The sequence below is a fragment of the candidate division KSB1 bacterium genome (genome assembly GCA_034506395.1).
Lineage (GTDB): Bacteria > Zhuqueibacterota > Zhuqueibacteria > Thermofontimicrobiales > Thermofontimicrobiaceae > Thermofontimicrobium.
This window is the reverse complement of the sequence record JAPDPQ010000038.1, coordinates 1-42,671: the sequence shown is the minus strand read 5'-3', so window position 1 is coordinate 42,671 and position 42,671 is coordinate 1. Positions and strand designations below refer to the sequence as shown.

21 protein-coding genes are annotated in these 42,671 nt (G+C 47.0%); all 21 read left to right on the top strand.

Features of this window, described 5'->3' with window-relative positions; translation table 11 throughout:
• Positions 1 to 493: 493 nt before the first annotated feature.
• Positions 494 to 3,601 carry a family 10 glycosylhydrolase gene (locus ONB37_17700; protein ID MDZ7401997.1) on the top strand — a complete coding sequence of 1,036 codons (3,108 nt, stop codon included), beginning with the start codon at positions 494 to 496 and terminating at the stop codon, positions 3,599 to 3,601.
• 377 nt (positions 3,602 to 3,978) lie between these two features.
• Entirely contained in the window at positions 3,979 to 6,345 is a 2,367-nt protein-coding gene (locus ONB37_17695; GenBank protein ID MDZ7401996.1) for a family 10 glycosylhydrolase, read from the top strand.
• A gap of 504 nt (positions 6,346 to 6,849) precedes the next feature.
• Complete coding sequence (locus tag ONB37_17690; GenBank protein ID MDZ7401995.1) at positions 6,850 to 9,729, top strand: TonB-dependent receptor; 2,880 nt, start codon at positions 6,850 to 6,852, stop codon at positions 9,727 to 9,729.
• A gap of 27 nt (positions 9,730 to 9,756) precedes the next feature.
• A complete protein-coding gene (locus ONB37_17685) occupies positions 9,757 to 11,754 on the top strand; it encodes a hypothetical protein (protein MDZ7401994.1) in 1,998 nt (665 codons plus the stop codon).
• A gap of 85 nt (positions 11,755 to 11,839) precedes the next feature.
• On the top strand, positions 11,840 to 12,832 hold the full coding sequence (locus ONB37_17680) for a PorV/PorQ family protein (GenBank protein MDZ7401993.1): 993 nt from the start codon (positions 11,840 to 11,842) through the stop codon (positions 12,830 to 12,832).
• A 103-nt stretch (positions 12,833 to 12,935) separates the two neighbouring features.
• On the top strand, positions 12,936 to 15,623 hold the full coding sequence (locus ONB37_17675; protein MDZ7401992.1) for an FG-GAP-like repeat-containing protein: 2,688 nt from the start codon (positions 12,936 to 12,938) through the stop codon (positions 15,621 to 15,623).
• Positions 15,624 to 16,167: 544 nt separating this feature from the next.
• Positions 16,168 to 18,984: a TonB-dependent receptor gene (locus ONB37_17670; GenBank protein MDZ7401991.1), complete on the top strand. Its 2,817-nt coding sequence runs from the start codon at positions 16,168 to 16,170 to the stop codon at positions 18,982 to 18,984.
• Positions 18,985 to 19,022: 38 nt separating this feature from the next.
• Positions 19,023 to 21,860, top strand: a complete 2,838-nt coding sequence (locus ONB37_17665; GenBank protein MDZ7401990.1) for a hypothetical protein — start codon at positions 19,023 to 19,025, stop codon at positions 21,858 to 21,860.
• Between the two features lie 37 nt (positions 21,861 to 21,897).
• Positions 21,898 to 22,956 (top strand): PorV/PorQ family protein, encoded by a 1,059-nt coding sequence (locus ONB37_17660; GenBank protein MDZ7401989.1) that lies wholly within the window; start codon positions 21,898 to 21,900, stop codon positions 22,954 to 22,956.
• A 156-nt stretch (positions 22,957 to 23,112) separates the two neighbouring features.
• Positions 23,113 to 24,657, top strand: coding sequence for a GWxTD domain-containing protein (locus ONB37_17655; GenBank protein ID MDZ7401988.1), 1,545 nt, complete (start codon positions 23,113 to 23,115; stop codon positions 24,655 to 24,657).
• A 408-nt stretch (positions 24,658 to 25,065) separates the two neighbouring features.
• Positions 25,066 to 25,926, top strand: a complete 861-nt coding sequence (locus tag ONB37_17650; GenBank protein MDZ7401987.1) for a MurR/RpiR family transcriptional regulator — start codon at positions 25,066 to 25,068, stop codon at positions 25,924 to 25,926.
• On the top strand, positions 25,923 to 27,044 hold the full coding sequence (locus tag ONB37_17645) for a M20/M25/M40 family metallo-hydrolase (protein MDZ7401986.1): 1,122 nt from the start codon (positions 25,923 to 25,925) through the stop codon (positions 27,042 to 27,044). The genes ONB37_17650 and ONB37_17645 overlap by 4 nt, the downstream gene beginning before the upstream one ends.
• Entirely contained in the window at positions 27,041 to 27,913 is an 873-nt protein-coding gene (locus ONB37_17640) for a cyanophycinase (protein MDZ7401985.1), read from the top strand. The genes ONB37_17645 and ONB37_17640 overlap by 4 nt, the downstream gene beginning before the upstream one ends.
• Before the next feature lie 287 nt (positions 27,914 to 28,200).
• Positions 28,201 to 29,592 carry a TIGR00366 family protein gene (locus tag ONB37_17635; GenBank protein ID MDZ7401984.1) on the top strand — a complete coding sequence of 464 codons (1,392 nt, stop codon included), beginning with the start codon at positions 28,201 to 28,203 and terminating at the stop codon, positions 29,590 to 29,592.
• A 150-nt stretch (positions 29,593 to 29,742) separates the two neighbouring features.
• Entirely contained in the window at positions 29,743 to 30,909 is a 1,167-nt protein-coding gene (locus tag ONB37_17630; protein MDZ7401983.1) for a T9SS type A sorting domain-containing protein, read from the top strand.
• Positions 30,910 to 30,978: 69 nt separating this feature from the next.
• Positions 30,979 to 33,450, top strand: a complete 2,472-nt coding sequence (locus ONB37_17625) for a TonB-dependent receptor (GenBank protein MDZ7401982.1) — start codon at positions 30,979 to 30,981, stop codon at positions 33,448 to 33,450.
• A 159-nt stretch (positions 33,451 to 33,609) separates the two neighbouring features.
• On the top strand, positions 33,610 to 36,423 hold the full coding sequence (locus ONB37_17620) for a hypothetical protein (GenBank protein MDZ7401981.1): 2,814 nt from the start codon (positions 33,610 to 33,612) through the stop codon (positions 36,421 to 36,423).
• 126 nt (positions 36,424 to 36,549) lie between these two features.
• On the top strand, positions 36,550 to 37,551 hold the full coding sequence (locus ONB37_17615) for a PorV/PorQ family protein (protein ID MDZ7401980.1): 1,002 nt from the start codon (positions 36,550 to 36,552) through the stop codon (positions 37,549 to 37,551).
• A 49-nt stretch (positions 37,552 to 37,600) separates the two neighbouring features.
• Positions 37,601 to 39,013, top strand: coding sequence for a Na+/H+ antiporter NhaC (gene nhaC, locus ONB37_17610; protein MDZ7401979.1), 1,413 nt, complete (start codon positions 37,601 to 37,603; stop codon positions 39,011 to 39,013).
• 144 nt (positions 39,014 to 39,157) lie between these two features.
• The gene (locus ONB37_17605) at positions 39,158 to 40,873 is read left to right on the top strand and encodes a T9SS type A sorting domain-containing protein (protein MDZ7401978.1); all 1,716 of its coding nucleotides are present in this window, start codon (positions 39,158 to 39,160) and stop codon (positions 40,871 to 40,873) included.
• 274 nt (positions 40,874 to 41,147) lie between these two features.
• Positions 41,148 to 42,671: site-specific DNA-methyltransferase (locus ONB37_17600; protein ID MDZ7401977.1), on the top strand; the 1,524-nt coding region annotated here is incomplete at its 3' end.

Below are 42,671 nucleotides of genomic sequence, written 5' to 3'. Positions count from 1 at the left end.
AGAATTGTTTTTGTGATTTTGATGAAATTTCCCGCGGATGATAGGACGACCACGGATAGGAAATCTGCGGTGGTTTTATAATCTGTGGTGTAGAATCAATTGGGGTTCAAGGGAGATGTTCTCGCGGATGATGAATTTTGGTCAGAGAAGTGAAAGGTCACAGAATTGTTTTTGTGATTTTGATGAAATTTCCCGCGGATGATAGGACTACCACGGATAGGAAATCTGCGGGGGTTTTATCATCTGTGGGGTAGAATCAATTGGGGTTCAAGGGAGATGTTCTCGCGGATGATGAATTTTGGTCAGAGAAGTGAAAGGTCACAGAATTGTTTTTGTGATTTTGATGAAATTTCCCGCGGATGACAGGACTACCACGGATAGGAAATCTGCGGTGGTTTTATCATCTGTGGGGAAAAATCAATTGGTTTTTTCTGCTAATTGGGGATAGGAGAAATTTTAACGCCAATGATAAATTTGTTTTGGAGGTGCATTGATGAAACGAATCGTTAATAGCATCATCTTATGTTTGTTATTTCAACAGAATCTTTTTAGCGGTGGGAATCAAGAATTTCGTGCGACGTGGGTGATCACATGGGAGCACATCAGCGCTGGGAAGCCAGCCGAGCAGAACAAAGCGCTTGTCCGGAAGATTCTTGACAATCATCAAAAGGCGAATATGAATGCGGTGCTGTGGCAATGTCGGCAGAGTGGGACCGCCTACTACAATTCATCCTACGAACCATGGGGCTATTACGCTGGTTACAGTAACCCTGGTTATGATCCTTTGGCCTACGCCGTGGAAGAAGGGCACAAGCGGGGGATGGAGGTGCATGCCTGGTTCAATGTATTTCAAGCATCATCCACTCAGCCTGGAGCGCCGGCTGCGGTCCATCCAGAATGGATCTGCCGGGATCGTGACGGCAATCCGATGACATCTTCTATCTGTCTGTCGCCAGGCCTCGCTGCTGTGCGCGAATACACCATCAAGGTGGCCATGGAGATCGTGAGAAACTATGACATCGATGGTCTGCATCTCGATTATGTTCGCTGGAACGAATATTCCAGCCCGATGGCATTTTTGAATAAACCTGGGGCAGAAGAGAGCTTGTTGGATGGTATGATTTCGGAGGCACAGCTTGAAATTTTGCATCAAAATTCTGGGTCTCGCTATCTTTATGATATCGAGCATCCGTATAGCGCAGGCGTGCCACAAGGATTTTCCTCATGGGAAGAGTGGTGGCGCTGGTCGGTGACGGAGTTTGTCCGTACGCTGCACGACTCGATCCAAGCGGTCAAGCCCTGGGTTCGGCTTTCAGTCGCCGCATTGGGGCGCTACAATTGGGGCCCATGGCAAGGCTATGGTGATGTGTATCAGGACGCGGCGCTCTGGTTCAACGAGGGCTATATCGATCAACTAACGCCAATGCACTATCATTGGACCACTGGCCAGGGGTTTTACGATATGCTGGTAGGAAATCCCCCGCAATGTTGGGGACCATTTATTCAAAAAGGGATCGCAGAGGGTCGTTTGTATAGCGTGGGACCCGGTTCTTATGTGTTCGCCGATCAAAAAGTATGGTATCGCCATCCCGAGGTAATCGATCGCGTCCGGACTATTCCATGGGTGGATGGTTTCCAATTTTTCAGCTATGGGAGCTGGGATGATTACAATTACTGGGAAGAAGCAGGTCAAACTTTTTTCAGTCGCAAAACCAAAATTCGTCCAACCAAGCTGGTTCACGCCAATCCCCCTGATGCGCCATCGATTGCTATCACCAAACTGGATTCTCTGAATTATCAGATCACGGTGACGCCGAACCCATCGGTGAAATCCAATATGAGATTCGCCATTTATCGGTCTCCTGATAATAACATCGATTTAGATAACGACGAAATCCTTGATATTCACTTTGGGGCCGAGGGTTATTCCTTTGTCGATCGGTTTACTGGCACTCAGGATTATAATGGAAGCTATTACTACGCTGCTACGGCGCTGGATCGCTATTGGAATGAGTCTGCCGCTTCCAATATCGTAAGAAGCGATCCCATTCCTTCCCTGCCGCCGAGGATCGTTGCGACGGATCCAGCCGAAGGCGATACTATCGCTGTCAATCGGCCAATTCTCTTCTACTTTTCGAAGACCATGGACAATGGTACTTTCGCCAACGCGATCTCGATCGTTCCCCCAATTGAATTGGAGCCGCTGGTCTGGAATGCGGCCAATAAATCGTTGAAGCTGGATGTGAAAGGCAATTTTGCATTCGATACCGAATATGTGATTACAATCAGCCCATTAGCCACTGATGTGAATGGTCGGGCGCTCGATGGCAATGGCGATGGCATTCCAGGGGATGCTTTTTCCCTCCGGTTTCGGACAAAGGCTTACGATAACGTCGGTCCTATTGTGGCATCAAGCTACCCAGAGTTGAGCGGCGCAACAATGGATTTTGACGTCGATGACGTGGTAAGCATCGTATTCGACGAGCTGATCAATCCCGCTACAGTTTTGGACACGACATTGGTGATCATGAAGGACGGCGAAAAAATCAAAACACATACCATGGTAACTGCAGTGGGCGACCGATCGGTGATCAACACGAAGGGATATGAGGCGCTTCTGCCAGCTACTGATTATTTCCTGCTGCTCCGAAACACCATTCAGGATACGACTGGTAATCTGATGATTTCGAGCTGGGAGGTTCCCTTTAGAACCGCGCAGGAGCGATACATCGAGATCAAGCTGATTGACAATTTCACCAACACGGGTTACTGGGAACAGCCGAGTTATAGCGGATCGACCTCCGGCATCGTTGTGGCTAATACCTCGTTCGGCTATTCGAAAGATATTTATCTCCCTGGATCGGCTACGGCGCCGGTGCATCGGAGATCCGCGTTTATCAATTACCAATGGATGGAAACCCCGCCATCCGAAGGTTACTTGCTCCGCGAGTACCTGTCCAATGGTGCGCCGCGCGATGTGCGATTCGACAATAGCTATATCCTCCAATGCTATGTGTATGGCGACGGCAGCCGGAACAAATTTCGATTTTCGCTCCGCGAGGTCGAAGGCCAAGGTTATCCCCTTGAAGTTTCTAAATGGGTGACTATTGATTGGTATGGCTGGAAGCTACTGGAATGGGACTTGAGCGATCCAAATAGTGTTGGTTCCTGGCTGGGGAATGAGAAGATGGATGGCAAATCCTATTACGTCGATAGTTTCCAATTGACGCATGACAATACTGGTGCGATATCAGGCCGAATTTATGTTGATAATCTGAGAGTGGTCAAAAAATCTGCAGAACCGGTTCATGTGCAACCTTCTCCTTCGTTTCTGGCCGAGTCGTTTCGATTATTGCAGAATTACCCGAATCCTTTTAATCCAACAACTACGATCCCATTTGAGCTGCCGAATTCAGGACGGGTGAACCTCAAAGTTTACGATTTGTTGGGAAGAACCGTCGCCATTTTAGTTGATGAGCAGCGGGAAGCTGGCTATCACGAAGTCCAATTCGATGGTCGGCAACTGCCAAGTGGCATATATTTCTATCGGCTTGAATTTGAGGGCCAATCTGAACATCGCCAGATGCTGCTGATCAAATAAGATTATTTTTAATCTTCGTCTCTCGCGAGGAAGCCATTGCTTCATTCCCAAAAAGAGCCGTGAGTGTTGCAAAGATCAGGAGATTCTCTCGCCCTAATATTGATCATGGCTTTTCTTTGGGCGGGACTTCGCGAGTTAAATTCCATAGATTCGAAAAAATTGAAAAGCATGTCATTCCGAGCGGAGCGAGGAATCCTTTTATTTGCGGATCGCCATAACTCCGTTTGAAGAAAAAATATCAGAAATAGCAGTGGATGAGAAAAAAGCACTGCTCTGTATCAGCAGCAATCTGACCCAATGGTTGGAAATTTAATCATGTTGCCAGATTCGATTTATTTGGCCGAGCGAAAGATTCAACCCAAAACAAGTGAACGCACATGGTAAGGAAGCTTTGCATCTTCACCTTTCTTTTGCATATATCGATAATTGTTTCTAACAGTTTTGCCAGTGCAATACCGAAGCGGGAGTTCCGCGGCGCTTGGATCGCAACGATCGTTAATTTGGATTGGCCTTCCGCCCCTGGCCTCAGCTCGGATCAGCAACGGGCTGAGCTATGCCGATTATTGGATCAATTGCACGATGTTGGTATCAATGCGATCATCTTACAGGTTCGGCCAGAATGTGATGCCTTCTATCCATCGCCGTTCGATCCCTGGTCGTATTACTTAACAGGCAAACAGGGAAAGGCCCCGAGTCCCTATTATGATCCGCTTGAATTCGCGATTCGAGAGGCGCATCAGCGCGGCATGGAACTGCACGCTTGGTTCAATCCCTATCGCGCTGTACGCGAAATTGGAGCGTATCCCCTTGATCCTGGCCATGTGAGCAACCGTCATCCGGATTGGACCATCCAGATCGGCTCAATTAAGGTTCTGAACCCTGGTTTATCCAGCGTTCGGAACTATGTAACCGCAGTAATTATGGATGTGGTCCGACGCTATGATATTGACGGCGTGCATTTCGATGACTACTTTTATCCATATCCTCCAAACAGCATCACGAATCAAGACGATGCGGCGTTCGCCAATGATCCTCGTGGATTTACGGATCGCGGTGAGTGGCGACGGGACAATGTCAATTTGTTGATTCAAATGGTGCACGATAGCATTCAAGCGGTGAAGCCATTCATCAAATTTGGTGTTAGTCCATTTGGAATTTGGAAGAATGGGGTTCCACCAGGGACGACTGGTTTTGATGCGTATAACGAGATCTATGCCGACGCCGTGGCTTGGTTGAATCATCAATGGGTCGATTACCTGGCGCCACAGCTCTACTGGCCATTCGGCGGAGCTCAGGATTACGGCAAATTATTACCCTGGTGGGCGTCGCAGACTAATGGCCGACATCTTTATCCGGGCCTTGCAATCTATAAAATCAGCGGCTGGAGCACTTCGGAAGTGCCGAACCAAATCCGATTGAATCGACAGACCAGTGGCGTCTCTGGCAATATTTTTTTCCGCACCACGCATGTGATCGCGAATCTGAAAGGGTTCACTGATTCATTGAAAAACGATTTGCATCGCTATCCGGCCGTTCAACCGATCATGGCTTGGAAAGATGTCCTGCCTCCCAATCCGCCAGGCCAACTGGGGTATGCTCCGCTCACTTCATACGGCCCACCGATGCTTCAATGGCAGCAGGGATTTCGTGCTGCTGATGGCGACAGCGGGTATCGATTTGTGATCTACCGCTCGAAAAGACCGGATTTTCTGCCAGACGAGCTTGAGGATGCCCAGAACATCATTGCGATTGTTGGCGACCGCCATTTTGCGCCCCCAATTCCTGGCTTCGAGTCTGATCCATATTATTATTTAGTGACCGCATTGGATCGAAACGCGAATGAGAGTCAACCCAGTCAGACCATTGCCATCTATCCCCCTGGGCCGCCGACGCTGGTTTTTCCGAACGATGGGAGCGATACGGTGCCCCAATCCGTTCGATTGGAATGGCGTTATCAGCCCGATGCATCACATTTTCATTTGCAATTGGCCAAGGATGCGGATTTCACCTATCCTTTGCTGGTGGATCGCGCTAACATACCTGATACGTTTAGCTTTGTTACTGGATTATCGGCGCAAACTTGTTATTATTGGCGGGTACGAGCAGCCAATGCTGGAGGTTGTGGGGATTTTTCTCGGGCTTATCGGTTTATCACAGGCTTTCCAAAACCGCCAGTATTGGTTTACCCAGCAAATCAGGCGGTCGATGTCCCAATCGAACCGGTTTTCATTTGGCAGTCGGTGGCAAACGCCGAGAGCTACCAATTGCAGACCGCGAAAAATAGTACCTTCCTGCCCGGTGCCATCGTCGTCGATAGCAGTGGCATTATCGACACCACCTTTGCTGGAGCAAAATTAAGTGCCAATCGGTTTTATTATTGGCGGGTGCGGGCGACCAATTGGATTGGCAGTGGTGAATGGTCGGAAGTCTATAAATTTAAGACAGTGCTTTTAAGCAACGTGCTGGCCTCAGAACCAACTCCATCGTTTCGGCTTTACCCCAACCATCCGAACCCTTTCAATGCCAAAACCACCATTGAATTCGATTTGGCACAATCGATGCCAGTGAAGGTAAAAGTTTTTGATTCGCTGGGTCGTGAAATATTCATCATAGTGGATGATATTCGACCTGCTGGAAAGCATCAATTGATTTTTGACGGATCAGCGTTGCCATCAGGAATTTACCTTTACTCTATCAAAGTTGGATCATTGGTTGCCTTTGGCAAAATGCTTTTGTTGAAATGAATTGCCATTGAAAGGTTCGCTTTGATTCAATAAGTGCCGTTTTGAGATGATCTGAGCTTTTCAAATATGACGCTGTTTTGTTCAGTCCAACAAGAACGAGGAATTGAGAATCTGCGAAGATCCTCTCTTTCATTTGCAAGTCCAGGTAGGGATTTGGTTCATTCCAATGATTCTTCAGAAATGAAATTGGTTAAATCGGAGGTATGACAGAACTGGATGAACCTTTGGTGGTGGAAGACGATTTTAGTTGCTTCAGCACTGAAAACAATTTTACAGAGGGAAAATTTTTTTCTTGACTTTAATATGAAATTTTTTAATTTTAAAAAGGTCATTATCCCATGAATGCGGCAAAATCACTATTCCGCCTGGAAGCAATTTAAAAATCCGATTATTTTATAAAGCCATGATGGGATCAACCCGAATTTATTCCGCTAAACTTCTATTCATTTCTTTTCAAAACTGCTGCACCAAATGCTTGCCTAAAAATTTTTCAAGGAGGAGCTAATGGTCAAAAAACTGATGTTGGTACTATGGCTGTCTTTAATTCCAATTGCAGCTTTATTTGGTGGAGTGACCGGCAAAATTGCTGGCACTGTCGTCGATGCTGAGAATCGGCAACCGCTGCCTGGCGTCAATGTGGTTATTGAAGGGACAACTATGGGTGCCGCAACGGACATTAATGGCTATTACGTGATCCTTAATGTCCCAGTCGGTACCTATCGCTTGAAAGCCACGATGATGGGTTATAGCAGCGTCGTCGTCCAAAACGTTCGAGTCTCCATTGATATTACGACCAAAGTGGATTTTGCATTGACGACAGAAGTGCTGAAGGTTGGTGAGGGGGTAACCATCGTAGCTGAACGGCCTATGATTCAGAAGGATGAAATTTCTACGCGGCATTTTGTTTCAGCCGAGGAATTCGATATCAAACCGATCGATAATTTCCAGGGGATGGCGAATATTCAAGCGGGCGTTGTGAACAACCACTTCCGCGGCGGTCGCACAGGTGAGGTTTTGGTATTGATCGATGGTATTCCAGTGAAAGATCCTGCTGGTGAATATTCTGGCAATCTTGGCGGTTTTACCAGCGATGTGCCTGAGTATGGCATCCAGGAAATGGAAGTGTCACTCGGCGGATTCAGTGCTGAGTATGGGAATGTCCAGTCTGGCATCTTGAATCTGGCGCTAAAGGAAGGGACCTCGAAATATTCAGGGAAAGTTCGCGCGACCACGACCGATTTCGGCAGCTTGAATATCAATCGGTATGTCTCAACCAGCTCACGATCGTTCTTCGGCGATTCGATTGGGGCTCAATTGCCATGGCAGAACAGGTATCGGCCGATACGAAAAATCTACGAGTTCAATTTGAATGGCCCAGAGCCTCTCACATCTTTCGCCCTTCCTACCATAGGGCTGAAGATCCCAGGAGAGATGCTGCTATCGCTATCTGCCGAAATCACCGACAAAGATCAAGGGTTCTATTTGAATGAAAAATCCTTTGATCAGACTTATCAGGGCAAATTGACCTATCGGATGACGTCTAATTATAAATTGGCTGTTGGGGCTGTTTTCAATAATAGTGATTGGGATCAATATTATTTTCCCGCGGCAAAATATGGCCCTGCCCCAGATTACCCAGTCAACGAATACTTCGATGTGGAAACGATGAAAGGCGATACCATTAATCATTACGTTTACGTCAAGGATCCTTCCCGATTTCGATCCCAACAGGGCGAAATTGTAGTTTCACCGGGCAAAACGCCCAGTGGTGTTGCCTACAATGTACTTCGAAATTATTATGTCGCTGGCATGCAGGAATATTTATGGAATTATCAGAAAAAGAGCAATATCGGCTACGCTATCTGGACCCATACGCTCAGCCCCAATACATTCTATGAGATCCGATTCAATAATTTCTACACCAACTATCATTATGCCACCAGAGATGTGGATGATCGGGATGGGGATGGTGACACCAAGGAAGACCTAGTCTGGGATATCAACAAGCCAGGTCCACATCCCATCTATCGGGAGCGAGAAAACAATTACTGGTGGATCCGCGGCGATGATCCAGGCTACCGCGATCAGCAATCATGGACCTATAGCCTCAAGGCGGATCTGGTGAGCCAAGTGAATGCCAATCACCTCTTGAAGGGAGGATTTGAGCTGTATCTGCATCGGACCAAAACTGAGAACATCAGTTGGACCTTGAACCTTGCGGCCGTCCGAAAGGACATCTGGGATGAAGATACCTATGATTTTGCCACATATATTCAAGATAAGCTCGAGTTCCAGGGCATTATTGCACTGGTCGGGTTGCGGTTTGATGTGTTCAATCCCAATGGTTGGAAGGACCCAATCTATTTTCCAGCAGATTATAACTATCCCTATACCGAAGTAGATGAAAACGGTATCCCGCTTTTTCTGAATCCTAAAAAAGCCACAGCCAAATACCAATTCAGTCCGCGCTTGGGAATCTCCCATCCCATCACCGCGCGGGATGTGTTGCATTTCACTTATGGACATTATTTCCAGCGTCCTGATGGCTATTTCCTCTATCGAAACCATCGCATTCAATCGCTCACCAAAGTGGGCAATTATATCGGCAACCCGGACTTGAAACCGGAGAAAACAGTGGCTTATGAATTAGGAGTTGAACATCAATTCTCCGATGACATTAAAGGGACCATCACTGGTTATTATAAAGACGTGACCAATTTGATGGACTGGAGAAAATACGTCGGGCGCAGCATTCAGAATATCGAGCTCAATATTTTCACCAATGCGGATTACGGCAACATCAAAGGCCTGGAATTTACGTTCACTAAGCGGACTGGTCGGTTCTGGGGTGCGACCGCCAACTATACCTATTCGATCGCGAAGGGCCGAAGCTCTAATTATCTCGGTGGCACTGGTTCGTTCACCGATGCGCGACGGATGAACATTTTGGATTTCGACCAAACCCATACAGTGAACGCTACATTGACGTTGCGGACGCCAGGGGATTTTGGCCTGCAATGGGCCGGAATGCGACCGCTTGCCAATTGGATCGCCAATTTGCAATTCCGGTATGGCAGTGGCTTACCCTATTCTTCTTACGGTTCGGGCAAAGTCAATGATAAACGCCTGCCATACACCACGACCACCGATTTAAAGCTGATTCGACAGGTCAAACTATCCAATTTCAATCTCGATTTCTTTGTGGATGTGTTTAATTTGTTCGATCGGCGCAATGTGGATTGGATTGGGAGTTCGCTTTATTACGAAATCACCAATGATCCTTCGATCATTACCATCGACAATGTCACAGGCGCGTACATCCGTAATCCCCAGGCCTATAGCGATCGTCGTCAATTCCGTTGCGGTCTGGCGGTACAATTTTAAATTGAGTGATACCAAGGAGGCAAATCAATGATATTAAAATATCGTTTTCATGCCCTGATTATTTTGTGGCTGGTCTTGGCCGTTCTTACAACTCCGATGTGGGGTGCTGATAGCCAGAAACAGCGGTTCTCCATCGCAAAAAGCGACAAATCGGCTGTCGGCCCAATCGTTCCAGATAACTGGAAATATCACAAGATCGGTACGTTGTGGAATCGAGTGACGAATTTTGGGTACGCTGGCGACGATGCTTATGTGAACCGAACGCCCTCATGCGATTATCCTGGCGGCTCGGGCAATTCATATTTGTATCGCGGTAGCATCTGGTTAACCGCTGAAGTGGATGGCGTGATCCGTTCGTCGCAGGCGGATGATCACGAGTTCGCACCGCTTGATTCAGTTCATGTCATTACTGGCCCTGGTGCCCGATCAGAGGAAGATACCTATACGCGGTACTATGATGTCCAAGCGCCGTTAGCTTCCGAGCATACCCCACTGGGTGTAGAGGTGATCGAACGGACTTATGCCTGGAGCGAAAGCTTTCGAGATGATTTTATTATCTATGAATACACGATCAAGAACGTCGGTATCGATTCTGATGGAGATGGGTATCCTGATACGCCTCGTGATCTGAAAAACTTCTATTTTACCTATCGGATGGATGCCGATGTGACAAAATTGCCTAATTGGGATGCGGAGTATCGGTTTTCTAATCAAGATGACTTAGGCGCTTGCAATGCCAATTGGGATTGGTTCACCTATTTCCCTGATTGGTCGAAGGTGGATCATGGCCTGACTTCTGCAGATGCAGATAGCCAGATGATGTTCATGTGGGATGCCGATAATCCAAGCTATCCAGCAGATAATGGACAACCAGATGATACTGGCAATCCTGGGCCTGATGGGACCTTGCAGTCACCTGGCTTCATCGGATTTCGCGTGCTGAAGACCTATCCCGCATCATTCAAGGTCAGCTCGTTTCATCAAAATCATATCTACAATGATCCCGCTACCGATAAAGAGTCCTACGATCGCATGATGGCCCCAAAGGTATTTGAGGGACCGATTGTATCTGGCGGCAAGCCATTTCCTTATGATTACCGTGCGATTCTCACCTTAGGACCGCTGGAGACGTTTGCAGCGGGCGATTCTATTGTTGTTACAGCGGCACTTGCTGTCGGAAGCGATCCTGTCCGTGGCGGCATTTATAGCCTGGTCGAGCTGGTGAAAAATATGAGAGTCGCCCAATTGATCGTTGATGCCAATTATGAAATCGCTTCATTGTCCCCACCCCCTCCAGATCTGAAACTTGAACTGTACGTCGAAAATGGTGTCACCAAAGGTGTGAAGGTCATTTGGGATAATTCTCCGCTTGCCAATGAGAACTTCCAGGGGTTTAAGGTCTGGAAGAGTGTTGGGAAAACCGCCATTGGAAATTTTGATTTCAAACCATTGGGTCTGGGAACCTATATCGACACCACCGGCAGCGCCAGTTGGCCTCCACCTCCTGGGGATGAACCCGGCAAGTTTCAAATCATCGACCGAGATATTGTCTTAGGATTTGATTATTATTATGCCGTTCAATCGTTCAGTAAACCGCTGCCTGAACCATTCGGAGTGCTCGAAACCAATATTTTGGCCAATGTGAAGTACATCTGTCCTGCAAATCCAGTCGCTTCTGCGCTCGATCGCGTCAAGGTCGTGCCCAATCCGTACGTCGGTAGCGCGATCTGGAACAACCGGATTCCGAGCGATTCTGATCCATGGCAACATCGCTTACAATTTATTAATCTGCCACCAGATGCGACGGTGAAGATTTTCACCCTAGATGGCGATTTGGTGGATGAAATTACCTCTGGTGAAATTGTTCGCAAGACCGAAGATTTCTTGGGCAGCAGCAACCCCAGCGTAGCAGAATGGGATTTAATCACCCGAAATAACCAAGAGGCAGCCCCAGGAATCTACATGTTTGTGGTCGATTCACCTTCGTTAGGCACCAAGGTGGGCAAATTTGTGATTGTTCGATGATGTTGCCGGCCAACTCCATCAGTTTGCCAAATGAAATGAGTTCGATAATAACAAAACTTGAATATCGAGTAAGAGGAATAGATCTATGAATAAAAATAAGATTATTATCATGGTGTTGTTGGTCAGTTTGCAAGGGGCATCGATTCATGCCCAGGATTTCGCCCCTGTTGGAACTGCCGTCGCTCAATTTCTGGAAATTGGTGTTGGCGGCCGTGGTACTGCCATGGGCGAAGCTTTTACTGCGCTTACTAATGATGCTGGCTCTGTTTTCTGGAACCCAGCCGGATTGGTCGAAATCCATAAAAGAAATCTGTATACTGCGTATACGGTCTGGCCAGCCGATATTTCGATCGGTTCCTTCTCCTTCGCCATGGATTTCGGCAATCTCGGAACGTTTGCCATCAGCAGCGCCTATCTGATGACCGGTGATATGGAGATCACCACAGTCTTTCAGCCTGAAGGAACTGGGGAGAATTTCAGCATCAGCAATTTTTCGCTCGGACTCTCTTATGCCAGGTTGTTGACGGATCGGCTCTCGGTGGGAGTGACGACCAAAATTGTGCGCGAGAAATACCTCGATTATGGTTATACCGCTTGGGCCCTCGATATGGGTACGCTGTATCGGACTGGCTTCCATGGACTGAATTTGGGGATGTCGATTCTGCATTTTGGACCGGAAATCAAATTCAGCGGGAGCTATATCGATTATAGCGATCCGAAATCCGTGGATGTGAACAAGCCAAAAACATTTGAAACCTATTCGTTGCCCATCAACTTTCGCATCGGGATCAGTGTGAATTTGCTGGATACGCCCCATAATACGATCACCACAGCAGCCGATATGATTCATCCCAATAACAACCTCGAACAATACAACTGGGGCGTGGAGTATTGCTTCAATAAAATGTTTTTCCTCCGCGGCGGTTACCGATTCAATATTGATGAGGGCGGTTTTACTTTTGGCACTGGGCTCGACCTCAAAGCATTCGGGGACCGCGGCGCCGTGATCGATTATTCGTTTGCTGATCTGGGCGTGTTGAAAAGCGTCCATCGGTTTTCGCTTGCGTTGACTTTTTAATCAATTTGATGAGTATTGGACCAGATTTACTCCATCTCCGAGGTGGAGCACATCTGGTCTTTTGCAATTCATTTAACCATTAACCAAATGTAAGGAGGTTTCGATGAGAGGTAAAATCGGTACAATTTTATTGCTAGTGGCGCTGGCGCTGATGTTCAGCGTTGCCGACAATTTTGCCCAACCGCAATTTGTGCGGAAAGCTGAGATTCCGATCCCCGAAGCGAATCTCAATAATGGCGGCACCGGGAATATGATCGCTGGCACCGATATCGACAAGGACGGTCGCGTGGAGATCTTCCTGGTGAATGACAACTGGAACGACGGGCCAACCGAATTGATCCCTCGCATCTATAAGCTAGAAAAAGATGGGGAGAATTGGGTAGTGGTCTGGAAGGCGACCGCCAATATTCCCAAGCAAAACACTTGGCCGTGCTTCACCATGGGTGACCTGGACAAAGACGGCAAACCAGAGCTTTACTGGGGACCAGTGAATTTCTTGGAAGCAGGCAATGAGAATCCCCCAAGAATATTGGTGTTTGAATCCAAAGGTGACGGCAGCGATGAGATGGGTGTGCCAGATGGTACTGGGAACTATCTCCCCAACGCCAAATGGACCATCGCGACCGAAAACAACCAAAACATTCGTCCAATGCGATGGGTGATCGCCGATCCGGATAATGATGGAACGGAAGAACTAATTTTTGCCGATCGCACTGGAAAGTCGGGCGCTGGATATTTCTGCGGGGTGGTTTCAGTGAGCAACATCCCAGACAACGGTGATGGCTCTGAGACCTGGACCCTGGAGGTGAGCGGTTTGGATTTCAACTTGAAGTCAGGGACAGCCCAGAACAAGTGGGACGTGGCTGTGATCGGACCGCATATTTATAGCTTCTGCGAGAACGAAATCACCAAGTTTACTTGGGACGGAAGCGCCTGGCAATATGACGCGTTGCCTCCCATGGCTGGGGGCTCTCCGAATCAATCGTGCCAGGTGGTTGATTTGAACAAGGACGGAGTCAAAGAGATTATTCTGGCCGTTTATGATTGGGGCAACGATGCGTACAAGGGCATTTACTTGTTGCAAGAAGATGCGGATTCGCTCAAGCGGACCGAGTTGGTGAATATGGCAAAATATTGGCCCAGCGGCTCTCGTGGTCCCTGGGGAAGTGCCGCCGGTGACATCGATGGGGATGGCCATCTCGATTTCGTTTTCGGCTCCCGCGCCTCGACCCCTAACGCGGCTATCTTCCGACTTGCCTATCGCGGTGGCGACATCACCGATCCCGCTAACTATGAATTCGCCATGATCGATTCGATGTACGCGGATGGTGGAATTTGGACCGTATTGAACATCGCCAATGTCGATGATGATCCAGAGATGGAAGTGCTCTACACATCCAGCACGGATGCAGGCACGTTCCCGAACATGGGAACCCAGCCGATCGTGGTCTTGGATTATGTCGGCCCCAAGCCCATGAAGTTCGATAATTTGATCGTGGCGCCGGAGGTGTTATTCAATGGGCAGCCGCCCACGGGATTGCTGTTTAAGCCCGGTCGAATCCTCGATAACGGCCAAACGATCTGGTTCTGCGGCGTGAACGCCACGGCACGAGAGACCTACGTATTCCGATCTATCGATGGTGGAAAGACATTCACCCATAATACGACGCCTATCAAAGGTCGCGCAGCACAAGTGGATGCCTTTGATGCCAATACCGCCTTGGTTGCCGATGCCGAGGGCAAAATCTACAAGACAGTGGACGGAGGCGCCACCTGGGTGGAAAAGCACTCCTACATGATCAGTGTCATCGCCCCGGGATGGTTTGATGGCATTCGGGTGCTCGATGAAAATACGGCAGTCGCGTTCGGTGATTTTGAACCGAATGGCAATATGTATTTTGTCCGATCCACGGATAAGGGTGAGACCTGGACCCAAATTCCTGGCATAAATTTCCTGGGAGCAGCCTATGCTTATTATACTTGGGGCACGGCAGCGTGCACCGTGGGACCAAAGGTCTGGCTTGCTGCAACCAATATGGAATATAATGCCTCATTTGTGTTCCGCTCATTTGATCTCGGCGTGACGTGGGAAAGCTTTACGATTCCAGTCGAGGTTATCCCCAATTATCCGCGGTCGATCGCGTTTAGCGATGAGAACAATGGCATGATCGCTGCCCGCGGCGGATATGTTATCATGTCTACAGACGGAGGCGCTACCTGGTCGCCAACCGATAATCCTGTGGCCTCGACCGATAGCTATGTCAACAGCGTCGTGGCAATACCAAATAGCAACATCATCCTCGCAATGGATGATCTTGGCGTTTTCTATACCACTGATTTGGGAGCCACCTGGGGACAGATCAATACTCCTGCCGAGTTAGATCCTGATGATTTCGTCGGCGGAGTGTTCCTAAATAAAGATTTTGGCTATGTGTTCACCTATGGTGGGAAAGTGCTCCGCTTCGAAAACCAGATCACCCGCGTCAGCGAGCCTCGGGCTCATTATCAGCCCAAGGATTTCTCACTGGAACAAAATTACCCCAACCCATTCAATCCTTCCACTACCATTACGTTTAGTATTGCGCGCGCTGAGAGAGTAACGCTCAACATCTACAACCTGATGGGCGAGCACATTAAGACCTTGGTAGATGGAAGCATGATGCCTGGGAGCTATTCGGTCCAGTGGGATGGCACGGACATGGCTGGCAATAAGGTCAGCAGCGGAACGTATTTGTATACGCTGTGGATCGGGAATCAGCAATTGACCAGAAAGATGCTATTCTTGAAATAGTTTACTCTTATCGCTTTGCCTGGTCGCACGGGAAAATTGGTCGGAGCATGAGCAGGTTTTTCGCCGTTTCTAATAAATGTCTATTGTTTTTACCTGCGATGAAGCTGCTTGATCCGATCTATTGATAATTGCTCTTTGCGATCAAAAAATGTGAACGACCGAGGAGGTGCACTGCACGACACGTGCATATCCTCGGTCATATTTTTTATGGCGCAGATTTATCATCTTTCGATCGAAAATTCATCTGCTTGTGGCAAGATAATTCACTGATCGCTGGCAATTTGATGGTCGAGTTGAGCCCCGAGGAAGTAGCGATACCAAGATGTGATGGGTCTTGCCAGGTGGCAATTGTCAGACGATAAAGATTGTCATCTTCCTAAGAAGTTCAATTTAAAACCTGAAGGAAAGAATCTCCTACAAGTTCATTTCATTCGGTAGTACTGGTCGACCATTTCTGAAAAGCAAGAAAGGTTGCCCAAAATTTCAAGTGTTGGGTTCATCAGTGATGCGGCAGGAGAAAATCACAAAATTGGAGGTGAAAGCCATGCGCAAGCTTGTCAATTTCGTGATCTGGTTGCCGATTTCCCTCTCCCTGATCGTCGCGCTGGCACATAGTGGGACGACCGGGAAGATCGCTGGCGTAGTTAAAGACAGCCAAACTGGGGTCGCCCTTGCTGGCGCTAGTGTCATGATTGAGGGAACTACCATGGGGGCAGCAGCAGATCAAAGCGGCTATTATTTCATCATCAATATCCCGCCCGGCAAATATCGGCTCAAAGCGATGATGATGGGATACAAATCAGTGGTCAAAACCGATGTGCAGGTGACCATTGACCTAACGACCAAAATCGACTTTGCGCTTGAGCCGACAGTTCTGGTCGGAGAGGTCGTCGAAGTCACCGCAGAACGACCGTTGATCGAAAAAGATGTGACATCTTCTTCCAGTGTGACAACCAGCGAACAAATCGATAAAATGCCAGTCTCTACATTCAAAGAAGTACTGGTGATCACTCCGGGTTTCGTTGAAAGTGGACCTGGGGATAGCCGAACCATCAATGTCCGCGGTGGCCGAACCAACGAACTCTCGTATATGATCGATGGTTTCTATGTGGAAGATCCGTTGTTCGGCGGTATGGGCAGTGATGTCGCCAACGTCGGCATTTCCGAAATGGCGGTGCTGACTGGCACATTCAATGCCGAATACGGCGAAGCGATGTCTGGCGTGTTGAATATCGTAACGAAAGAGGGGGGAAGCAACTACAGCGGACGGATTCGATTCTTTACCGACAAATTTGTCAATCCCCATACCTACAAATATCTCTACAAGTATCTCGACGAGAATGGCCGCTGGACCGATAAAGATGGGAATTTGGTCACTGGCGAATATAATCCCCAGACCATCCCTGGACAAAACCTCTACGATCCCAAATTTTGGGAGAAAAGAACCAAAAGGGAAACAGATTTCAATCAATTTCAAACCGAGGTGAACCTAGGCGGTCCCATTCCATTTTTGGGTAGCAAGAACACTTTTTTTATCGCCAGCGATGCCTACGATTCAGATACCTACTTGGGCTGGACTGGTCAGCCTTATGTAAAAGAGCGTCGGGGTAATGCGAAATTGGTATTGCGACCAATTAATCCGATTAAACTGATCATCGGAGCGGTTGGTGGAAAGAAGCGTTTTCGAGAATATAGCCATACCAATAAATATGTGCCGCAGAATACTGGCACTAATTATGATGAGAACTTGTTACTGAATGGCACGCTCACGCATCAGATCAGCCCCAGCACATTCTACACCATTCGATCTTCAGTGTTTTTCACCAATCGTGCCTACTACAAGTACAAAGCTGAGGATTTTTTTAGCGGCAAAGATGAAAAAGGAAATTGGCAGATTTTGGATCCAGATTCCTTGTTGCCAGATGGTTCGCCTAATCCCACGTTTCATCAGTACACGGGATTGGCCAATATTTCGCCATCAGATCAGGAATATGAATTCGACACGGTATTCTGGGATGCTGAGGATTCGACTTGGACATCAGGCGGAGGCGCTACCTGGGAGGATCGAAGAAATACCATCACCTCTGCCAAGTTCGATCTCACCAGTCAGGTCACCAAAGTCCATCAAGTCAAATTCGGTTTTGAGTTGAAGGAGACGCATCTGCGATATCATTATGTTTATGGCCCATACTTGGCAATACCCGATGTTCAGAAGTACGATCATCGCCCCATCGAAGGTTCGGCTTACCTCCAGGACAAAATGGAATTTGAAAATCTTGGGATTGTGGTCAATGCCGGGCTTCGGCTGGACTATATGAATACTCGAGCCAAGTATATTTTCGATCCGCACAAACCGACGGCTGAAACGGTCATTGATCCGCTCACTGGCAAGGAACGGAAGAACCTGACCGATGCAGAGAAAAAATTGTACCTGAGCCCACGGCTGGGATTTGCGCATCCCATCATGGACAAGGCGGTACTCCATTTCGCTTATGGCCATTTCTACCAGATCCCTCAATACTCCTATTTGTTCCTGACTGAAAACATGGACGATCCGCTTTATCCCTTCCCCAATATGTCGATCAATGGCATTTATACCCAATTGGGCAATGCCAATCTTAAGCCAGAGAAGACCATCGCCTATGAAATCGGTGTTGAAACGAAATTGACCGAAAATATCGCCCTGGATGTGACTTTGTACTATAAAAATATCTACGACTATACCACATTTCGGCGCTACCAGGCGGTTCCCGTCCAATATCATCGGTTCATCAATCAAGATTACGCCAATAGCAAAGGCGTCGAGGTCACGTTGAAAAAGCGTTTCTCTGGATACTTCGGTGGTCAGATTAATTATACGCTTTCTAAGGCTGAGGGCAACGCGGCAGATGTGACCAGCAGTTTTAATGACTGGTACAATTTTTCGGTGAACAAGACTTATCCGCCCAAAAAGACCATCAATATGCCCTGGGATCAGACCCATACAGTCAATTTTGTGCTCGATATTGGCAAAACTGGGAATTGGGGCATGAATATCGTTGGCAGTTATGGCAGTGGTTTACCCTATACACCCCTCAGCAGCCGCGGTTTAAGGATCGATGAGCCCTATAGCGCTCGCCAGCCATGGACCATGACAGTCGATTTGCGCGCTACGAAAGATTTTAAGTGGCATGGGATCGATTTCACGCTATACGGTGACTTCGAAAATATTTTGAATAAGAAAAATGTTTACCTCGTCTATGGCTCTACGGGCAAGCCTGATGTCAATGCCAACTGGGATTATTCAGTGGATTGGATCACTCGACCCTATTATTGGGGGCCGCCACGGACCTTCAAAATTGGCGCAAGCATTGGGTTTTAATCGAATGATCAAACCGAATTTCTAAGGAGGAGACGAAAATGGTCAAAAAGCTATTTCTCCTGTTGATCATGATCTCCTTGTTGGCTAACTGGTTAGGAAAGGGGTTTGCACAAGCCAAACAGGGAATGACCAAGTGGGAGTACTATAAATATCTGAAGCAAAAATACGAAAATCGCCCTCCTGCCAAGCTGGCGAAACCGTCGGGTTTCAATGACCGAAAATACGGGCGATTTGATGTGGGAAAGATCGGCTTAGAAATTAATAATGCGAATACATTGGGCTATAGTCGCGAGATGCTCACGTTTGAATACCCAATTGGATCTTCCATTACCTATCAATGGTGTCAAACCTTGATCGTGGCTGGCATTTTGAATGGTCAGAAATGCGTATCCAATGGGGGGCTCGGCATTTTTCAAGAGGCCAATGAAAATCACTTTGAACCATTGCCAGGTTACGATTCTGGCATTGGAGAGAATGGACTGGCGATGAGCAATAAGCCCAACTCCTGGGCAGCCGTCTGGCCGAACGATGTCGGCCCGATCGGCTCGATCGGGTTCCCTGGTGTTAAAGATGATGGCGAGGTCGCTGGCGATGCGGAAGGCATCTGGATGGCAGTGGATGATGATAAGGATAGCAAACAGATGACACCGCTTCATGTGAAAAGCTATGGCCGTGGCATCCAATTTTCCAGCATTCTGGCAGAAGATTTTATTGTATTCAAGTATTTCATTACCAATACCGGAAAAGATACCATCAAGGATTGCTACGTTGGAGTTTATACGGAAATGGATTGCCCCGAAGAAGGCAACAATGAGTGGGAAGATGATTATGCGAAATTCATCTCAGTGGATGAAGATCCAGTGCTGGGAAATTTTTTATATATTTGGGACGGCGATGATAAAGCGGCTGGATATGTGGAGAAAGGGGTTGCCTGGCAGGGGCTCAAGATGTTGGAGACACCTCTGGGGCCAGATGGGAGACAATTGGGATTAACGACGCTGGCAATTGCCACCTATACTGATTTTTATGCATTACCAACTCAGGCCGATATTTATAATGAGTTGACCCAGGGGATCGAGAAAATCCACAATGTGACACCCCATCCAGGAGATTGGACGCAAACGCCCAACACCTATGGTCCTGACGTGGCAGCCATTTTGGCCTCAGGGCCGTTCGATCTGGCCCCGGGTCAGACCGTGACGTTCACTTTTGCGAATATCTTCGGGATCAACAAGGCTGACTTGTTGGCAAATACCGCGCTATGCCAAACTGTTTATGATCTCAAATACAAAACTGCTAAAGCGCCGACCCAGCCAAATGTGCGCGCAGTCGCAGGAGATCGACAAGTGACACTATTTTGGGATCCAGATCCGAGCGAAAGCTCCGTGGACGAATTTACTGGCAACAACGCATTTGAAGGCTATAAGATCTATCGTTCAACAGATCGAGGACGAACCTGGGGCGAAAAGATCACCAATTCGGTTGGCGCACTGGTCGGTTATGTGCCGATCGCTCAATACGACCTTGAAAATAATATTAAAGGGGTGAGTCAGCTCGATCCCTATTTCTTCCTGGGCGAGGACACTGGCTTATTGCACAAATTTGTGGATCGCAATTTGAAGAACGGGGTAGAATATTGGTATGCTGTTTGTGCTTATGATCATGAGGATCAATGGGGGATTTTGCCTGTTCCTCCTTTGGAAAATTCACGGCTTTCGGTCGCCCATTTCCCCGGCGATAATACTGTTTCAGTCATCCCCCAGAAAAAACCAGCCGGATATCAAGCTCCCACTCTGTTCGCTGAAAAACGAGGCACAACCACGGTGGATCTGCTCTGGGAGATCATGGCCGAGGATCTGGTGATCGATAATCGGTACACGATCACCTTTAGTGAGGCAGCGGGTCCAGTGCGAAAAACATTCTCAGTGTTCGATAGTCTCAGAAATCAAACCGTCATTAGCAACTGCCCAAATCTCCATGGAGAGGAAGATACTCCAACCTTCGACGGGATTAAGCTCATGATAATTGATGAGGAAAAAGTGGCGTTCGATGCTGTGCGCTCTGGTTGGTTTACCGCCACGAATGAGACCAGCCGATGCAACTGGAAGATCATTGCTACATCAGGCAATCCATTGCCTTATGATTATGAGGTTCGGTTCAACGCCATCGGCGATACTGCTTTCTTCCCAGCCAACATGATTTTTCCATTTCAAATTTGGAACGTGACGCTCAATCAGCAAGCGGACGTGGCGAATTTCACCAAATCGCCAACTGATACTACACCCGAAATGAAAAATTCCTGGACCAGCGGGGATGTATTGCAATTGCGCGAACGGATCGATGGTCAGAGCAAATTGACCTGGGCCATTACCTTATCCCGAAACCCAGTTATGATCGATACGGTGATCAATGGGGTCAAAACTACCATTGTTGATCCTAAATGGGTGGATATTCCGCCTCAAATGGGAGATATTGCCCGGGTATTTACATTAAAACCAGTCACCAAAAACGACCTTTTTATCCTACGGACCAAAAAGGCTAACACTTCTGGTGCGACCCAGCGGGACCTCGACCAAATTACGGTCATCCCCAATCCGTATGTAGTAACATCGGTTTACGAGACAGTACCGTGGATTAAGGAATTGCAGTTTCACAACCTGCCTGAGAAATGTGAGATTCGAATTTTTACTATTTCAGGCGAATTGGTTCAAATTCTTCACCATGAGCCGGGGAGCCAAGGCTATCGCGGCCCAGCCGTTGAAGCTTGGAACCTCTGGAGCTATAATGAACAAGAAGTGGCATTCGGTGTTTACTTTTTCCGCGTAAAAGCCGAAGGGATTGGGGAGAAAATCGGCAAATTCGCGATTATCAAATAGCCGAATTATTCGGTCTTTTTCAAATGGAGGAAAATTCATGGAGCGAAAGACCATATATATCACATTAGCGGTGCTGTTATCCGTTTCGCTGGTATTTGCTGGGAACGATAACACTGGCACATCAGCAGCCAATTTCTTAAAAATTGGGGTAGGTGCGCGCGGTAATGCGCTCGGCGGTGCATTTATTGCCAGCGTAAATGACAATACTGCGCTCTATTGGAACCCTGCTGGCATCGCACAAATCAGCACGTTGCAGGTCGGAATTTGCTATACAGATTGGATTCTGGATGTTAGTCACAACTTTCTCGGTGTGGTTTATCCGCTTGGCCGCGCTGGTGCGATCGGTTTCAGCGCCATCTCGCTATCCATGGGAGATATGAAAACCCTCACCCCTTCAGAACCGGATGGCACGGGCGCATATTTCACCGCCAATGATCTGGCATTGGGAATCAGTTATGCTCGACAATTGACGGATCGATTCTCTGTTGGCGTCTCGGCGAAATATGTCCATGAGTCGATCAGCTTCTCCACCGCTGGAACCTTTGCCATTGATGCCGGGACACAATTCGACACTGGCTATCGCGGCCTGAAGATCGGCATGAGCATCACGAATTTCGGTGGAAAGTTAACGCTAAAAGGCACAGATCAAATGACCAAAGCGGATATCGACGAAGTGATCGAGGGAAATCCTGAGAAAGAGGCGCGGTTGGAGACCGAGGGCTGGACCTTACCACTGATGTTCCGTTTTGGACTTTCCATGGATTTGATCCAGCGAGGTGCTAATCGCCTGACCACCAACTTCGATTTCAATGATCCGCGCGACAATAATCCCTTTGCCGTGCTGGGCGCGGAGTACGGATGGAACAATATGCTATTCTTGCGCGCTGGAGTAATTTATCGTTCTGTGTCATTTGATGAACTGAAACTCACTAAGGCTGAAGAACTTGATCTGATCTATGATTTTCGGCTCGCTTTTGGTGCAGGAGTCAATCTGAAGCTCCCCGGGATGGCATCGCAGATCCGATTCGATTATTCCTATACAGATCTCGGGGTACTGACCCAGGCTCATAGTTTTTCTTTCACTTTTGGCCTGTAACGCGTCCAGTATTTGTGAATATTAGACGAGCGTGGTGGTCTTATGGTAAACCACCTCGCTCGTCCTGATGTACGGACAAAGGCACTCCAATTCTAATTCAACAAACCCGCAGAAAATTTATTGAAACAGAATAGACGAAATGGATGACCCTTGAATATGAGAGTTCACTCTGCCTATTCCCTTGTAATGTTTGTATGGCTGGTCGCTCATAGCTTTGCGCAGGTTTCGTTCAAAAATGAGGCGCAACGGCAGGCTGCGTTTCGATGCATTTTGTCAGAAGAACTCGTTCGGATCTATGACCAAATCTTTGACCCAGAATTGAAGCTTAATTGGGAACAAAAGTATTGGAAGCTTTTAGACCCCACTCCGGAAACCGATGAGAATGAGATATATCTCCAATTTATCGATAGGTTTCGTTATGCTCAAAGACATTTCTCCAATTCTGTGGGGCCGCTTTTTCTGGATGATCGGGGAAAATATTATTTGAAGTATGGCGAGCCAGATGATCGAGTCATTTCCTCTGGGGTCGGCAAAGCTTATCGCGATAATGAGACCTGGGCCTATTACCAATACAATTTATTCATCGATTTTGTCGATCAACTGGGATTTGGCTATCGTGAAGTGCCAAGCTTATTGGACGCCATTACCAGCGGTCCATCGAATCTGAAAATCAGATATGCTGCTGATCTGTATCGAGAACGGTCTTCATTGCATCAACGCTATTACCTGTTCGGTGCAATAGCAGATGAATATTCTGGGTTATCAAGCGAGTCAAAATTCTACCAGCTTAGCCGAGAACTTAGCAATGATAAGAACTTGGCTTTGGAAACAGCCCCTGCAGTTGATTTCAAATTTAGTTATAAGAAACAGCGGTTGGACGCCCAGATGGAGTGCGCCACTTTTCGCGGCGAAGAACAATTCAGCCGTGTGGAATGCTATTATTCCTTTCCTTTGCGACAATTGAAATTTGAGCCAGGCCAGCAGTTTCCGTTGGAATGCTTGGTGAACAAATCGTTTGTCGTATTCGATCAGAATTTCGAAAAGATTTTGCAGCGAGAGGAAAATATTCAAGTGGTGGCCGAACAGCCGGCGGAAATCGAAAAACGCGTTTATCTCAATCAGCACATTGAACAGTTGCCACCTGGTTTTTATCATATCGTTTTGAAATTAGAGAGCAATTCCAGCAACCGATTGGCTATATTGCGCGGTCAATTAAGGGTCAAGGATTTTCGGTCTGACACTCTGACGATCAGCGATATTCAGCTCTCGACCCAGATTCGCGAGGGCATCTCTCAACAGCGTTATCTCAAGCCCAATAACATTCTGGTGGTGCCATATGCATGGAACGTGTTGCGAAGAACCACCCCCTGCTACATTTATTTCGAGCTTTATAATTTAACTCTAAGCGATCAAGGCATCACCCGATTTCGGATTGAGTATGAGTTACAGACGGTCTCAGAACCATCTAGTTCTCCCCTTGATGTCGCCACTCAGTTTATCAGTCATCTAGTGAGAGGCGATAAATCCGAACAAAAGATCGGCAGCAGTTTTGAGTCCGAAGGTAAAGCGGAGTTCCAGCAAATTTATCTGTTGCTCGATTTTTCCAAATTTCCTCCTGGCTCATGCATATTGAAAATTTGGGCAACCGATCTTGTCAGCGGTGGCGTTGCGACAGCGATGAAAAGACTGATAATAAACTGAAACTATGAAATATTTATCCAAAAGCGGCAAGACGTTGGGGATAAATTCCAATGTTCAGCATGATGATTGCAGGTTCAAAATGCCTCTATTTGATTGATGCATTATCAATAAAGCTCAAATTGCGCTTCAGTCTTTGCAAAAGGCAAACGCCCAAAGCGTTCTCGCGCTCATAATTATTCTGCTAATAGATCTTCCGCTAAAAGTCAATCTGCGCAAAAATATTTTTACAAGCCCCAAAATGCTCAACACCATCTAGCTTTGAATCATGATCCGTTTAATACAAGCTCGTTCCAAAAGTCCAGCTCGAAAAAAAATTAAAAATTCACTTGACAATTCAATTTTTAAATATTATATTCATGTAAGAAAAATTTCATAATTCAAATTTATGAAATAAATCTTACAAATCCAATGGAACAACGAAAAGCGATTGAGCGCGCCATCTTGGATCTGGTACCTTCGCTACCGCCCAATCAGAAGAAAGTGGCGGATTTTTTTCTGGAGCACCTGAGCCTGGTCGCGTTGCTTCCAATTAAGGATGTCGCGCTTCGCGCCGCGGTGAGCGAAGCGTCGATCGTCCGATTTGCCCAAATGCTTGGATTCAAGGGCTATAAAGAACTTAAGGACGCGCTATCAACTACATTGAAAAACCAGCTTTCCCCAACCGAATACTACCAATTAGCCATCACCGAAAAAGAAAAAACGCCAGATATTTTCAAGCTTGTTGCTCACAATGTCATCACCAATATTAACGATACCATCAAGTCGATTGAATACAACGTTTTTTCAAATGCTGTGGATAGCATTATTGCAGCGCATCGCATCTATTGCCTTGGAATGGAGCTATCCCATCATTTATCGCGGCTCATGACTTTTCTGCTTCGGACTTATAGCTACGACGCACATTATTTATCGGTGGATTTTCTGCAGTACCGCGAACAAATCGCTTATATGACACCTCAAGATTTATTGATTGCCTTCAGCTTTTCACCATACTCTCGAGAGACAGTAGAGGCGATTTCGTTTGCAAAAGAACGGGGCATTCCAAGCGTTGCTTTCACTGATAAGAAGACGGCACCGATCCGCGAATTTGCCACCTACTGCTTGCAGATTAAAACCGATAATATCATGTTCAGTAATTCGCTGGGGGCGATTGTGACTGTCATCAATGCCATGATTATTGAGTTGAATTTTCGCGATAAAGAACGAACGCTGAAAGCATTGAAAATCATTGAAGAGAACATCAAAGACGAAAGGTACTTCATCAGATGAGAGTTGATGACCGAAGGTTACTGGATCTATTTCTGCAATTAATTAAAATTGATAGTGTCTCGCTTCATGAGCGTGCCATGATGGATTTTCTGAAAGAGAAGCTGAGCGGTTGGCAAATTGAGGCAAAAGAGGATGATGCGGGACAAAAAATTGGCGGCAATGCTGGGAATCTGATAGTTAAGCTTCCTTGCGATTCGAGCGACGAATTACCATTGGTGCTTTTGGCGCACACCGATACGGTTCGTTCTACTGCTGGCGTTAGGCCGCAGATCAAGAATGGTGTGATTTGTAGCGATGGTTCGACGATTTTGGGTGCGGATAATCGGAGCGGTGTGGCTTTAATTTTATATGTGATCACCGAAATTATCGAAAGAAAAATCCGACATCGAAGTCTCGAAGTTGTTTTTACCGTTGCCGAAGAATTGGGAATGCTTGGAACGCTCGCGTTGGATTTCAGCCAGCTTCGAGCCAAGGAGGGATATGTGTTCGATTGTTCGGCGCGGCCAGGCAGCTATGTGGCTGAATCACCCACCGCTTATGATTTTCGGGTCGAATGTCGGGGGCGCGCAGCCCATTCGGCTGTAGCACCTGAAAAAGGGATCAATGCCATCTCCATGGCGCTGGAAATCATGAACCAATTTCCTGTGGGTCGAATTAATCCGCAGACCGTGGCCAATATCGGCACGATTCAGGGGGGCTCTGCCGACAATGTGGTCCCAGATCAAGTGGTTTTCACTGGTGAATTTCGGTCATTCGCGCCAGAGGAGATCGAGCGATTGAAAGCGAGTTTGCACTCAAGCTGTCGCTCCGTGGGTCAAAAATACGGTGGTCAGTGCAAAGTGACATTTAAGCTAGGTTTTCAAGGCTATAAATTTGACTCTGAAACGCCCGTAGTGCAGCGCCTTCACCGGGCCATGAAGGAACTGCAGCTCGTCCCATCGCCTATGGTTTATTCTGGCGGCAGCGATGTGAACGTGTTGAATGCCAATGGCATCATGGCGGTGAATGTCGGCATTGGAGCGAGCAACCCGCATTCCAATCAGGAACAGATTGCGCTGGCCGATATGGTCAAAGGAGCGGAATTGGTATTGAAATTGGTCGAAGCGGAGGAACGATGAAAAAATTTTCAATAGGTATCCTGTGCTTTGCCTTATGCCTATTTATTGGGGGTGCTTCGGCACAGAAGAAAGGGCATTTGCTCATTATTGGTGGCGGAAAAAAGCCGTCAGATGCTTTGGAGAAATTTGTTGCTCTGAGCGGTAACGGGCCGATTTTGGTGATCACTTCAGCAAGCGGAGAACCGGAAAAGGAAGGGCCCTCAGTGGTTAAGCAGCTCATCAATGCTGGCGCGAAAAATATCCGATGGTTGCATATCGATCGGCCGGAAATTGCCAATACGGATAGCGTAGTAAAGCTGATCGAGGCGGCCTCTGCAATTTTTTTTACAGGGGGCGTGCAGGAACGGCTGATGCAGCGAATCGGAGGAACGCGAAGTGAAGCAGCGATTAAAAAAATCTATTTTGAGCTTGGCGGGGTCATTGGAGGTACCAGCGCTGGCGCTGCTGTCATGAGCGAAGTGATGATTACTGGAAATGAATTAATCAACAAAGACACCACCGACGCCTTCACAACGATCCAGGCAAACAATATTGAGACCAAACGGGGGTTCGGTTTTCTGGACAAGGTTATCATCGATCAGCATTTTGCAGCGAGGAAACGGCATAATCGGCTCATCAGCCTGGTGCTAGAACATCCGAATTTGGTGGGAATTGGCATTGACGAGGATACCGCTATTCTAGTTCAACCTAATGGCAAATTCAAAGTCTATGGCAAAGGCTCGGTGATCGTTTATGATGCCCGAAAAGCGAAATCCATTCAGGTCAATAAGGACGGCTTACTGAGTGGACGAAATCTGAAAATGGCGGTGCTGGTTGATGGTGATGAGTTCGTTATAAATACCAAATCCCGAAAAACAAATCTCAAATAAATTTAAAAACCCAGTTCTCAAAGATTCAGATCAACCCATCACTCTTTTGACCGCGAATATCACTTATGGAGCGAATTCCGAGCATCTATTAGCTTCGCCAATGTCTAGCATTGAATTCGCGCAATTCGGAAAAGTCGCGAAATTAGCGGTTAAGAATTTTTCAAAGATGGATACACGTTTGGGATTTGAAAATTCGAAATTGAGATCTATTTGCTATTCGGGTATTGTGGTTTTGAATTTTCCCAGAGCAACTATCAGACTTACGCGGATAAACAAATTCGAGGAATATGAAGGCCAAATTCACTTTTAATACCCTGGTCATGATTTACGCGATCGTGATCCTGGTAGCAGCATTGACTTGGATCATTCCTGGCGGGGAGTATCAGCGCGAATTTCGGAACGGCCGCACGCTGGTGGTGCCCGAATCATTCAGATATATTGCCAATCAACCACAGGGAATTGCTGCCATTTTGTTAGCTCCGATCAAAGGATTCATTCAAGCTGCACAGATTATCGTATTCCTATTTATCATCGGGGGAACATTTAAGGTCATCGAAATGACTGGAGCGATCTCGGCATCGGTACAAAAACTGGCAATCTTTTTTTCCAGCAAAAAGCATTTGCAGAAATTTTTTATTCCAGTGACCATGCTATTTTTTTCACTAGGAGGTACCCTATTCGGCATGTGTGAAGAAACGATGCCCTTTGTGCTGATCTTTATTCCGCTGGCTTTATCTTTGGGCTACGATTCCCTGGTCGGGACAGCTATTCCATTTCTAGGGGCTGCCGCTGGGTTTGCAGGCGCGGTGTTCAATCCATTCACCGTTGGCATCGCGCAAGGGATTGCCGAGCTGCCCATGTATTCGGGGATGGAGTATCGTCTTTTCGTCTGGGTGCTGAGCACGATTTTCATGACCGCATTTGTCATGCGATATGCTTCCAAGGTCAAGGCTAATCCAAAGCTTAGCCCGGTGTATGAGCTTGATCAGCAACGGAAGCATTCTTTGCATTTGGATAATTCGGCTCAAATCACATTTTCGCTGAATCACAAATTGGTGCTCTTCGCTTTTGTTGCAGCGATGATCCTCCTGGTTTATGGGGTCCTCACGTATCACTGGTATATCAACGAGATTGCAGCGCTGTTTCTTGGGCTGGGGATCGTCTCTGGGGTGCTGGGGAAATTATCGGTAAATGAGATAACTGAGAGCTTGAAAGCAGGCGCGAAGGATATGATGGGTGTGGCATTGATTATCGCCTGTGCGAAAGCCATTCTCGTTGTTGCAACCGATGGGAAAATCTTGGATGTGATGCTCTACAGTTTGGCCAATGTGATCACTCGGTTTCATAAGATATTTGCCGCTCAAACCATGTTTATCACCCAAGCGATCATCAATTTCTTTGTTCATTCTGGCTCAGGCCAAGCGGCATTGACCATGCCAGTGATGGCGCCGTTGGCCGATGTGATCGGCATATCCCGGCAGACCGCGGTGCTGGCGTTCGTCTTCGGCGAGGGCTGGATCAATCCCATGCTCCCAACATCTGGTGTGACGATGGGGGTGCTGGGGCTAGCTGGTATTTCTTGGGAAAAATGGGCGAAATGGCTGTTGCCGATTCAGATTTTCTTTTTCATTCTTGCCCTTTTGCTATTGATTCCACCTGTGGTTTTTCATTGGCAGTGATTGTCAGTCATTGGTCATGATGCACTACATTGATCGTTAATTTTTTCATCATGAAATTTTCGGTCATCGATAAGCAGTTAGCAATGCCGAATTCGATTAAGAGGCTGTTCCACAATTAATAATAATTAAACCAAAGCTGAGGAGGTCATTATGTCATCAAAAGCTACAAATCTCATGTTGTGTCTGCTCCTGCTGATAGGGCTGTTGAGCACGCAGGTCCAGGCACAAATTACTTTTAACACTGGAAAAATCGGCGTCCGATTGAGCAATGCAGGTAGCATCCGCTTATATGCCCCATCCACCAATGACGCTCGACAATTGGATCGCATTAATATCATTGCAGCGTTGTCGGAGAAAGCGGTGTGCGATTACAACGAGGACCAGGATGCGGTGATTTCAGCATTTCAGGTGGCAACACCCACACTTGCTGATATTGAGGCAGTCGCCATTTACGACAATAGTTACTCCAATTTGCCCCCTGATGTGACATTTAAGGTTCACGTTTATGCTTGGAATGACAAGTCGTACCTGATCGCCAGATACACAGTGATCAATGACTCGTCAGCAGAAGTGACGTTGTATCTTGGGCTCGTCACAGTGCCACGAATTGCAGGAAATTATGGCGGTGAAACGAATAAATATAACGCTGACCATCGTATCGCCTACTGTTATCGAGAAGGAGAAACCCCGCATGCTGGTTTGCGGCTGTTATCCAAAGAACCGTATTCCTATCATGCACTGGATTGGTCAGTTTATTCGCCAGCCGATCCCAATTCTGATGCCGCGACAGATTCGACGCGCTATCACATGACTGCCGACCCTGGTTTTGATACGACCATCACGGCTGGAGGTGATGGCTCAATTTATAGTTTAAATGCTGGTCCCTATACGATTGCTCCAGGTGATTCTGTTATTCTAACCTATGCAATCGCCTTCGCCGATATCGAAAGCGATTTGTTTGCAGCAGCCGATTCAGCCCAGAAAAAATATGATAATATCCTGGTTTCTGTTGAGGGATCACCCCTTGCTAATATGCCAGGATCATTTTCATTAGGTCAAAATTATCCTAATCCGTTCAATCCAACAACGACCATTCGGTTTGATCTTAGCCAGGATGCTACCATCGAATTGGCGATTTACAATTTGCAGGGACAACTTGTCAACGTCATTGCTTCGGGAGATTTCAAAGCCGGTTCGCATTTCGTCACCTGGGATGGAAGAGATAGCGATGGAAAAGAAGTCAGTTCTGGGATCTATATTTATCGCCTGAATGGCGACCAAACCGCGCAGAACAAAAAGATGTTGTTGGTGCGTTAAGGATCATATTGTAGGGCAAGATGGCATCTTGCCCTACAATTCTATCCAAAATAACAATGAGGTCTGGAAATGAAAAGAATCATAATCGCAGCTATACTGTTGCTGCCGATGAATGTGATAGCAGGTGTTACTGGAAAATTGGCTGGCAAGGTTGTTGATGCCACCACTGGTGAACCGTTGGTCGCAGCAAACATACAAATTCTCGGCACTAATTTGGGAGCCGCTTCAGATCTGAATGGCAAATTTGTGATTCTGAATATTCCACCTGGAGTGGTTACAGTCAGAGCCAATTATATCGGCTATGAGATGCAAACCATCGCCAATGTCAGGATCAATGTAGATTTAACCACAACCATTGAAATTAAATTAAAACCAGCCACGATCGATTTGGAACAAGAGGTCGTCGTTGTGGCAGAACGTCCATTGATCCAAAAAGATATGACCAGTACCAGCGCGGTGATCCGACGAGATGAAATCGAAGGGTTGCCAGTCGCAAATTTCGTGGAGATGCTTACGCTTCAAGCTGGCGTTGTCAATCAGGAGGGGAGTTTGCACGTGCGTGGTGGACGCTCTAATGAGGTGGCGTATATGATCGATGGCATGTACGTGCAAGATCCGCTGTTGGGCCGCATGATCACCCAAATCAATAACGACGCGATTCAGGAGATGAGCTTATTGAGCGGAACCTTCAATGCTGAATATGGCAATGCGCTTAGCGGTGTCGTCAATATCGTGACCCGCGACGGAGGCGATCAACATAGTGGAAGCCTTGAGGCGAGAACCAGCCAATTTGGGGTGGACCGATACGAGAAGTTGGGCGAAAACCGAATCAATGGCAATATCGGGGGACCGCTATTTACCAAAAAGATTAAATATTTTATTTCCGGGGAAAAGGACGACCGCGATAGCTATCTTCCATTTGGATATGATCGGAGCCTGACCCTATTTAATAAGTTGTCATTCTCGGTGTTCCCAAATTTGAAATTGGTCCTTTCAAATCGTGCCAGCAAAGGGAAACGCCAAAATTATAGTCATGAATACAAATATATCCCCGAACAATATTTGCGAAGTCGAAGGCAGAGCTGGCAGACCGTGCTTTCGGCCACGCATACTTTGCGCCCCAATTTATTCTACGATCTGCGCGCTTCCTACTTAGATCAGAAATATTATTCAGGTGTCGATAAGGATACATCCGAGTACTTGTCTACGACGCAACGAGAATATTTGAGCACCGCTGGAAACGGCTATGAATTCTGGCAAAAAGCAGATCCATTAGAAATCATCGATAGCCGGACCAGAACTGCCGATTTCAAGGGAGATATGGTGTGGCAAATTGAAAAAATCAACGAAGTCAAGCTCGGTCTGCAATATAAAAAGCACTGGCTTAAGCTATTCAGCATATATGATCCAAAGCGGAATTTCCCCTACATCAATGACTATCGAATTGAACCTTTTGAAGCTGCCGCTTATGTTCAAGATAAGATCGAATTTCCATATCTGATCATCAATCTCGGTTTACGATACGATTATTTTAACGCGAATGCTCTTTTCCGCAAGGACCCGTTGAATACCAGTTCTCCTTTGATCAGAGTCAAATCTCGATCTCAGCTCAGCCCGCGGATCGGGATTGCCCATCCCGTGTCCGAAAAAACGAAGCTACATTTTGCTTATGGGCATTTTTTTCAAAACCCGGAATATCAATTTCTTTTTGAGAATAAGCAATATGATCTGAACGTGCGTGAGCCGTTGTTCGGCCAGCCGAGTCTCGATGCCGAGCGAACCATTGCTTATGAAGTCGGTCTCTCCCATCAATTTTCAGAGCGGATCGCTGCACATCTTACAGCCTATTATAAAGACGTCACTGGATTGATCGGAACGCGTTATTACGAGGCGTTCATGGGGAATACGGGGCGTTATGTCGGCTATACCGTTTACATCAATGAAGATTATGCGAATATCAAAGGGTTCGAAATAAATGTCGATGTTCGGCCTGGCAAATATTTCTCTGGTGGGCTCAGCTACACGTTCATGATTGCCAAAGGCAGTGCTTCATCTGAAACCGAGCAATATCCAGGGACCCAGGAATCGACAAAATTGTACTATTTGAATTTCGATCAACGGCATAATCTGAGCATCGATGCAATGTTTCGAGTTCCGAATAATGAAGGGCCAAGCATTTTTGGTTTGAGACTGTTACAAAATACGGATTATAGCATCGTATTGAGAGCCAGCTCCGGATTTCCATACACGCCCACTGGAAGAGACATCGGCTTTGTGGATCGAAATTCGCTTCGAATGCCAGGGCGCTACTCGATCGATTTAGAGATTGGTAAAGAATTTCCATTGTTGTACAAAGTGAAAGGTCGGGCGTTTGTCGAAATCCTGAACCTCACTGATCATCGCAATATCCTTTATGTGTACGGTGATACCGGAGAACCAGATTTCACCTTCGTTGGCGGGCACTCGAAAGAGTGGATGAATGATCCTTCAAATTTTGGGCCGCCTCGGATTATCCGATTGGGAATGGGACTGAAATTTTAACTGTAACGCCTTTTATCTGAAATTTTGAATGCTTAGAAAGTAACCATCAAGCTTTTTTATGTCGCCAATGAGTAGCGCGATATTTGTCAAGATCAGCGAAGTCATTTTTCTGACGATTGATCTTAATTTATTGACCATTTAATTTGATGGTGATGAACGATGAAAAAAAATCTGTTTCTTCTGCAAACGATCCTGTTGTTTCTTCCGATGCGGTTGCTATTTTCCCAGGACGCTTTTAAAGAGCGCGAGAAAGAGTTCCGCGAGAGTTATATTGAAAAGACCGTTGGGGTGGAAGATCGTGCAGGCGGTACCCATAATGCGAGCAATATTGGACTTTTTTTCGAAAACCGCGGCAAGCTCTATCCTCGACGGCTCACTCAAGGGCCCTCGGGAGAATTCCCCATCGGTTCTGCCAAACATTACATTTACCGCATCAATCCCATAGTGGGGATCCCTGGTAATGTCATCCAAGGCCGGTTTACCACTAACGAGGAATGGGAGGCGGTTGGCGGCTATCATAATCGGCAATATGCGAAAATTGCGTTCAGCGATAATCCCAGCTCCTGGCATCCCACTTTAGGATGGCCGGTAAAAGATGCGGCGGGCAATCCCATCTTCAAATCCGATCAAGACAGCTACTGCGTTTATGATGATGCCAAGAATTCCGTGAAGGTGCTTGGGATCACTGTCGCGCAGACTGGCTATGCGTATGGCGTTAAATTTGCCCAGAATATGATCTTTTTCAAATTCGAAGTCATTAATAAAGGGACTCAAGACCTCGATAGCCTCTATTTTGCCATGTATTGCGATATCGATGTTGGCAATGTCAGCGGCGGCGTCCCTGAATATCTCGATGATCGAATTGATTTCGATCAGCAAAACAATTTCCTTTACTTTTTTGATGACGGCAAATCGGATGAATGGCCTGGAGGAGTGACGGGTTACTTTGGCGTCGCCATGTTGAAAACTCCATTAGTTGACGGCCAAGAATTGGGCGTTACAGATATGCATTATAATCTTTATGATGACGATAAGGATGACGACACACTGCAATACGCGTTGTTATGCAGTAACCCCAATCTCGTCAAGCCAGCATCATTGATCCCGAAATATTTTCACACTGGCAATCTCGGCAATATCCATTATGATGATCCAGCGACTATCCCTGCCTCTGGATTAGATATTGTCGCGACGATCAGCTCTGGGCCCTATCGGCTGGCGATGGGTGATACGCTGGTTTTTTACACTGCGCTGATCGCAGGGAACAATAAGGACGATCTCTTTGCCTCGTTGAAAACCGCCCAGCGGGTTTTAGCGTTCGATTTCGAAATCAGCAAACCGCCAAAAACGCCAACCCTTTCCGCTTTTGCTGGAGATGGCTTTGTCACCCTCTTTTGGAACGATATCGCTGAGCTGTCAAAAGATAACTATTCTGGTCAATATGATTTCGAAGGATATCGGATTTATAAAAGTCTGGATAAAGGTCTCCATTGGGATCAGTGGGATCGAAATGTAGATCCTTCGGTTGGCGAAAATCCTGTCCCTATTGCCCAATTCGATATCATCAATAATCGAGGGCTGGACACAGGTCTTCAATATAGTTATACCGATACAACTGTCGAAAATGGCTTTGAATATTGGTATACCATTACCGCCTACGATCGCGGCGATGAGTCAGTCGAAAGCCTGGAAAGTCCGCGCGGCAATTCACCAGATGCCATTAATACCGTGTCGGTTATCCCCAAATCGAGAGCTGCTGGCCGTACACCCGTGGCAAGCGATAAAGTTGAACACATTGGGAAAGGCAATTCCAATTATGTGCTCAACGTTCAACCGATCGATCAGGATTCATTGGCCGATCGGGAATATACCGTGAAATTCACCTATGTTCAACGAACGATTCAGGGGACACTTAAGACGCGGATCATTCCAATCATAACCGATTCTTCGAAAACCGAAGCGAAACGTTATGGGATCGAGTTTATTTCGCCAAATGCATTTCATTTGATCGATCTCAATACGGGAGATTACATTGGCTCTGATCCGAGAAATTACCGATCCGGGACCACATATTCGCTCACTGCCGGGATGAGGATAAGAGTGGAGGACCCTGATCCCAATGCAGCTCCAGAATTTTTGCCCAAAGCTGGCGATTATCTGACCTATAACTTCGCAGTATATGTCATCCGCAATAACCAGGATACAGTGGTCGCACCTCAGCCATTTTTGTTGGAGAAGCAACATACAACCCGTGATGGCGTGATTTTTAGCCTGGTCCCACCAGAGGTGATCCAAAGCGTTTCGCGTGTAGGAGGCACAGATAAAGTAACGATCGCTTTTTCTGTGGTTGATCAAACATTAGTTAAGAACAACACATATTTGATAACGATCGTTGCAAAGGGGTTTGATCCAAATGGCAAGGGCTTTGTTTCTTTACAAATCACCAATGCTGCTGGTGCTGCTACTACGATTGATTCACTCTACAATTTAGACACATTTGAATTCGATGGCATTCGCGGCCGAATTGAATTTGAACCGAACGCACCTCCTGGGCCCGGCAATGCGTTCGCTGTGGAAACCGTAGTGCCTGTCATGCCAACGATTCGGGATGCGTATCGCTTCAAAATTAAAGGTTCAACCCTCGATCCTTCTCGGGTCCAAAGCGAATTGAATCAAATTCGTGTCGTGCCTAATCCTTATCTAGTATCATCGCTTTACGAACCCGAGTTCGGCGAATTGCGGCGCGAGCCAATTCGGCAAATTCAGTTCATCAATCTGCCGCCACAGTGCACCATTTATATTTTCACGATCGCTGGAGATCGGGTCAAAACAATTGAGCACAATGCAGCTCATGGCACTGAAACATGGGACTTGCGCAGCGATGGCGGGCGAGAGATTGCTTCAGGTGTTTATCTTTATATCGTGAAAACGGATAAAGCCCAGTTTAAAAGCACCTTTGCCGTCATCAAATAATGGTGCATTAGCTATAACAAAGCTGCTAAGCACCACAGGAAAAACCGCGATGGTATGGCGATTCTGATGCCGATAACCAGAGCGGGCGAGACGAATGATTGAGAACATTCAAACCGAGGTTTGATTATGAAATACATTAGTCGATATTTGATCTTTGCAGTAATTGTGCTGGTGGGGACTCAGCTTTTTGCTCGAAACCCGAATTTAGGGACGAGCGGCGCGCAATTTTTGAAAATTCCGATCAGTGCCCGAGCGGCAGGGATGGGCGGTGCTTACGTTGGCGTCTGTCAGGATGCAACATCTGTCTTCTGGAATCCTGCTGGAATTGCCCAATCAAAAACCCATTCTGCCCATTTTTCTCATACCCGATGGTTCGATACTTTCGATGTCAATGCTGCCAGTTATATCTATAATGGAGGCAGTATTGGCGCTTTTTCGGTCAGTATGGTCTATTTGGGAATGGATGAAATGGAAGTGACCACGGAATTTGCGCCTATGGGCACTGGCCGATTTTTTGATGCTATGGATTTGGCGTTGGGAATCAGCTATGGCAGAAACCTTACTGATCGGTTTCGTGTCGGCCTCACCGCCAGATATATCCAACAGCGCATTTGGAATGAAACCGCTAATGGCATATCGTTCGATGTAGGCACGCAATATCAATTGCCCTTCCGAAATTTGACGATCGCCATGAGCATGACCAATTTTGGCCCCGACATGAGATTCGATGGTCCAGATCTGAAGGTCAAATACGATGAACACCCTTTTTTCCCGAACCGGCTTGTGCCAACACGGCTTGAGACTGAAACGTATCCCTTGCCGCTCAATTTCGAGTTTGGCCTTGCCATGGACCTGGTAAAATCGCCATTTGCCAAAGCGATTGTAGCCATCGATGCGGTTCATCCGAACGATAATCGCGAGCGGCTCCATCTTGGCACAGAAATCTCTTTCTACGATCGTATATTTTTTAGGGGTGGCTATCGGTTGAACCATGACGATGAACAATATAATTTGGGCTGTGGTCTAACAACCTTTGTCTCTGGGGTTCTTATGGGAATTGACTATGCTTATTCCGTTTATGAGATACTCCCAGATGTTCATCGGATCTCGTTTGGGATCAGCTTTTAAAAAAGTGCGATCAAAATAGCTCTATCTTAGGGGTTCGATCGGTTGCAAATTGCTCAGCAATGGTAAACATAAACAACCTTCTCTTTTTATCAGCCTCATTCCCCTGATCACCATGGGGCTGTTTCTGGGCATTGGGTATGGTGTCCTGAAAATCAGGGCTGAGGTTTTATTAATCGGCTCGGCGGCAGTGGCAGGACTTCTGGCGAAATGGCTCGGCTTCACTTGGCGGGAGTTGGAGCAAGGTATCGTGGAGTCCATTCGCCAGGCCATGCCCGCTATGCTCATCGTCATCTGCGTCGGAATGTTGATCGGCTCCTGGATCGCTTCAGGCACCATCCCGATGCTGATCTTCTACGGCTTGAAACTCATTTCCCCGAAATTTTTTCTGGTCACCGCTTGTATGGTATGCAGCGTGATCTCGTTGGTCACGGGGACTTCTTGGGGAACGGTGGGCACCATCGGCATTGCATTTATCGGTATTGCTCAGGGGTTGGGCATCCCCCTGGGCGCAGCGGCTGGCGCTATCGTGGCGGGCGCTTATTTTGGCGACAAAATTTCTCCTTTTTCAGACACTACCAATCTCGCTCCCATTGCGGCCAAGAGCAATCTCTTCGATCATGTCCGCCATTTGCTTTGGACAACCACGCCTGCCTGGATCATCGGACTGACCATCTACTTTGTAGTTGGCCTTCAATTTGAGGGACCGGCGTTGCCAAAGGAGCAGCTCGAGCGAATCCTTGCAACGCTGCAAATGAACTTTCATTTTCATATTTTGCTGCTGCTGCCTGCTGTTGTGGTTTTATATTTTGCGGTGCGCAAATTGCCGACGATTCCAGGTATGGTGGCGGCGTCGGCACTGGCGTCGTTACTGGCGCTGTTTTTCCAAAAGGGATCATTTCAGGAAATTTTAAACGCCATGACCGTTGGGTACACTGCCGACACTGGTGTTGCTGAAATCGATCGATTGCTATCCCGTGGGGGTATGATGAGCATGATGGGTGTCACCCTCATTGCCTTTTGTGCTTTTGCCTTTGCCGGCATCGTGCAAAAGGCCGGCATGCTCAACGTCATTTTGGATCATCTTTTAAAGATCGTGAAAAGCACAGGCTCGTTGATCGCCAGCGTCGTCGGCAGTTGCGTCACCGTAGCGCTCATCACAGGCAGTTCGTTTCTTTCCATCATCGTTCCTGGTGAACTTTTTGCGCCAGCGTTCAAACAACGGAATTTGGCAGCCAAAAATTTATCCCGCACCACCGAAGATTCGGGTACGGTTGTAGTACCGCTCATCCCTTGGAGCATGGCGGGCATCTACATGTCCGGAACGCTGGGCGTCGCTACCCTCGACTATGCGCCCTGGGCGTTCATGTGCTATCTGGGAGTGGTCTTCGCCCTGATCTATGGCTTTACAGGTTTTGCCATCGCCCCGAAAGTTCGGGAGGATGAGACGATTCCGGGGAGTTGAAGCAAATCAAAAAAGATTATGGAACGCGGATGACACGGATCACGCTGATCTTCGCGGATTTTCCATTGCTTTTTATCCGCGTAAATCCGCGTAATCAGCGTCATCCGCGTTCTATTACAGCATTGCCAAAAGCAAGGACTTCTCATGATAAAACAATTTTGGTTTTTATCGATCATCTTTATCGCCCCAGCCACCCTGTTGGCACAGGGCTCACTGCTGCTGGTCGGTGGCGGCGGAGAAAATTATAACGATTGGTCCGATGAGCCGTATCGTTGGTTCGTGCAGCAGGCTGATTCGGGCAAGATCATCAACATCGATGTCGATGCCGTGAGCGACTGGTATCCCCAGTATTTCAAGTCGTTCGGCGCAGCAACCACCTCCGAAGCCTTTCGCATCCCCAATCGGACTGTGGCCAATGACTCAGCAACCTATTTCAAATTGATCTCCGCCAGTGGTATTTTCATCGAAGGGGGAGATCAGTGGAAATATGTTGATGCCTGGAATGGCACGTTGGTGGAAGAGGCCATCCACTTCGTTTTCCAGAACGGCGGAGCGATCGGCGGTACCAGCGCGGGACTGGCAGTCCTGGGAGAGGTGGTATTCGATGCCAAATTCGGCACAGCCTATCCCGAAGATGTCGCCTATAATCCCTATCATTCCCGAGTTCATTTAACTGACGATTTTTTGAAAATCTTGCCAAATGTGTTGACCGACTCCCATTTTCATCCACGAGGGAGATTGGCTCGAATCGTAGCCATGCTCGCCCGGCGCATCGTAGATAATGGCCAAGCGGATCTCATGGGCGTCGGCGTTTGTGAAAATACCGCCATGGGCATCGATCCAGCGGGCAACGGCACAGTGTTCGGCGATGGCACCGTTACCATTCTGTATCGAAGCAATAATTCTAAGATCGACTGCAAACCGGGTCAGCCGCTCACGTTTACAAACATCGTGTTTCATGAATTGACCCGTGGTGCAGTATTCAATTTCAAGACCAGAACCCTGGTCGAGCCTGGTCCCTATTTGCAGCCAGTCACTCAGTTTGAAATCAACAATCAATTTTCTATGGTCAATTTGAACGGAACTGATGACAATGCTCCCAATCTGGGCAGCGTGGTAATCAATGGCATCACTAGCCAGCAACTGGCTGCATGGCGTGGCCAGCTCTCCCAATCCGTTGGCGAAAATAAAGTTCCCAATTCGGTCATCATCCACAAGCTCCTTTGGGAGAATTCGCGTAATGAAACCTATTATTACGAAAATCGCTGGGTCGGCGGAATCTGGGGGATTGCGGAGAAACCTGGTTATCGTGCCATTTATTTGAATGGCGACAGCGATCGCCCTGAATTCAATGCTGTTGCGCAAATCTCCGAAGATGGAATATTAGCAGTGAACAATGGCCTAGTCTATGTCCTCGACACCCAAAGCGCGACCCATTATTGTACCAGATATACCCGCACTGGCAATCGGGCTACCAATTATCGCGGTTTGGTCAACGCGCGACTGCATTGTTTGAAAGCTGGAGATCAGTTTGATCTGAACGTTCAACCATCAAAAGTTGGAATAGAAAAAGATGGCCAGTTTCTTCCATCCTTCGAGCTGCATCAAAACTACCCCAACCCATTCAACATCACAACCACCATTGGCTTCTCATTGACTGCAGCTTCTTTTGTAAAATTAGCGATCTTCAATATCCGGGGCGAAATTGTAACGACCATCGTTTCAGGAATACTTCTGCCAGGCGACCATCGCTATGTTTGGAATGCCGAAGGTTTTGCTTCTGGAATGTATATTTATCGGATCGAAGTGCAAAACATGGTTGAGTCGAGGAAACTAATTTTCTGCGGTAATTTTTATTGATCTCAAGCTTCAAAATGAATCTCTAGCATACCAAATGTTGCAGTAAGCCTGCCTTGCCGCTTGACATTATTGGAAGAGTTTTGTATATTTATATTTAAAAAATAACGATTCCTAAACTTTCAAAGTTTAGGAATCGTTAGAGCCTCTAACTAAAGAAAGGATTCCTAAACCTCTAAGGTTTAAGAATCCTTTCAAACGATTCCTAATCCTTGGAGGATTAGGAATCGTTATGGAATCGTTATGGTTACCCACGAACCAAACAAAAGGAGCCCCCATGACCGAACTGATCTGGGAGGGCAAATACGATAAAGACGGCAAGAAAACCGCACCATTAAGAATCGCCCTGCCGTTTCAAACCATTGAGACCGTGAATGAATCTGCTGCCGACCGCCAGAAAACTCTCGACCTATTTGCCCAGGGCAAGCCCACCGAATGGCGCAACCGACTGATCTGGGGCGATAAAAAATATGTGCTGCCCTCGCTACTGCCCGAATTTGCGGGCAAGGTGAATCTGATCTATATCGACCCGCCGTTCGATACGGGCGCTGATTTTTCCTTCTCCGCCACCATCCCTGATAATCCCGAAACCGAAGAAAATGAAACCACCACATTTACCAAGCAGCCGAGCATTATCGAACAAAAAGCCTATCGGGATACCTGGGGGCGGGGATTGGATTCGTACTTGCAGTGGTTTTATGAGACGGTTGTTTTGTTGAGGGAATTGTTAGCGGAAGATGGTTCAATTTATGTGCATTTGGATTGGCGAATGATTCATTATGCAAAGATTATAATGGACGAGATTTTTGGTTATGAAAATTTCAGAAATATGGTTATTTGGAAAAGAGCGACAATGAGTGGAGCAAAAGCTGTAGGTGGACAATTTGGAAGAAACTATGATAGTATATTATTTTATTCAAAAAATTCTAATGTAATTTTTAATAGACAATATCTCGAATATTCACAAGATTACATCGACAAAAAATTTATTTACAGAGAAAAAGATGGAAGAAGATATCGTTTACAGCCCAAGGGTACAAGATCAAATCAAGCAATTGAAGAGCTTAGAAAGCAAGGAAGAATAATTGAGAGTGAAAGCGGCTATATTCAAATAAAATTTTATCTTGATGAGATGAAAGGTGTAGTTTTAGATGATGTTTGGCTTGACATTCAAGATATTCGAACAATTCAAGGTGAGGAAAAATTAAATTATCCTACTCAAAAACCAGAGCTATTAATTGAACGAATAATTAAAACTAGTTCCAATGAAGGCGATCTTGTTTTAGACTGTTTCTGCGGCTCAGGCACCACGCCAGCCGTAGCCGAAAAGCTCAATCGCCGTTGGATCGCCTGTGACCTGGGCCGATTTGCCATTCACACCACTCGCAAGCGGCTGTTAGGTATTCCTGGGGTGAGGCCATTTGTGGTGCAAAACCTGGGCAAATATGAGCGCCAGCAATGGCTGGGCGCCGAGTTTCAGAGCGCCGAGAACAAGGCGTCGGTGGAACAGCAATACCGCCATTTTATCTTGCAGCTCTATCATGCCGTGCCGCTCAGCGGGTATACCTGGCTGCACGGCGTCAAGGCAGGCCGCTTGGTGCATGTCAGCTCCGTGGAGGCGCCTGTCACCATCACGGACATCAAAAATATGGTGCAGGAATTTTGGAAGATTGTGGGCAAAGAATCGCAGCTCACCAGCAACGGCATCGATGTGCTGGGCTGGGATTTTGCCTTTGAAATCAATGAGACCGCTGCCCAATTTGCTGCCGCCAATAAAGTGGATTTGAAGTTCAAAAAGATC

Excerpts from the sequence above, each read along its gene's own strand:
- ONB37_17700 (MDZ7401997.1), top strand. The coding sequence starts at position 494 with ATGAAACGAATCGTTAATAGCATCATCTTATGTTTGTTATTTCAACAG.
- ONB37_17695 (MDZ7401996.1), top strand. The coding sequence starts at position 3,979 with ATGGTAAGGAAGCTTTGCATCTTCACCTTTCTTTTGCATATATCGATA.
- ONB37_17690 (MDZ7401995.1), top strand. The coding sequence starts at position 6,850 with ATGGTCAAAAAACTGATGTTGGTACTATGGCTGTCTTTAATTCCAATT.
- ONB37_17685 (MDZ7401994.1), top strand. The coding sequence starts at position 9,757 with ATGATATTAAAATATCGTTTTCATGCCCTGATTATTTTGTGGCTGGTC.
- ONB37_17680 (MDZ7401993.1), top strand. The coding sequence starts at position 11,840 with ATGAATAAAAATAAGATTATTATCATGGTGTTGTTGGTCAGTTTGCAA.
- ONB37_17675 (MDZ7401992.1), top strand. The coding sequence starts at position 12,936 with ATGAGAGGTAAAATCGGTACAATTTTATTGCTAGTGGCGCTGGCGCTG.
- ONB37_17670 (MDZ7401991.1), top strand. The coding sequence starts at position 16,168 with ATGCGCAAGCTTGTCAATTTCGTGATCTGGTTGCCGATTTCCCTCTCC.
- ONB37_17665 (MDZ7401990.1), top strand. The coding sequence starts at position 19,023 with ATGGTCAAAAAGCTATTTCTCCTGTTGATCATGATCTCCTTGTTGGCT.
- ONB37_17660 (MDZ7401989.1), top strand. The coding sequence starts at position 21,898 with ATGGAGCGAAAGACCATATATATCACATTAGCGGTGCTGTTATCCGTT.
- ONB37_17655 (MDZ7401988.1), top strand. The coding sequence starts at position 23,113 with ATGAGAGTTCACTCTGCCTATTCCCTTGTAATGTTTGTATGGCTGGTC.
- ONB37_17650 (MDZ7401987.1), top strand. The coding sequence starts at position 25,066 with ATGGAACAACGAAAAGCGATTGAGCGCGCCATCTTGGATCTGGTACCT.
- ONB37_17645 (MDZ7401986.1), top strand. The coding sequence starts at position 25,923 with ATGAGAGTTGATGACCGAAGGTTACTGGATCTATTTCTGCAATTAATT.
- ONB37_17640 (MDZ7401985.1), top strand. The coding sequence starts at position 27,041 with ATGAAAAAATTTTCAATAGGTATCCTGTGCTTTGCCTTATGCCTATTT.
- ONB37_17635 (MDZ7401984.1), top strand. The coding sequence starts at position 28,201 with ATGAAGGCCAAATTCACTTTTAATACCCTGGTCATGATTTACGCGATC.
- ONB37_17630 (MDZ7401983.1), top strand. The coding sequence starts at position 29,743 with ATGTCATCAAAAGCTACAAATCTCATGTTGTGTCTGCTCCTGCTGATA.
- ONB37_17625 (MDZ7401982.1), top strand. The coding sequence starts at position 30,979 with ATGAAAAGAATCATAATCGCAGCTATACTGTTGCTGCCGATGAATGTG.
- ONB37_17620 (MDZ7401981.1), top strand. The coding sequence starts at position 33,610 with ATGAAAAAAAATCTGTTTCTTCTGCAAACGATCCTGTTGTTTCTTCCG.
- ONB37_17615 (MDZ7401980.1), top strand. The coding sequence starts at position 36,550 with ATGAAATACATTAGTCGATATTTGATCTTTGCAGTAATTGTGCTGGTG.
- ONB37_17605 (MDZ7401978.1), top strand. The coding sequence starts at position 39,158 with ATGATAAAACAATTTTGGTTTTTATCGATCATCTTTATCGCCCCAGCC.